The 56,148-nt window shown below is 35.7% G+C and carries 69 protein-coding genes and 1 riboswitch (2 of these 70 only partly in view); of the genes, 49 read left to right on the plus strand and 20 right to left on the minus strand.

What is annotated here, in order from left to right:
- From KO02_RS02080 to trmD, 9 genes are all read right to left on the minus strand, one after another.
- Positions 1-578, minus strand: the beginning of a protein-coding gene (locus tag KO02_RS02080; RefSeq protein ID WP_038695411.1) for a TonB-dependent receptor. The gene continues 1,813 nt to the left of window position 1, outside the view; 578 of the gene's 2,391 nt are visible here — the first part of the coding sequence; the start codon lies at positions 576-578; its stop codon lies off the left edge, out of view.
- A gap of 954 nt (positions 579-1,532) precedes the next feature.
- Positions 1,533-2,735, minus strand: coding sequence for a DUF4374 domain-containing protein (locus tag KO02_RS02085; RefSeq protein WP_038695413.1), 1,203 nt, complete (start codon positions 2,733-2,735; stop codon positions 1,533-1,535).
- 33 nt (positions 2,736-2,768) lie between these two features.
- Entirely contained in the window at positions 2,769-3,407 is a 639-nt protein-coding gene (locus KO02_RS02090) for a hypothetical protein (protein WP_038695416.1), read from the minus strand.
- 43 nt (positions 3,408-3,450) lie between these two features.
- Positions 3,451-3,966, minus strand: a complete 516-nt coding sequence (locus tag KO02_RS02095) for an RNA polymerase sigma-70 factor (RefSeq protein WP_235212329.1) — start codon at positions 3,964-3,966, stop codon at positions 3,451-3,453.
- 73 nt (positions 3,967-4,039) lie between these two features.
- Positions 4,040-4,822 (minus strand): indole-3-glycerol phosphate synthase TrpC, encoded by a 783-nt coding sequence (trpC, locus tag KO02_RS02100; protein ID WP_038695420.1) that lies wholly within the window; start codon positions 4,820-4,822, stop codon positions 4,040-4,042.
- A gap of 2 nt (positions 4,823-4,824) precedes the next feature.
- The gene (locus KO02_RS02105; protein WP_038695422.1) at positions 4,825-5,400 is read right to left on the minus strand and encodes an anthranilate synthase component II; all 576 of its coding nucleotides are present in this window, start codon (positions 5,398-5,400) and stop codon (positions 4,825-4,827) included.
- The gene (locus tag KO02_RS02110) at positions 5,387-5,686 is read right to left on the minus strand and encodes a chorismate mutase (protein ID WP_038695424.1); all 300 of its coding nucleotides are present in this window, start codon (positions 5,684-5,686) and stop codon (positions 5,387-5,389) included. The genes KO02_RS02105 and KO02_RS02110 overlap by 14 nt, the downstream gene beginning before the upstream one ends.
- On the minus strand, positions 5,683-7,086 hold the full coding sequence (locus tag KO02_RS02115; protein ID WP_038695426.1) for an anthranilate synthase component I family protein: 1,404 nt from the start codon (positions 7,084-7,086) through the stop codon (positions 5,683-5,685). The genes KO02_RS02110 and KO02_RS02115 overlap by 4 nt, the downstream gene beginning before the upstream one ends.
- 243 nt (positions 7,087-7,329) lie before the next feature.
- Positions 7,330-8,007, minus strand: a complete 678-nt coding sequence (gene trmD, locus KO02_RS02120; protein ID WP_038695428.1) for a tRNA (guanosine(37)-N1)-methyltransferase TrmD — start codon at positions 8,005-8,007, stop codon at positions 7,330-7,332.
- 182 nt (positions 8,008-8,189) lie between these two features.
- Between trmD and KO02_RS02125 the strand changes: the two genes are divergently transcribed.
- A complete protein-coding gene (locus KO02_RS02125) occupies positions 8,190-9,821 on the plus strand; it encodes an ABC-F family ATP-binding cassette domain-containing protein (protein WP_038695430.1) in 1,632 nt (543 codons plus the stop codon).
- 41 nt (positions 9,822-9,862) lie between these two features.
- On the opposite strand, the gene KO02_RS23155 is transcribed toward KO02_RS02125, so the two are convergent.
- A complete protein-coding gene (locus tag KO02_RS23155; RefSeq protein WP_081918288.1) occupies positions 9,863-10,051 on the minus strand; it encodes a hypothetical protein in 189 nt (62 codons plus the stop codon).
- Between the two features lie 66 nt (positions 10,052-10,117).
- Entirely contained in the window at positions 10,118-10,516 is a 399-nt protein-coding gene (locus tag KO02_RS02135) for a single-stranded DNA-binding protein (protein WP_038695434.1), read from the minus strand.
- Between the two features lie 173 nt (positions 10,517-10,689).
- On the opposite strand from KO02_RS02135, the gene KO02_RS02140 reads away from it, so the two are divergent.
- Positions 10,690-11,058 (plus strand): hypothetical protein, encoded by a 369-nt coding sequence (locus tag KO02_RS02140; RefSeq protein ID WP_038695436.1) that lies wholly within the window; start codon positions 10,690-10,692, stop codon positions 11,056-11,058.
- Between the two features lie 131 nt (positions 11,059-11,189).
- Here KO02_RS02140 and KO02_RS02145 read toward each other — a convergent pair whose 3' ends face one another.
- The 5 genes from KO02_RS02145 to KO02_RS02165 form a co-directional block, all read right to left on the minus strand.
- The gene (locus KO02_RS02145; RefSeq protein WP_038695438.1) at positions 11,190-11,717 is read right to left on the minus strand and encodes a DUF4833 domain-containing protein; all 528 of its coding nucleotides are present in this window, start codon (positions 11,715-11,717) and stop codon (positions 11,190-11,192) included.
- A 136-nt stretch (positions 11,718-11,853) separates the two neighbouring features.
- Positions 11,854-14,166 (minus strand): 5-methyltetrahydropteroyltriglutamate--homocysteine S-methyltransferase, encoded by a 2,313-nt coding sequence (gene metE, locus KO02_RS02150; protein WP_038695440.1) that lies wholly within the window; start codon positions 14,164-14,166, stop codon positions 11,854-11,856.
- A 153-nt stretch (positions 14,167-14,319) separates the two neighbouring features.
- Positions 14,320-14,422: riboswitch (SAM riboswitch) on the minus strand.
- A 75-nt stretch (positions 14,423-14,497) separates the two neighbouring features.
- On the minus strand, positions 14,498-15,259 hold the full coding sequence (locus tag KO02_RS02155) for a phosphatase PAP2 family protein (RefSeq protein ID WP_038695442.1): 762 nt from the start codon (positions 15,257-15,259) through the stop codon (positions 14,498-14,500).
- Positions 15,260-15,451: 192 nt separating this feature from the next.
- Positions 15,452-16,141, minus strand: a complete 690-nt coding sequence (locus KO02_RS02160; RefSeq protein ID WP_038695444.1) for a response regulator transcription factor — start codon at positions 16,139-16,141, stop codon at positions 15,452-15,454.
- Between the two features lie 53 nt (positions 16,142-16,194).
- A complete protein-coding gene (locus tag KO02_RS02165) occupies positions 16,195-18,027 on the minus strand; it encodes a sensor histidine kinase (protein ID WP_038695446.1) in 1,833 nt (610 codons plus the stop codon).
- Between the two features lie 125 nt (positions 18,028-18,152).
- Here KO02_RS02165 and KO02_RS02170 point away from each other — a divergent pair, with 125 nt between their 5' ends.
- A complete protein-coding gene (locus KO02_RS02170) occupies positions 18,153-18,530 on the plus strand; it encodes a hypothetical protein (RefSeq protein ID WP_144243247.1) in 378 nt (125 codons plus the stop codon).
- A gap of 232 nt (positions 18,531-18,762) precedes the next feature.
- Here the strand turns inward: KO02_RS02170 and pyk are convergent, their stop codons facing one another.
- Both pyk and KO02_RS02180 read right to left on the minus strand, forming a co-directional pair.
- Entirely contained in the window at positions 18,763-20,190 is a 1,428-nt protein-coding gene (gene pyk, locus KO02_RS02175) for a pyruvate kinase (protein ID WP_038695450.1), read from the minus strand.
- A 129-nt stretch (positions 20,191-20,319) separates the two neighbouring features.
- Positions 20,320-20,814, minus strand: a complete 495-nt coding sequence (locus KO02_RS02180; protein ID WP_038695452.1) for an IPExxxVDY family protein — start codon at positions 20,812-20,814, stop codon at positions 20,320-20,322.
- Between the two features lie 271 nt (positions 20,815-21,085).
- Here KO02_RS02180 and KO02_RS02185 point away from each other — a divergent pair, with 271 nt between their 5' ends.
- The 44 genes from KO02_RS02185 (at position 21,086) to KO02_RS02400 (ending at position 53,065) form a co-directional block, all read left to right on the plus strand.
- Positions 21,086-21,322, plus strand: coding sequence for an acyl carrier protein (locus tag KO02_RS02185; protein WP_021192392.1), 237 nt, complete (start codon positions 21,086-21,088; stop codon positions 21,320-21,322).
- Between the two features lie 26 nt (positions 21,323-21,348).
- Positions 21,349-22,602, plus strand: a complete 1,254-nt coding sequence (gene fabF / locus KO02_RS02190; protein ID WP_038695455.1) for a beta-ketoacyl-ACP synthase II — start codon at positions 21,349-21,351, stop codon at positions 22,600-22,602.
- A gap of 80 nt (positions 22,603-22,682) precedes the next feature.
- Positions 22,683-23,423, plus strand: coding sequence for a ribonuclease III (rnc, locus tag KO02_RS02195; RefSeq protein WP_051959735.1), 741 nt, complete (start codon positions 22,683-22,685; stop codon positions 23,421-23,423).
- A gap of 52 nt (positions 23,424-23,475) precedes the next feature.
- Positions 23,476-24,858, plus strand: coding sequence for a histidine--tRNA ligase (hisS, locus tag KO02_RS02200; RefSeq protein ID WP_038695457.1), 1,383 nt, complete (start codon positions 23,476-23,478; stop codon positions 24,856-24,858).
- Positions 24,859-25,099: 241 nt separating this feature from the next.
- Positions 25,100-26,095, plus strand: coding sequence for a pyruvate dehydrogenase (acetyl-transferring) E1 component subunit alpha (pdhA, locus tag KO02_RS02205; RefSeq protein ID WP_038695459.1), 996 nt, complete (start codon positions 25,100-25,102; stop codon positions 26,093-26,095).
- A gap of 33 nt (positions 26,096-26,128) precedes the next feature.
- Complete coding sequence (locus KO02_RS02210) at positions 26,129-27,757, plus strand: 2-oxo acid dehydrogenase subunit E2 (RefSeq protein ID WP_038695461.1); 1,629 nt, start codon at positions 26,129-26,131, stop codon at positions 27,755-27,757.
- Between the two features lie 133 nt (positions 27,758-27,890).
- Positions 27,891-29,081 (plus strand): serine hydrolase domain-containing protein, encoded by a 1,191-nt coding sequence (locus KO02_RS02215; RefSeq protein WP_038695463.1) that lies wholly within the window; start codon positions 27,891-27,893, stop codon positions 29,079-29,081.
- Between the two features lie 14 nt (positions 29,082-29,095).
- Positions 29,096-29,455 (plus strand): CoA-binding protein, encoded by a 360-nt coding sequence (locus tag KO02_RS02220; RefSeq protein WP_038695466.1) that lies wholly within the window; start codon positions 29,096-29,098, stop codon positions 29,453-29,455.
- 669 nt (positions 29,456-30,124) lie between these two features.
- The gene (locus tag KO02_RS02225; protein WP_038695468.1) at positions 30,125-31,372 is read left to right on the plus strand and encodes a glycoside hydrolase family 88 protein; all 1,248 of its coding nucleotides are present in this window, start codon (positions 30,125-30,127) and stop codon (positions 31,370-31,372) included.
- Positions 31,373-31,640: 268 nt separating this feature from the next.
- Positions 31,641-32,909, plus strand: a complete 1,269-nt coding sequence (locus tag KO02_RS02230; protein WP_038695470.1) for a DUF2264 domain-containing protein — start codon at positions 31,641-31,643, stop codon at positions 32,907-32,909.
- A gap of 231 nt (positions 32,910-33,140) precedes the next feature.
- Complete coding sequence (gene rplC, locus KO02_RS02235; protein WP_038695472.1) at positions 33,141-33,758, plus strand: 50S ribosomal protein L3; 618 nt, start codon at positions 33,141-33,143, stop codon at positions 33,756-33,758.
- Positions 33,759-33,761: 3 nt separating this feature from the next.
- Positions 33,762-34,391: a 50S ribosomal protein L4 gene (gene rplD, locus KO02_RS02240; protein WP_038695474.1), complete on the plus strand. Its 630-nt coding sequence runs from the start codon at positions 33,762-33,764 to the stop codon at positions 34,389-34,391.
- 1 nt (position 34,392) lies between these two features.
- A complete protein-coding gene (rplW, locus tag KO02_RS02245) occupies positions 34,393-34,683 on the plus strand; it encodes a 50S ribosomal protein L23 (protein ID WP_038695476.1) in 291 nt (96 codons plus the stop codon).
- Between the two features lie 6 nt (positions 34,684-34,689).
- On the plus strand, positions 34,690-35,517 hold the full coding sequence (rplB, locus tag KO02_RS02250) for a 50S ribosomal protein L2 (protein WP_038695478.1): 828 nt from the start codon (positions 34,690-34,692) through the stop codon (positions 35,515-35,517).
- Complete coding sequence (gene rpsS / locus KO02_RS02255; protein WP_021189653.1) at positions 35,517-35,783, plus strand: 30S ribosomal protein S19; 267 nt, start codon at positions 35,517-35,519, stop codon at positions 35,781-35,783. The genes rplB and rpsS overlap by 1 nt, the downstream gene beginning before the upstream one ends.
- Before the next feature lie 6 nt (positions 35,784-35,789).
- Entirely contained in the window at positions 35,790-36,224 is a 435-nt protein-coding gene (gene rplV / locus KO02_RS02260) for a 50S ribosomal protein L22 (protein WP_038695482.1), read from the plus strand.
- A gap of 11 nt (positions 36,225-36,235) precedes the next feature.
- Complete coding sequence (gene rpsC, locus KO02_RS02265; RefSeq protein WP_038695484.1) at positions 36,236-37,027, plus strand: 30S ribosomal protein S3; 792 nt, start codon at positions 36,236-36,238, stop codon at positions 37,025-37,027.
- 54 nt (positions 37,028-37,081) lie between these two features.
- A complete protein-coding gene (gene rplP / locus KO02_RS02270) occupies positions 37,082-37,504 on the plus strand; it encodes a 50S ribosomal protein L16 (RefSeq protein WP_038695486.1) in 423 nt (140 codons plus the stop codon).
- 92 nt (positions 37,505-37,596) lie between these two features.
- A complete protein-coding gene (rpmC, locus tag KO02_RS02275; RefSeq protein WP_038695488.1) occupies positions 37,597-37,815 on the plus strand; it encodes a 50S ribosomal protein L29 in 219 nt (72 codons plus the stop codon).
- Positions 37,816-37,827: 12 nt separating this feature from the next.
- Positions 37,828-38,082 carry a 30S ribosomal protein S17 gene (rpsQ, locus tag KO02_RS02280; protein ID WP_038695490.1) on the plus strand — a complete coding sequence of 85 codons (255 nt, stop codon included), beginning with the start codon at positions 37,828-37,830 and terminating at the stop codon, positions 38,080-38,082.
- Between the two features lies 1 nt (position 38,083).
- Positions 38,084-38,452 carry a 50S ribosomal protein L14 gene (gene rplN, locus KO02_RS02285; RefSeq protein WP_021189647.1) on the plus strand — a complete coding sequence of 123 codons (369 nt, stop codon included), beginning with the start codon at positions 38,084-38,086 and terminating at the stop codon, positions 38,450-38,452.
- A gap of 2 nt (positions 38,453-38,454) precedes the next feature.
- Positions 38,455-38,802: a 50S ribosomal protein L24 gene (gene rplX / locus KO02_RS02290; protein WP_038695492.1), complete on the plus strand. Its 348-nt coding sequence runs from the start codon at positions 38,455-38,457 to the stop codon at positions 38,800-38,802.
- A complete protein-coding gene (gene rplE, locus KO02_RS02295; protein ID WP_038695494.1) occupies positions 38,802-39,371 on the plus strand; it encodes a 50S ribosomal protein L5 in 570 nt (189 codons plus the stop codon). The genes rplX and rplE overlap by 1 nt, the downstream gene beginning before the upstream one ends.
- Positions 39,364-39,633, plus strand: coding sequence for a 30S ribosomal protein S14 (gene rpsN, locus KO02_RS02300; RefSeq protein WP_038695496.1), 270 nt, complete (start codon positions 39,364-39,366; stop codon positions 39,631-39,633). The genes rplE and rpsN overlap by 8 nt, the downstream gene beginning before the upstream one ends.
- Before the next feature lie 138 nt (positions 39,634-39,771).
- Positions 39,772-40,170, plus strand: a complete 399-nt coding sequence (gene rpsH, locus KO02_RS02305) for a 30S ribosomal protein S8 (protein ID WP_038695498.1) — start codon at positions 39,772-39,774, stop codon at positions 40,168-40,170.
- Between the two features lie 20 nt (positions 40,171-40,190).
- A complete protein-coding gene (gene rplF, locus KO02_RS02310) occupies positions 40,191-40,745 on the plus strand; it encodes a 50S ribosomal protein L6 (protein WP_038695500.1) in 555 nt (184 codons plus the stop codon).
- Positions 40,742-41,104, plus strand: a complete 363-nt coding sequence (rplR, locus tag KO02_RS02315; protein ID WP_400263560.1) for a 50S ribosomal protein L18 — start codon at positions 40,742-40,744, stop codon at positions 41,102-41,104. Before rplF ends, rplR begins: the two co-directional genes overlap by 4 nt.
- 11 nt (positions 41,105-41,115) lie before the next feature.
- Positions 41,116-41,634 (plus strand): 30S ribosomal protein S5, encoded by a 519-nt coding sequence (gene rpsE, locus KO02_RS02320; RefSeq protein ID WP_038695504.1) that lies wholly within the window; start codon positions 41,116-41,118, stop codon positions 41,632-41,634.
- Positions 41,635-41,639: 5 nt separating this feature from the next.
- Positions 41,640-41,819, plus strand: a complete 180-nt coding sequence (gene rpmD, locus KO02_RS02325; RefSeq protein WP_038695506.1) for a 50S ribosomal protein L30 — start codon at positions 41,640-41,642, stop codon at positions 41,817-41,819.
- 114 nt (positions 41,820-41,933) lie between these two features.
- Positions 41,934-42,380, plus strand: coding sequence for a 50S ribosomal protein L15 (gene rplO, locus KO02_RS02330; RefSeq protein ID WP_038695508.1), 447 nt, complete (start codon positions 41,934-41,936; stop codon positions 42,378-42,380).
- 3 nt (positions 42,381-42,383) lie between these two features.
- Positions 42,384-43,721, plus strand: a complete 1,338-nt coding sequence (secY, locus tag KO02_RS02335; RefSeq protein WP_038695510.1) for a preprotein translocase subunit SecY — start codon at positions 42,384-42,386, stop codon at positions 43,719-43,721.
- 9 nt (positions 43,722-43,730) lie between these two features.
- Positions 43,731-44,513, plus strand: coding sequence for a type I methionyl aminopeptidase (map, locus tag KO02_RS02340; protein ID WP_038695513.1), 783 nt, complete (start codon positions 43,731-43,733; stop codon positions 44,511-44,513).
- Between the two features lie 74 nt (positions 44,514-44,587).
- Complete coding sequence (infA, locus tag KO02_RS02345; protein ID WP_002997456.1) at positions 44,588-44,806, plus strand: translation initiation factor IF-1; 219 nt, start codon at positions 44,588-44,590, stop codon at positions 44,804-44,806.
- 45 nt (positions 44,807-44,851) lie between these two features.
- Complete coding sequence (gene rpmJ / locus KO02_RS02350; protein ID WP_038702005.1) at positions 44,852-44,968, plus strand: 50S ribosomal protein L36; 117 nt, start codon at positions 44,852-44,854, stop codon at positions 44,966-44,968.
- Positions 44,969-44,995: 27 nt separating this feature from the next.
- Complete coding sequence (gene rpsM, locus KO02_RS02355) at positions 44,996-45,373, plus strand: 30S ribosomal protein S13 (RefSeq protein ID WP_038695517.1); 378 nt, start codon at positions 44,996-44,998, stop codon at positions 45,371-45,373.
- Positions 45,374-45,383: 10 nt separating this feature from the next.
- A complete protein-coding gene (rpsK, locus tag KO02_RS02360) occupies positions 45,384-45,773 on the plus strand; it encodes a 30S ribosomal protein S11 (RefSeq protein WP_021190946.1) in 390 nt (129 codons plus the stop codon).
- 57 nt (positions 45,774-45,830) lie between these two features.
- Entirely contained in the window at positions 45,831-46,439 is a 609-nt protein-coding gene (gene rpsD, locus KO02_RS02365; RefSeq protein ID WP_038695520.1) for a 30S ribosomal protein S4, read from the plus strand.
- A 91-nt stretch (positions 46,440-46,530) separates the two neighbouring features.
- Complete coding sequence (locus KO02_RS02370; RefSeq protein ID WP_038695522.1) at positions 46,531-47,523, plus strand: DNA-directed RNA polymerase subunit alpha; 993 nt, start codon at positions 46,531-46,533, stop codon at positions 47,521-47,523.
- Positions 47,524-47,594: 71 nt separating this feature from the next.
- Entirely contained in the window at positions 47,595-48,092 is a 498-nt protein-coding gene (gene rplQ, locus KO02_RS02375) for a 50S ribosomal protein L17 (protein ID WP_038695524.1), read from the plus strand.
- A 139-nt stretch (positions 48,093-48,231) separates the two neighbouring features.
- The gene (locus KO02_RS02380) at positions 48,232-49,365 is read left to right on the plus strand and encodes an aspartate aminotransferase family protein (protein ID WP_038695526.1); all 1,134 of its coding nucleotides are present in this window, start codon (positions 48,232-48,234) and stop codon (positions 49,363-49,365) included.
- Between the two features lie 19 nt (positions 49,366-49,384).
- Positions 49,385-50,350 (plus strand): acetylornithine carbamoyltransferase, encoded by a 966-nt coding sequence (locus KO02_RS02385; protein WP_038695528.1) that lies wholly within the window; start codon positions 49,385-49,387, stop codon positions 50,348-50,350.
- A gap of 45 nt (positions 50,351-50,395) precedes the next feature.
- Entirely contained in the window at positions 50,396-51,193 is a 798-nt protein-coding gene (gene argB / locus KO02_RS02390) for an acetylglutamate kinase (RefSeq protein WP_038695529.1), read from the plus strand.
- 11 nt (positions 51,194-51,204) lie between these two features.
- Complete coding sequence (proC, locus tag KO02_RS02395; RefSeq protein WP_038695531.1) at positions 51,205-52,008, plus strand: pyrroline-5-carboxylate reductase; 804 nt, start codon at positions 51,205-51,207, stop codon at positions 52,006-52,008.
- Positions 52,001-53,065: a M20 family metallo-hydrolase gene (locus KO02_RS02400; RefSeq protein ID WP_038695533.1), complete on the plus strand. Its 1,065-nt coding sequence runs from the start codon at positions 52,001-52,003 to the stop codon at positions 53,063-53,065. The genes proC and KO02_RS02400 overlap by 8 nt, the downstream gene beginning before the upstream one ends.
- Positions 53,066-53,109: 44 nt before the next feature.
- Here the strand turns inward: KO02_RS02400 and KO02_RS02405 are convergent, their stop codons facing one another.
- Positions 53,110-53,583: an Lrp/AsnC ligand binding domain-containing protein gene (locus KO02_RS02405; RefSeq protein WP_038695534.1), complete on the minus strand. Its 474-nt coding sequence runs from the start codon at positions 53,581-53,583 to the stop codon at positions 53,110-53,112.
- Positions 53,584-53,808: 225 nt separating this feature from the next.
- On the opposite strand from KO02_RS02405, the gene KO02_RS02410 reads away from it, so the two are divergent.
- Positions 53,809-54,852: a hypothetical protein gene (locus KO02_RS02410; RefSeq protein WP_038695536.1), complete on the plus strand. Its 1,044-nt coding sequence runs from the start codon at positions 53,809-53,811 to the stop codon at positions 54,850-54,852.
- Between the two features lie 3 nt (positions 54,853-54,855).
- On the opposite strand, the gene ruvC is transcribed toward KO02_RS02410, so the two are convergent.
- The gene (gene ruvC, locus KO02_RS02415; RefSeq protein WP_038695538.1) at positions 54,856-55,422 is read right to left on the minus strand and encodes a crossover junction endodeoxyribonuclease RuvC; all 567 of its coding nucleotides are present in this window, start codon (positions 55,420-55,422) and stop codon (positions 54,856-54,858) included.
- Between the two features lie 122 nt (positions 55,423-55,544).
- Between ruvC and KO02_RS02420 the strand changes: the two genes are divergently transcribed.
- A protein-coding gene (locus KO02_RS02420) for a lysylphosphatidylglycerol synthase domain-containing protein (protein ID WP_235212330.1) crosses the window boundary here: on the plus strand, positions 55,545-56,148 show its 5' portion. 374 nt of this gene lie beyond the right edge of the window; 604 of the gene's 978 nt are visible here — the first part of the coding sequence; it begins with the start codon at positions 55,545-55,547; the stop codon falls past the right edge of the window.

The raw sequence follows: 56,148 nt of genomic DNA on the forward strand, positions 1-56,148 counted from the left end.
GATGATCCAAAATTATCCATTGGAATTCCATCAACAAATAATTTGACCTGGTTTCCTGAAAAGCCATTTAAGCTAAAATTCATATTTGATCCTACACCACCTGACTCTCGTAATCTGACGCCTGATACACGATTTAGCGCCTGACCAATATCCATTGTTGTATTGTACAATTTCTTCGCATCAATTGCTGTGACATTAAATGGTTGTTTTTGTATTTCTTTTGCTTCAGATCGCGCAACGATCTCTACTTCATCCATTGTTGTATGTTGTGACGCCAATTGTATAGGTAACAACTCGATTGTTTTTTGATTAATACGGAAGGTCTTGTCTTTAGCTTGGAATCCAACAGCTGATACACGTATAGTATAGTTGGAAAAAGCGATATTTTTTATTGAAAATAAACCATTCTTATCTGTCTGAGTTATTTGGCTTGTTCCGATAATTGTTATTGTTGCACCTTCAATGGGTATATTTGAAGTTGTACTTACTTTTCCATTTAATTCTCCTAACTGCTGCGCATTAGAAGTAAACGATATGATCAAGAATAGATTTAACCATATTATTTTTAATTTTAACATCCCTTATTTAGATTAATTATACATAGAGATGTTGCGTAACTCTAAATTTACCGAAGGTTAAATTTTAAAAAAGATTATGAGTTAGGCTATTTACTTATCTGATAGGTCATTAATCTGTTAATTTTTTGTTGGTATTTTTAATTCTCTTGGATTAAGCTAATCTGTAAAGTGTTTTTTTAATTAATGGAGAAGAATTAGGTGCTTGTAAAACCGAGAGGTTCATTCAAATTGTTATACTTGAATCTTGTAGGGTGTAGGTAAATTGTGCTATGAAGATAAAAATCAGTCTTATAGCTCTGAGGAAGTAATTGCACGACTGATTAAAGACATTTAGGGTTTTAATATATTGAATAGATTGTTATTTTATAATTTTACCATTTTGGTGACAATATTTATGCCTTCAATTTTTAAGCCTTTGGTAGTTGGTCCGGTAACTGTATTATAGTTATATATAATATCTTATTTTAAATTACCGGCTATTTATATGTAATATCCATATTACGGTTTGCAAACTGATTCTTTAATTTTCGTGTTTTCAGATCTACCGTTAATCTGGACAGTTTACAGCTTTTTCTCGATAGGACGAAGAAACAGTTTTAAAGTTTTATTTAGGTTTGAAATTACTTGAATTTCCTTTTCCAGATTGCTTTAACCCATTGCTGTGATTATAAGGTGATATCTGCCCGGAGGTATTTGATTTAGACGGGAAAAGCCATATTGATCTGTTATTTTTCCTGTTGTCGTATTTTTTAGACTGATACGTGCTTAAGGAATGGGACTGTAATCAAGGACATTGTATAGGCTACCGTGAATGATACTATATTGTTGAGTGTAAGTACCAAAAGAAGAAATAAGCAATATACATATTGATATCGCTTTTAGATTTGACATAAGATAATTAGATTAAATACGCATTAGCTATAACGTAACTCTAAATTTACCGACGAATAAAAATTAATTTAATTTGTCTATACGAACGATGAAATCTGTTTCTTTGTCTAGTTTTAGTCCCGTGCTGATTTCTTTAGTAAGGATATTGTATATCCATACTTGATGATTATCGTCTTTATCGTCGATGGTTATGTATGCTTTACCATTCTCAACAAGAACAGATTCTTTTCGTGTACCTTTGTCATAAGGTAGTTTCAGCTTTGTTGTGGTTTGTTTCAAAAGATCTACAACATAATATTCAAACTGATAGGTGGAATGATGATCACTGAAATCATTGTAAAGGTCTTTTCTCTCGCTACGGATAATAGCTTCATTGTTGCCTAAGTACCACATGCCATAGGCGTGATTTTGGGTAGCAGCAGTTAGATTGAAGAAATAGGTTGAATCTACTTTAGTTGTATCTTTTGGGATCCGAAAGATTGCAGTGGGTTTACTCAGGTTATTCCCTAAGGCAATTCCTGGACAACTCATAAAATAGAAATTCCCATTTTCATCGGCAAAACTATAGGATTGTACTGTATTAATACCTCCTGGATACGTTGATCTGTTATCTTTTTGTATAGCTCTTATTTGCAAATTCTCTGGATTTAGCGTTGCCATATACATGGTATCAATGGTCGTGAAATCGGTTTCATTGAATACTTTATTGTAGGTATACCCAATGATTAAGTTATTGTGATGTAATGTGCTGAAGCCTATGGATATTGTTGTAAAATTAGGTGGAGGTGATGGTAAAGGTATTTCTTCTTTTTGTAGGATTTCAAACCTTTTTACATCTATCTTATAATAGTGCAGTTTGCTATAGGTTTTATTATCAAGTGTAAAAATCAGTAAAGTATCTTTTCCTTGCCAATTTATATTTTCTATATGTTGGTCAGACATCGGGATTGCCGCGATTTCTGTCAATGCATTTTCTTTAATTTCAAATTTCCTGAATTTTTCACTTTTTATATGATAGAAAAAACCTTCATGTATGATTATGCTTCTATCAAAATACTGTGTTGGTACGTCGATACCATTTTTTAGGATATCCATCGTTCCCGAGTCAATGGAGTTAGTTGTTAAGATTGTATTACCTAAATCCTTATTCATGATATACAGACTGTATTTGTTGGTCGTGCTGTTGACTTGGTCTCGATTCGAACAACCAATAAAAAAAACTATTAATAAAAGAAGAGAAAATTTAGAAATAAGTTTTAATTGCATGAAAATTGGTGTTATTAAGGCTTATTATATTTTTTATATAATGTTAAACTGTAATTTAAGTTGATTCTGTATTGTTGGTGCTAAAAAAGTAAGCTCCGATTGAGAAAAAATAATTTGCTTTCCTGTATTTTTAGAGTTTAGAATGAAATAAGTTTCTCCATTTTTTAATTCTTTTTTCTGGCTAGTCCCGATAAGATTAAATTCAAAATCTTTCTTTGGAATGATGACCATTGTACCTATTGAAAAAAATTCCCCTGTTTCTAAATTAATCCTTGCTGTAGCATGCTTTGCTAAAATTAGTTCATAACTATTTTTTTTAAAATATTTTGAATTTGGACTTGTACTATTATCAAAGGTAGCATAACTAATTTCGTTGTCTATACTGCTTTTATATATAAAGAAGCCAAATATTATTAAGAGTGAAGCAGCTATAGAAATGTAACACAAGAGTTTTGTTCTCCTGGAATTTTTTATAATTGCTATAGGTTCATTTATATAAGGTACTATGTTTCCCCAGATTTGTGATTGTATGTGGGACTTGTCAATTTGGGAAATTGGCAGTGGCGTAAAGTCGAAAGTATCATCCATTAACCAATCTTCCACAAGATTTCTTTCTTCCGGAGTGCATTGGTTTAAATGATATTTTTCTATCAACTTATGATCAACTTGCATGGTAATGTATACTTCTTACAAAAATACAGGATTTCTTTTTTATTTAATTAATATAATCATTCAATTCGGTTTTTAACGTCTTTAAAGCTTTGGATATATGATATTCTACTGCTCTTTCTGAAATAAGAAGTTTATTGGCAATTTCTTTATTCGTTAAGCCTTGATCTCTACTCATTTGAAAAACATTCTTACATTGAGCAGGTAATTTGTTGACTAATGTCGAGATTTTTTGTGATAGCTCTTCGGCAATTAACGGATATTCCAAGTAGTAGTTCTGCGCATTATTGCTGAAATTTTCTAAATGCTGTTGACGAGTAACTTTGTTTCGAATATATTCAAATGTTTTTAGTTTAACAGCCCTTATCAAGTACCGCTCAACTTCTTTTAGACGAAGATCATCGCGACGTTCCCATAATGATTTAAAAACCTCTTGAACAATCTCTTTTGCTACTTCTTCATCTTGGATATTTTTTAGACAAAAAGCAAACATACCTTCCCAATACTGAAGGTATATTTGCTCAAAGTTTTCTTTATTAATGATAAAAATTTTTGTTTCCAAAATAAGAAGTGGCTACTTAATCTGTGCTTTAAGTAGCAAATATACTCTTATTTAGATTCGTTTTAAATAATTTTTAGATTTCTTTTATAAATTCAACCAGGGCTTTACCTGGATCAGTAGTCTTCATGAAGGTTTCTCCAATGAGAAAAGAGTGGTAGCCGGCTTTTTTTAAATCACGGATAGTAGCAGGGTCTGAAATTCCACTTTCGGATATTTTTATGTAAGAGTTTGGAATCTTATCGACTAAATCATAGGAATGACTTAGTGATACTGTGAAGTCTTTTAAATTCCGGTTATTAACACCGATGGCATCTATTGTTTCAAACAAATTACGATTTAACTCTTCTTCATTATGAACCTCCAGTAGCACATTTAAGCCAAGAGACTTTGCATAAAAGGAAAGCTCTTTAACTTTCTCAGTGGACAAACATGCTGCAATAAGTAGAATAATATCAGCACCATAGGCTTTTGCCTCTGCAATTTGATATTTATCTACAATAAATTCTTTACGAAGCAATGGTATGGTCAATACGGCACGAGCTGCTTTTAAATCGTCCAAACTACCTTGAAAAAAATCTGCATCTGTTAAGACAGATATTGCAGATGCTCCAGCGTCTTGATACCCTTTTACAACTTCGGAAACGCTATTTGTATCGTTGATAATACCCTTTGATGGTGAGGCTCTTTTGTATTCTGAAATAATTCCAGTTCTTCGCGAATCAAGTATTGATTCTTTTAAGGAGTAACACGTCCTGTTAAAAAGTGGATACTGGCTTAGTTCTTCAATTGAAATTTTTGCCTTAGCTTCTCTGACTTCGACGTGCTTCCTTTCAACTATTTTATCTAAAATTGTCATTTTTAATTTTTTAACCAATTTTCAATTATTTTTTTACCATTTTCAGTTAAGACTGATTCAGGATGAAATTGTAACCCTTTAACATCGAGTTTTTTATGAGATAGGGCCATAATGACACCATCTTCATCTGTAGCTGTTACCTTAAGTGTATCGGGAAGTGATGAAGGTTCTACTGCCCAAGAATGGTAGCGTGCAATTTTACTATGGTTGGTATAACCTTCGAACAATTTTTCAGATGGGTCTGTAATGATTAAATCTGTTGCAACACCGTGTAAAGGTCTAGGCATATTATAGAGTTTCCCGCCAAAAACTTCTGCGATGGCCTGTTGACCAAGACAGATTCCCAATATGCTTTTAGTTTCTGCGTACTTACGGATAACCTCTAATAATAAGCCAGCTTCTTCGGGAATGCCAGGACCTGGTGATAGTAAAATCTTGTTGAATTCCGCTACATCTTCTAAATTGAATTTATCATTTCTCCAAACCGTATACTCTTGATCACACTCTTGTAACAAATGAACTAAATTGTACGTAAATGAATCGTAGTTATCGATTACTAATATTTTATGATTGCTCATGGAAAATTTCTGTTTCTAAATTAAAGAAATGTTTGATAATAGTCTGGAATATATTTTCTACCAGTGTTGCTTCAATATGTAAGGAATTGGCCCACTCACTTCTCTGTTCGAACATATTGATTACTCTTTGATCCGCTTTAACTTCTTCTAATGAAGATTTATATTGAGCGGCTTGTTGCACATATTTTGCACGTTGTGCAATAAGTTCAATGATCCTATAATCGATACAATCTATTGAACTACGAACGTGTGATAGGTTATCACAATACTCTAAAGGTCTAATCATAACGTTTCTGCTAACTCTAAAGCTTTTCTCAAAGCGGCTATTTTATTATTTACTTCCTGCAATTCCATTTCAGGGTCTGAATCTAGCACGATTCCGCCACCAGCTTGATAATTTAGTAAGTTTTGCTTACTTAAAAAGGAACGAATCATAATGGCATGATTAAAGTCACCGTTGAAGCCCATATATCCGATTGCTCCACTGTAAAATGAACGTTGCTGACCTTCATATCTATCAATTAATGTTAGTGCCATATGTTTAGGTGCACCACTCAATGTTCCGGCTGGATAGGTGTCTCCAACAACATCAAATGGATTAACATCAGATTTTAATTTACCTGATACCTTCGATACCAAATGAATGACATGCGAGTAGTATTGAGCCTCTTTATAGGATTTTACTTCTACCTGATTACAATGTCTACTTAAATCGTTTCGTGCTAGATCTACTAACATAACATGCTCAGCAGATTCTTTAGGGTCGTTTTTAAGTTTTTCTGCTAGCTTAATATCTTCCTCCATATTGCCTGTACGTTTAAATGTCCCAGCGATAGGGTATATTGTTGCTTCTCCATTTTTAATGGTTAACTGTGCCTCAGGAGATGAACCAAATAGCTTGAAATTACCGTAATCAAAGTAGAACAAGTAGGGAGAAGGGTTGATCGATCGTAGTGCACGGTATACATTAAACTCATCACCTAGAAATGGCGTAGAAAAGGCACGTGAAGGCACAATTTGAAAGACATCGCCTCGCTGAATATGTTCTTTTACTTTTTTTACGAGTTCCCGATGTTCTTCATCCGTTCGATTGGAAGATTCCTCACCGGTTATGCGAAATGTATATTCTGGAAAGTTTTTATTTTGGATTAAATATTGAAGTTTTTCTAATTCTGATTCTTCGTCATTTAATAAGTGTTCAAATACATAGAGTTCGTTGCGGAAATGGTCAATCGCTATCACATATTTATACACATGATATTGCATATGCGGAATATCCAATTTTGGACTTGGGGCTGTGGTTAATTTGATGTCTTCGAAATGTTCGATTGCATCAAATGTGAAATAACCGAACAGACCATTAGAAATGATATTTCGTTCTGTAGTGTTGGTTACAGCAAATGCTTTTCTGAAGCTAGCAACCTCTTCCTTTAGATTGATCTCTTTCTTGCTCTTGATGGTGATTTTTTCGTTTGGATAGGCAATTTCTAATTGCGTTTTATCTAATTTTATATGTGCAATAGACTGACAACAGATGTAACTGATGTTATTATCCCTGCTATGATAGTCAGAGCTTTCTAGTAATATGCTATTTGGAAAGACATCACGTAATCTAAGATAGATGCTAACCGGAGTCGTCGTATCAGCAAGCAATTTTTTGAGATTTGTTTTAAACGTGTATTTCATTTTATTCTTTATTTTTAAACATAAAAAAACCCGACACTGAGTAGCATCGGGTTTGAACTTCCATAAATGGTTTTGGTTGATTATGAAATATTTTTGACAATACCAATTAGTCCCCGATGCTTATTGCTTCAGGCCACCACCAATTTGTATATGTTCTAATTGTCGTCATTGTATCACAAATTTATAAAAAAAAATGATTAAGCAAACTTTTTATGATAAAAAATCAATAAAATCTAAAATTTATTAGTCATTTAATAAATCGGGTCTTCTTTCAAGGGTGCGTTTTAGTTGTTGTTCATCTCTCCATTCCGCTATTTTAGCTTCGTGTCCACTGAGTAAGACGTCGGGTACTTTATGGCCTTTCCAATCCGCTGGGCGTGTATATATCGGTGCATCAAGTAGACCATCTTGAAAAGAATCTGATAATGCGGAGGTTTCGTCAGACAGAACTCCAGGGATTAACCGTATGATAGCATCTGTTAAAATTGCTGCAGGTAATTCTCCTCCTGACAGTACATAATCACCAACAGAAATTTCTTTTGTAACATAAATATCTCTTATGCGTTGGTCAATACCTTTGTAATGACCACAAAGAATCATCATATTCCCTTTTGTGGAAAGATTATTAGCAATCTCTTGATTGAGCGTCTCACCATCAGGGGACATAAAAATGACCTCATCATAAGTCCGCTCGGCTAGTAGTTTTTCTATGCAAGAAGCGAAGGGTTCGATTTGCATGACCATCCCTGAGCCTCCGCCATATGGATAGTCATCAACACTTTTCTGCTTATTTGTTGCATAATCACGTAAATTATGGACAACAATTTCTGCTAATCCTTTTTTTTGTGCCCGCTGTAAAATAGAATGAGCAAATGGGCTATCTAATAAGCTTGGAAGTACGGTAATAATATCAAATCGCATTCTGCAAAGATACATAAAATTGAAAATTCCCAATATTAATTTCTTTTCTATAAAACAGTTAGGTTTTTGATCAATTCATTAGCCTTTGATAAATGATTTGGGCATCATGTTTATGATAATCATCAACGCCTATGTATTTATAAGATTGATTCGCTTATCTTTGCGAAAAAAAGCGAATAAAAGTGATTAACGTAAATAATATTTCAGTTTCCTTTGGAGGAACAACTCTTTTTAGTGATGTTTCATTTTCAATTAATGAAAATGATAAAATCGCTCTAATGGGAAAGAACGGGGCAGGTAAATCAACATTGTTGAAAATTATTGCTGGTGCAGGAAAAGCCACTACAGGTCATGTCTCTGGACCAAAAGATGCTGTTATAGCCTACCTTCCGCAACATCTATTGACGCAAGATAATGTTACTGTTTTTGAAGAAACTTTAAAGGCATTTGAGGAGGTTTATCATATGCGTGATGAACTAGAACAGTTAAATGAACAGTTGAATGTCAGGACAGACTATGAAACGGATGATTACATGAAACTCATCGAACGGGTATCGGAATTAAGTGAAAAATTCTATTCTATAGAGGAAGTTAACTATGAAGCTGAGGTTGAAAAAGTATTAAAGGGTCTAGGTTTTGAGCGTAATGATTTTACACGTCAGACTTCCGAATTCTCTGGAGGATGGCGCATGCGTATTGAATTGGCAAAAATATTATTAAAAAAGCCTGATTTAATTTTATTGGATGAGCCAACTAACCACATGGATATTGAAAGTATTCAATGGTTAGAGGATTTTTTAATGAACTCAGCTAAAGCAGTGATTGTTATTTCACACGATAGAGCCTTTGTTGATAATATTACCAATCGGACGATAGAAGTAACGATGGGTCGTATTTACGACTATAAAGCTAAATACAGTCATTACCTAGAGCTTCGTAGAGATCGTCGCTTGCACCAGCTAAAAGCTTATGAAGAGCAGCAGCGATTTATTGCGGACAATCAAGAATTTATAGACCGTTTTAGGGGAACATATTCAAAAACACTACAGGTACAATCGCGTGTTAAGATGTTGGAAAAATTAGAAGTTATCGAAATTGATGAGGTTGATACATCAGCGTTGCGATTAAAATTTCCACCTTCTCCTCGCTCGGGTCAATATCCTGTGATGGTTGAGGAACTAACCAAGAAATATGGCGACCATGTTGTTTTTCAGAAAGCAGATATGGTCATTGAACGTGGTGAAAAGGTTGCTTTTGTTGGTAAAAATGGTGAAGGGAAGTCAACTATGATTAAAGCAATCATGGGAGAAATCGAGTATGAAGGGAGTTTGAAAATCGGTCATAATGCTAAGATTGGTTATTTCGCACAGAATCAGGCTGCGTTATTAGACGGTGAATTAACTGTTTTTGACACCATAGATCAAATTGCAGTTGGGGATGTCCGTGTGAAAATTAAGGACTTACTAGGTGCTTTTATGTTTAGTGGTGACGATACAACTAAAAAAGTGAAGGTCTTGTCAGGGGGAGAAAAAACACGTTTAGCCATGATAAAATTATTGTTGGAGCCTGTCAATGTTCTGATTCTCGATGAACCTACCAATCACTTGGACATGAAAACGAAGGACATTATAAAAGATGCTCTTCAAGATTTTGATGGGACATTGATTTTAGTATCCCATGATCGTGACTTCTTGGATGGTCTAGCGCACAAAGTATTTGAATTTGGAAATAAACGTGTTCGTGAGCATTTTACAGATATTAAAGGATTTCTTGAATATAAGAAAATGAATAGTTTGAAAGATATAGAAAAGTAACAATCAAAAAAAGCTCCTAAAATTGTTTAGGAGCTTTTTTTTTAATCGATGTCTGACTTTTTTCCTCCTCCAAAGAGTTTGGATACAATCCAAAGGATTAGACCCACTACAATGACGACTACGATAATGCCTGACCATACACCTGCTTTGAAAATGCCCTCAATTACCGAGCAGCTCGTTAAAGAAAGGCAAGTTAACAGGATAAATACTATTGGAAATATTCTCTTCATGATATATTGTGTTTTAATAAAGAACAAGCATTAGGTTCTAATGTTTGTTCTTTACATTCATTTTTTCTAGAAAGGTAAATCTTCTTCTATCGTATCTTCAGAATTAACAGTAGTGTTTCCTTTACTTGATTTAGACTTGCTCATCACAATAATGTTTTCAACTTTAATCTCAGTTAGTGTTCTCTTGCCGTTAATACTATCCTCAAATTCGCGGTAAGTTAGTTTTCCTTCTACTAATATCTGTGATCCCTTTTGGCAATGTTTCTCAATGATATTATTGAGGTTGCCCCATACAACTAGGGTGTGCCATTGGGTTTCGTCCACCCACTCTCCGGCTTTGTTCTTAAATAAATCTTTGGTTGCTAGTCTCAGCGTAGATACCTTGGTTCCGCTATTACTTGTTTTGATAATGGGATCCCCACCTAAATGACCAATTAACTGAACTTTGTTTCTTAATGTACTCATAACTTTAGCTTTAAATGATATAAAATTGTTTAACTTCAATAATTATGTTCTTCAACAACGTCGAATAACTGCTGTAAAAGTCAGAATTAGAATAAAATTTAGTCGGTTATTAAACGTTTATATTCGACTGTAAGCGTTTGTAAACGTTTGTTGTCGTTTATTTTTTTAAGCTTATGTTAGAAAATGTTTTAAAAATTTGTTTGGAATGCAATCAACCTATACGTGGAAGAGCTGATAAGCGGTTTTGCGATGATAATTGTCGGAATAGCTATAATAATCGACAGAACAGTGACCATACGAACCTAGTACGAAAAATCAACTACACACTACGTAAAAATAGACGTATCCTGCTAGAGCTTTTGGGGGAAGAGGGGATGTTAAAGGTTAATAGAGAAAAATTGCTACAACAGGGATTTGATATGAAGTATTATACAAATACTTTTATAAATGTAAAAGGGCAAACCTACTTTTTTGTTTATGAATATGGTTATTTGGTCATAGAAGGTAGTATGATTTTAATTGTTAAAAGAGAGCCAAAATAGAGAATAAAATTATGGGTTATCGCTATTTATGTTTCCATTAAGATTAATTCATGAGGTGAATTTTATCACATATCCACAATTTCTGAAACTATATGAGATGCTATGAGAACAGGATAATTATATATGATTGACTATGGGATTAATTTTTCATGAACTTTTTTGCCATAGTGGTCAGTGCCATAGAATAGGAGATATTCTACTTGAGTTCCTAATCCGGAAGTTCCCTCTTTCTGTTTGATGAATATCCTTTGAAGATTAAGCTTGTGCCCATTGACTACAGTTTCTACATAGGGCTTACCTGTTTTGTCAATTTTGAGGTATAGTGGTTGATTGGCATAAGACACAATTTTGATTTCAAAGGTATTGTTTTCCAATTCTTTTGATTTAATACCATATGCAAATTTTTGTTGGATACCTGTCAGGGGTCTAATTTCTCCATTTTTATCATATAAAATACGGTAGTTTTTAATCGGATTTTTATTGTCAAAATTTAATTTATCAATCATGTTAGCTTCATAAACATAAGTGTTATGACCTTCACTATGCTGAATATAGAAAAGAAATTTTGGATTGATTGCTGGTGTTGGATAACCTTCTTGTGCAAAGCTGCTTATTGCTGTGCAAAATAGCAAGTATATAGAGTTGATCAGATTCTTCATCTTATGGTTATTTTACTTCCGTAAAAATAACTATTCTTGACTTAGAATTAAGCGGTCACGTTCAATATATTAAAAAAGCAAGCCCGAAATAAAATACATCGGGCTTGCTATAATTTATAATACTAAATTTCTGAACTTATTCAGCTCTTAAGATTTTAGCAGCTTCAACCATTGCTTCTAAAGCAGCTTTAGTTTCAGGCCAAGCACGAGTTTTCAAACCACAGTCAGGGTTTACCCAAAGTTGTGCTGCAGGAACTACAGCTTTTGCTTTGCGTAATAATTCAACCATTTCTTCTGTACTAGGTACGCGAGGAGAGTGGATGTCATATACACCTGGACCTATATCGTTCGGATATTTAAAATCAGCAGCAAAAGCGTCTAATAACTCCATTTGAGAACGAGATGTTTCAATCGTGATTACGTCAGCATCCATTGCAGCGATATCTTCGATGATATCATTGAATTCAGAGTAACACATGTGTGTATGAATTTGTGTATCATCGTCTACATTTGAAGAAGATACACGGAATGAGCGGACTGCCCAATCCAAATATTGTTGTTGATCAGCTTTGCGTAATGGAAGGCCTTCGCGTATTGCTGGCTCATCAATCTGGATAATTTTGATACCTGCTTTTTCTAGAGCTTGTACTTCATCTAAGATCGCTAATGCAATTTGGTATGTTGTGGTAGAACGGGGTTGATCGTTACGTACGAATGACCATTGTAAGATTGTTACTGGACCAGTTAACATTCCTTTTACAGGACGGTTAGTTAAAGTCTGTGCATAGGCTGACCAACGAACAGTCATGTCTGCAGGACGGTATACATCGCCATAAATAACTGGAGGTTTAACACAACGTGAACCATATGATTGTACCCAACCATTTTTAGTGAATGCGTAACCAGCTAATTGCTCACCGAAATACTCAACCATATCATTACGCTCGAACTCACCGTGAACTAGAACGTCGATATCCAATTGCTCTTGAAGGCGGATTGTTCTTTCTGTTTCTTCGGCGATTTCTTTATCATACTGCTCTTGAGAAATTACACCTTTTTTCAAGTCTGCTCTCCATTTACGAACATCTTTCGTTTGTGGGAATGAACCGATAGTTGTTGTTGGGAATGCAGGAAGGTTAAATTTTTCTTGTTGTGCTTCTTTACGTGAAGTAAATGTAGAAGTACGTTTAGCATCATCATCAGTGATATTTGCAGTACGCTCTTTAACTTCTGGTTTATGAATCAAGGTAGAAGTACGACGATCTTCAGCAGCAGCTTTATTTGCTTCGAAACGCTCAGCAGTTTTTGAATCTACTTCGCCATCAGCTAAAATCGCTAAATCTTTTACCTCAGCTAATTTTTGTTTAGCAAATGCTAACCAATTTTTCACTTCTTTTGGTAGTGATTCTTCATTGTCTTCGTTATCCAAATCGAAAGGAACGTGTAGTAAAGAACTCGAAGGTCCAACTAATACACGGTCTTTACCTAAAGCATCAACAGCTTTTTTGATTTGTGCTAAAGATTTTTCATAATCATTTTTCCAAATGTTACGACCTTCAACAACACCTAATGAAAGTGTTAATGAGGCTGGAACTTTTGCTAATATGGTGTCGAGTTGGTTTTCACCTCTTACTAAGTCAACGTGAACAGCGTAAACAGGTAAGTTTAATGCAGTTTCTTCATTGTCACGTAAAGCCTCGAAATATGTTGTTACAATAATTTTGATGTCTTTAGCTGCAGCAGCTAATTTCGTGAATACACTTGTGTATAATGCACGTGTTGCATCATCAATATCTAATGCTAAAAATGGCTCGTCAATTTGTACATATTTTGCACCAGCGGCAGCCAATTTGCCTAGGATTTCTTCATAAACAGGAACTAACTTGTCGATTAAATCGATACGGTTGAAACCAGTTTCTTTTTCTTTACCTAATAATAAGTATGAGATTGGGCCGATTAAAACTGGTTTAGTTTCGATACCCAAAGATTTTGCTTCGTTATATTCGTTTAGGAACTTTTCTGAAGTTAATTTGAATTCTTGATTTTTCACGAATTCTGGAACGATGTAATGGTAGTTTGTATCAAACCATTTTGTCATTTCCATTGCCGTAACATCAACACCATCTTGTTGGAAGCCACGTGCCATTGCAAAGTAAAGATCTAAGTTGTAGCCATTATCTTTTGTATGTAAAAGAGATTGGTATTGTGCAGGAATTGCGCCTACCGTTAAAGTCAAATCTAAAACTTGGTCATAAAATGAAAAATCATTTGAAGGAATCAAATCGATGCCAGCATCTTTTTGAGTTTTCCAGTTGCCTTCACGGATTTTCAGTCCAGCCTGCAATAATTCTTGCGCGCTGATTTTTTTAGCCCAATATGCTTCATTGGCCTTTTTCAACTCGCGAAAGGCACCTACACGTGGGTAACCTAAGTTGTTCGTTAGTAACATAAATATGAGATTATTTTATTTGTTCAACCTTAACGAAGCAAGAAATTAGAAGAGTTTTGTATTTGAAATAAAAAACGATCAAAAATTCTTGAATCTATTTTACTAAATTTTTTGATTGCTTTTAGAGAGGAGGGCACAGGATATTTTGTGTCTAGCTTATCATTCCCAATTTGATTGGGTAGAATGTAGCACCTTGTCAAATGACAGGTTGCTAAGGCTTCATTGGGTCTATTCCCTCTGCCTTTCTCTATAAGTGCTGTAAATATCGGAATTTCTTTTAGAAAAACAAAGTTTTTATAACTTTTGTGAAAAAATGACAAAGAATCGTGTATTATAATTGAAATGTAGCAACCATTCCGAGTTGTTTGCCATTGTAAAATGGAGAGGCCATCGTGAATGGAGTTGTTTTTTTTGATTGTAAATGTTTATCGAAGAGGGGTAGCAGCCAATATGCAATTTTGGTTCCCATGATTCCGATACCTGCGCCCATTGCTACATCAGAAAACCAATGTTTATGGTTATACATTCTGAGGTATCCTGTTCCTGCAGCAATTGTGTAACCTGCAATTCCATACCAAACAGATTGATCTTTATATTCTTGCCACAACATCTCTGCTCCTGTAAAGGCGATTGCAGTGTGTCCTGATGGGAATGACTCTTGGTCTGCTTGGTCTGGCCTCCAAGTAGGGGTGGTATGCTTAATTGTATATACAGTTGAGAGGGTGATAGCGTGAGAGATTGTGCTAATTGCCAAACGTTCTTTGAGACTGTGTTTACTGGGTATCCCGAGTATATCAAGACCATATACAGCTGCCGAAGGAATAAAAAGTGTGAGATTATCGAGCTTGAATGTTTTCGACGGATTGTTATTTATTGCATTGTTTATTTGTTCATTTTTATGTTTTAGGTAAGGGCTTTTTAAGGATACTATTCCATACGTTATTAATGTGGCTGGGACAAGTAATTGCTTGTATGATATCTGTTTGACTTCGGCTTTAGAATTAATAAGTGATAACGAGTCACTTTGGGCATGGAGAGATGTTGAATAGAAGGATAGTAAGAGGCTTAAAAATAATAGGGATGAAATTTTCATTGTTGTACTTAAATAATAATTTTACTTGGCATAAAGTGAGCGCGTATTTATAGCGGTTTTCTAACTTAGATAGCTCATCGATATGAATGCAAGAAGTTCTCTGTATCCCATCAACGATTATGACGCCTTTTTATTGAGGAAAGCTTCAATTTAAAGAGACGCTATATACCTCTCTTTAAATTGAAGCTTTTTTTAGCTTACTAATAATTTATAACCTTTTCCATGCACATTGACAATTTCTACTTTAGGGTCATCTCTTAAATATTTTCTTAGTTTACTTAAGAAAACATCCATACTTCTGCCCGTGAAGTAATTATCATCGTGCCAAATTTTTAATAGGGCTTCTTCTCGTGTTAGTACATCATTTTTCTTTAGACATAGCAGTCGAAGTAGCTCTGCTTCTTTTGTAGATAGTTTTTGCTGTAGTCCCTTGTGTGCAATTTGTTGACTTGTATAATCGAAGAAATACTCTCCGATTTCAAACTTATCACTAATAACTTGTTCATCTTTTTCCCTTACTACTCGTTTAAGTAATGCATGGATGCGAAGAAGCAATTCTTCTACACGGAATGGTTTCGTGATATAATCATCTCCACCGAGCTCAAATGCTTCCGTTTTATCTTCCATCATACCTTTTGCTGTCGCAAATATGATAGGGGTCGTGTTGTTTATTTTTCTTATTTCTCTACCAACTGTGAAGCCATCTTTTTTTGGCATCATGACATCTAGAATGCAAAGATCAAAAGTGTTTTTACGAAATTGATTAACTGCATCTTCTCCGTCCGTGCAAAGTGTGACGTCAAATTTACCTTTCAGTTCTAGGTAATCTTTTAACAAATCCCCTAAGTTTGGGTCGTCTTCTGCTAATAATATCTTCTGCATATTCTTATAGTTTTGTTCGAATATTGATGATAATATACGAAATTAATATCGGTTTAATTTTTTATGGGTAATGTTATTTCAAACTGAGTCCATTTGTCTTTCTCGCTTTTAACTTGAATTTTACCGTTCATTCTTTTGATTATATCATAAACGTAGGAAAGCCCTAAGCCAAATCCTTTTACATTATGTATATTTCCTGTTGGGATTCGATAGAATTGATCAAATATTTTTATTAAATGGTCTTTTGCCATTCCTATTCCATTATCAATAATAGTAATTTGGATACTGTCCTTTGTGTTTTTTGTTTTTACTGTGATTTGAGGATTATCTTTGCTGTATTTTATGGCATTATCAATCAAATTGAAAAAGACATTAGAAAGATGTAGCTCATCGCCAATAATTGTATCATGCTTTGCTTCTAAGTGATGCTCAAAATGGCCTCCTACTTTTTGTAATTGTAATTGCATGCTGTCAAGTACTGCGAACAAAAGATCATTGATGCGAATAGTTGTTTTTTCTAGTTTTAATGTTTCCTTTTCAAGACGGGCTATGTCAAGAACGCGTTCAATATGATTACCTAAGCGCACATTTTCATCATAGATGATATTCGCAAGTCGTTTCACACGACGTTCATCCGAAATAATTTCTGGGTCACGTAGTGATTCACTTGCAATCATTATGGTTGCAACAGGGGTTTTAAATTCATGAGTCATATTGTTGATGAAATCTGTTTTCATCTCTGACACTTTTTTTTGCTTAAAAATAATTAATAGCGTATAGGCAAAACATCCGATGAGCAGAAATAGCAAGGCTAATGTTGGTAAAAGGAGATAACTCATGTTGTCAACTATAATTGTGCTTTTTCGAGGGAAATAGACGCTCAATCTTCCTGGGGGGGAGCCAATATCACCTTTAAATAGTGCCGTTGAATAACGTGTGATTTTGTTTGGCTTGATGATATTGTCTATTGTCTGTACACTGAATACGATGTTGCTACTGTCTCTAACCTCAATATTAAAAGGATATTTAATATCGCGTTCAGCCAACTCTTCTTTTAATAAATTCTGGATAAGACTAATGTTGAGTCGATCTCTAAAAGGGCGTTTTGACAATTCCATTCCAATCGCTACATCTTCGATTAACCCGGATCTTTTACCACCTATGGCAGCAATCGTATCAAATACATTTTTCCCAGGGCCAATCAAATTTTGACCGCTCATACTTTCCAGTTTATTTTCGAGCTCGATTATTTTATAGCCAATTTTTTTATTGATCTTAGGGGGTAAAGTTGCTATTTTATATTCTACTGCTTGTTTTAAAACGGGGTCGATTGTGGGTATGACAAATCGAGAACTGTCATCCTTTGCATTTACCTTTGGTAGAAATTTTGTAGCACCAATCTCAACATATTCATTAACGACATGGTCTGGGCTATTGTATTTAATAACATCAATGCTTAGTAAATTTTCTTTGTTCTTTTTATTAATATAAGTTTCGAAAAACCAGTTCTCAATCGATATTACACTTGGGAAAGTTTCTTTTAATTGGTCTTCTGCTTCCTTAAATTTTTCTTTTATTGCGTATTGTTCCGCTCTTAGGGCCTCTAAATCTCTTTGCAATTTAAGCTGTTCTGCAAGATGTCTTTGTTTTTCTTGCTCGAATTGATATTTTTTTATATTGTTCTGCTGTTGAACTTTAGCAAAGTCAATCACTTCGCGTCTTTCTATTTTGCCAGCGACGGCTGTGAGTGATGCATTTACCGATTCATCGAAAAGTTGGGATTTTTGACGATATGATTCTCTGATAAAATAGAATTGCATAGCTGCCACTCCCAATAAGGCGAGGGTCATTAGACTAATAATCAAAACTATGCTTCTTTTTCTCATTTGTTACAAATATATGAATGCTTTACTTGATTTAATTGCTTTTAACAATGTTTAACAAGCTGATTGTTTTTCTTTAAGGCTATTAATAGGTATATTAGATTATGTGTTTTTTAAATAGTGAAGATATGAAAAAGTTATTGACCTGTATGTGTTTTTGTACTTCGTTTTTTTTGCTGCATGCACAACAAAAAAGTATAGCTAAAGATACGTTGAAAATTAAATCGAAAGTCGAAACTCATTCTTATCTTTCGAGAACACCTGTGTTAAAAATTCCGGCCGACTCCAACATTCACTATCATATATTACATAAGAAAACAAAACAACTTCGTACCATTGAAATCCCTAATAGTCATGAAGATTTTATTATGCCAGAAGGGGGATACATGCGTAAATTGAATCAAGATTCAACAAGCAATCGTGTTATAAATAAGGCTTTGCGAGATAGTGCATTTCATCGTATTGACAGCCCCTTGAGGCGAGGTGCTGATCGACAGTTGAAATAGTTTCTTATGTTTTTGAATACAATTTTCGTGCTTTAATGAAGATGGATTTTACTTTTCAATGGGGCGGTGAAAATGTTTACCCAAATGGTTGTAGCGTTTTGTGTGATGGTAAGTTTTAAAATAGGAGATGTATTTAGAAGTAGGATGTGACCCCCAAGATAAAGAGTTGCTATAAAGAAAAAGCGCTCACTAATTATTTTAGTAAGCGCTTTTGATATTTATTGATTGATGTCTACAATTGAGACACGCGAATGGTATTTGTTTTTCCTTTTTCGATCAATGGAGTCGATGCGGTGTTAATAATAATAGAACCTGGCGCGATGTAGTTGTTCTTAACGATAAATTTGTTCACATCATGAATCGAACCATCAGTGCTATCAAATTTGTCGTAGATAAAGGTTTTAACACCCCACAGTAAGCTCAATTGACGTAGCAATGTCTTTGTACCCGTAAAGACCATGATGTCTGCATTCGGTCTGTAACTAGCGATCTCGAATGCGGTAGCACCCGAAGATGTTAATACGGCAATAGCTGCAGCATCTGTTTTCTTAGCTAAATATACTGATGAGGCACAGATTGCATCAGGAATTTTGGTTCCATCGCTAATTTCACTAACTTTCTCATTATAATATGGGTAAGACGTTTGTTCCACGTGGATAATGATTTTGCTCATCGTTTCGATAACAATCTCAGGGAATTCACCTACAGAAGTTTCGCCACTTAACATTACAGCATCAGCTCCATCAATAACAGAGTTTGCAACATCGTTTACCTCTGCACGTGTAGCGCGAGGAGTTGTAATCATGCTTTCCAACATTTGGGTTGCGATGATAACAGGTTTTGATAAATCACGACATTTCTGAACGATTATCTTTTGTAATCCCGGTACTTCTTCCATTGGCATTTCAACACCAAGGTCACCACGTGCGACCATGATTGCATCCGTTGCTTCGATAATGGCATCAATATTTTCTATAGCCTCAGGTTTTTCGATTTTCGCGATTACCTGTGCATGACTTCCTTTTTCAGCAATGATTTTTTTACATTGATAGATGTCTTCGGCTGAGCGGACAAATGACATAGCAATCCAATCTGCCCCATGGTCAAGGGCAAAATTTAAGTTATCTAAATCTTCTTCTGTTAAGGAAGGAATCGAAACTTTAGTGTTGGGTAAGTTGACACCCTTGCGAGAAGTTAATACACCACCGTGTACAACTTCACATTTTACCGTATCTTTATGGTTCGTGCTTAAAACACGCAATTGCAATTTACCGTCATCTAATAAGATGATTTCATTTTCTGAAACATCGTTAGGGAAGTTTTCGTAAGTAATGTAGATTTTTTCTTCATCACCTATTAACTCGTGAGTGGTGATCTCAACTTTGGAACCATTTACTAAAATAGCACCACCTTCTTTCATTTTTCCAATGCGAATTTTAGGACCTTGAAGATCGGCTAAGATAGCAACATTGTAATTAGTTTCTTCATTGATCGCATTGATGGTTTGGATAACTTTCAAGTGATCTTCTTGACTACCGTGAGAAAAGTTTAAACGACAAACGTCTACACCTTTGGCAATCATATTTGTTAACACTTGTTTATCTGCAGATGCTGGACCTAACGTTGCAACAATTTTAGTCCTTTTTTGAACTTTTTCCATTCTAATTTTTTTATACTATGTACTTTATATTGTATAACTCAATAATATATGGAGTTATATAACTCGTTTTCATTGACGAGGAAAAATTTAGATTTAAAGCGTGTATCTTGTACACTATTAAATAGTTTGCTAAAATATCAGATTTTCTTTAGATTTCAATATTTTTGGCGATATTTCTTTTACAAACACCACTTCAGGTATTTTGTTTATATTTTTTATAATTCGATCTAGGTCATCTTCATCGATATAATTTTTTATGATTATAAAATAATCAAAATTGGGATGTTCAGGTATTAGAAGACTTCCCTCAATACTTTTGTTGTTGATTAAATAGAATTCCGTTTGAAATTTGGTGTTGATATACCAAAAGGTCGTGAAGTGCTGCGTTGTCTTCTTGCTGGAGTCAAAAATAGTATGATATTCTAATTCTTCCTCCGGTTTTTGCTTTATTTTTTGATTATGATCATATTTATCCTCCTTCCCCCTGACGAAATTCAGTAGGGTCATTTTATTAATAAAGTGACAGAGGCGATAATCTTTCAAAGGACATGAAATAGCAATGAGCACGAAGTCTAATTCTGCATCAAATTCTAGGTCCCATTTTAGTATCGTTTTGTTATTCAAAGTGAAAATCTATGCTTGAGTTCTTGACGAAAATACGAAAAATTGATGCAATTGCTGTGAATTTAATGTAAAATTTGAATTAATTGCCTTCATGTTTGTACATATTAGGAATTATTGTTATACTTGAAGAAGGTTAGTTTATAGCGAGTTAAGGGTGTGGCTATACCGAGATGGAAAATAATTTGACAATCTAAAAATCAAATGGATTTTTATATTTGATGAAAATTAATTTTCTTTGCACAGATTTATTAAACAATTAAACTATAAAATCATGTCAGATATCGCTTCAAGAGTAAAGGCAATTATCGTTGAAAAATTAGGTGTAGACGAAAACGAGGTAACACCAGAAGCTTCTTTCACTAATGATTTAGGTGCAGATTCACTTGATACTGTAGAGTTAATCATGGAATTTGAGAAAGAATTCAACGTTGCTATACCTGATGACCAAGCTGAGACTATTGGTACAGTGGGACAAGCAATCACTTATTTGGAAAAAAACGTTAACTAACTAATTAATTGGGCCAAATCGTATAAATGGAGCTTAAAAGAGTAGTAGTAACAGGATTAGGCGCACTTACACCAATTGGTAATACTGTTTCAGAATATTGGAATAGTTTACTAAATGGTGTAAGCGGTGCTGCTCCCATTACGCATTTTGATGCGTCAAAATTTAAAACCCAATTCGCTTGTGAAGTGAAGGGGTTTGATCCGCATGAATTTATGGATCGCAAGGAAGCTCGCAAAGTAGATCCTTTTGTACAGTATGCTATTGCATCATCTGATGAAGCAATTAAGGATGCTGGTTTAATTTTTGAAAATTTAGATACAAATCGTATCGGGGTAATTTGGGGATCAGGAATTGGGGGATTAACTACTTTTACAGATGAAGTAGTGAATTTCGCAAAAGGAGATGGAACACCACGTTTCAATCCTTTCTTCATTCCTAAAATGCTTGTCGATATTGCGCCGGGACATATTTCAATGCGTCACGGTCTTCGTGGACCTAACTTTTCTGCTGTTTCAGCATGTGCTTCTGCAACTAATGCAATGATTGATGCTTTCAACTATATCCGTATGGGAAAAGCTGATATAATCGTTACAGGTGGCTCAGAGGCGACAATTAATGAAGCCGGAATTGGTGGATTTAATGCCATGCATGCGCTGTCAACAAGAAATGATGATCCTAAAACAGCTTCACGACCTTTTGATAAAGATCGTGATGGTTTTGTTTCTGGAGAGGGTTCTGGAGCTATAATATTAGAAAGTTTAGAACATGCCTTAGCGCGTGGTGCTAAAATTTATGCTGAAATCGGTGGGGGTGGTATGAGCGCAGATGCTCATCATATCACAGCTTCACATCCTGAAGGATTGGGAGCGAAACTTGCTATGACAATGGCAGTCAATGATGCTGAATTAAATTTCACAGATATTGACTACATCAATGTTCATGGAACCTCGACACCGGTAGGTGATATTAGCGAAACGAAAGCAATCGTGGATTTGTTTGGTGAACATGCTTATAAATTGAACATTAGTTCGACGAAATCGATGACTGGACACCTTTTAGGTGCTGCCGGTGCTATTGAGACTATTGCTTCTATTTTAGCTGTTCAAAATGATATAGTACCGCCTACTATTAATCATTTTACAGATGATCCACAATTGGACAATAAGTTGAATTTCACATTTAATAAAGCTGAAAAGCGTATTGTAAATGCTGCGATGAGTAATACTTTTGGCTTTGGTGGACATAACGCTACGATTGTGGTGAAAAAGTACAAAGCGTAAGAGTTACTTATTAAAAGTTATTAAAAATAATTGGGATACAACAGGTTGATTTTGACCTGTTGTCCCTTTTTAAGATAAAGATGCCTTTCTCAAGGATTTATAAATTATATTTTTCTTCTGACAAAGTTTATGTCAGAAAGTTGAAGAACCTACTCGGTTTTGTCCCTGGAAACGTACGTCTTTATCAAATGGCCTTTAGGCATAAGTCTGTGGCTGTCTTGATTAAAGAGGGAGCGAAAAATAGTAACGAGCGACTGGAGTTTCTCGGCGATGCTATTTTGGGGTCTGTGGTAGCAGAATTACTATTTAAAAAATATCCTTATAAAGACGAAGGTTTCTTAACTGAAATGAGATCTAAAATTGTGAGTCGAGCACACCTCAATCAGCTTTCTCGAAAATTGGGTTTGAATGAACTGATACAATTTGATGCCAGAATGATTAGTTTCCCTAACAAACAAGGGTCTCTGCTAGGAGATGCATTTGAGGCACTGATAGGTGCTGTTTATTTGGATAAAGGTTATGTTTTCACTAAAAATTTCTTGTTAAATCGCATCATAAAACCACATGTTGATATTCTGCTATTAGAACAAACGGAAACTAATTTCAAAAGTCGCTTAATTGAGTGGTGCCAACATAATGGTAAAGAGGTTGTTTTTAATCAAGTCGAAAACCCGCCAGGAGAATCGAGTAAGATGTTTTCTGTGGAAGCCGTTGTTCAAGGTGAAGTATGTGGATTAGGGCAAGACTTTAATAAAAAGAGTGCCGAAAAAACTGCTGCAGAAAAGGCATGTGAATATTTAAAAATTTTAGAGCTTGTTTAAGCTTTTTTTGTCGAAGTTCCAATAAATCCTTCTTAAATCTTAACTTTGCCGAATGGCAATAGTAAAACCTTCTTTAGCTAAAGGCACCCGTGATTTTTCACCTGCTGAAATGCTTAAACGTAATTATATTTTTAATACTTTAAAATGCGTTTTTAAAAAATATGGTTATAGTGAAATTCAAACTCCTTCTTTTGAAAATTTACAGACACTTACTGGGAAGTATGGTGACGAAGGGGATAAGCTGATTTTTAAAATATTGAATTCGGGGGATTATTTGAGTAAAGCTCCAGAAAATCTCCTGGAAGCGAAATCTTCGACTAAGTTAATAACCCATATTTCTGAAAAGGCTCTTCGATATGATCTGACTGTACCCTTTGCAAGGTATGTAGTCATGCATCAGAATGATATTTCCTTGCCTTTTAAACGCTTTCAAATTCAACCTGTTTGGCGTGCAGATAGACCACAGCGAGGACGTTACCGTGAATTCTATCAATGTGATGTGGACGTGGTTGGCTCTGATAGCTTATTGAATGAGGCGGAATTTATCCTGATTTATCATGAAGCATTGATTAATCTGGGATTAAAGGACTTTACAATTAAAATCAACAACCGTAAAATCCTGTCTGGAATAGCTGAGATTATTGGTAAACCAGAACTAATTGTTGATATGACCGTTGCTATCGATAAATTGGATAAAATAGGTCTAGAAGGTGTGAATAAAGAGTTGTTGGAAAGAGGTTTTACAACAACTGATTTAGATATTTTACGCCCTATAATATTGTTAGAGGGTTCGAATGAGGAGAAGTTGTCTGCTTTGAAGGACGTGCTTTTAAATTCCGAAGTTGGTCAGGAGGGAATTGCTGAAATTGAAGAGACTTTTGACTATATCAAAAAGTTGGATACTTCTGAAGCAGTTTTAACTGGTTTTGTTGAGGTTGATATTACGCTAGCTCGTGGATTAAACTACTATACTGGTTGTATTTTTGAGGTGAAAACTAATGAAGTAGCCATGGGCAGTATTGGCGGCGGGGGACGATATGATGACTTGACAGGTATGTTTGGCTTAAAGGGCTTAACAGGAGCTGGTGTTTCATTTGGTGCCGATAGAATATATGACGTTTTGGAAGAGTTGAATTTGTTCCCTGAAGATAAGGGGGATTTTAGTAAGCTACTTATTGTGAATTTCGATAAAGAAATTGAATCTTATACTTTGCCACTATTGAATCGTTTACGTCAAGCAAATATTGCCGTCGAACTTTACCCAACTGCTGCGAAATTAAAAAAACAGATGAGCTATGCCGATAGTAAAGGCATTCCTTTTGTTTTATTGGTCGGGGAAGAAGAAGTGTCTACAGGGAAACTTTCATTGAAAGATATGTTTTCAGGAGATCAAATAAAAATGGATGAAGAGACTTTGGTCAATCACTTGAAATAAAATCATCTTTGTTACAATATATCAAAAGCCAAAAGAATATCATGTCTTTTGGCTTTTTAGTTTGTTCTTAATTTAATTTACTAAAATAAGCCAGTCATTTATTTGCCATTGTTCTTATGTCGTTTAATTCAAATGTCTTAGAACTGTCTAAAACTAGAATAAAATTTGTTTTTCTGACCAAAATATCACCCAAATTGATTAGATTTGTAGTCAAGATTAGTAAGAAATTCAAAACTTTGAAATGAGTTCAACACCTATAACAAAAGAGACATATTTAGAGTGGTATAGATCTATGCTACTTATGCGTAAGTTTGAAGAAAAAACAGGTCAACTTTATGGACAACAAAAAATCCGTGGTTTCTGTCACTTGTACATTGGACAAGAGGCAGTGGTAGCGGGAACGATGTCTGTTATCAAACCTGAAGATTCTTTAATTACTGCCTATCGTGATCACGCACATGCTTTAGCAAAAGGTGTGTCTGCAAATGCATGTATGGCTGAGATGTTTGGAAAAGCAACTGGTTGTTCAAAAGGTAAAGGTGGATCTATGCACTTTTTCTCTAAAGAACATAAGATGATGGGTGGCCACGGAATAGTTGGTGGTCAAATTCCATTAGGTGCTGGTATCGCTTTTGCTGAAAAATATTTGGGTACTAATAATGTTAACGTATGTTACATGGGTGATGGTGCTGTTCGTCAGGGTGCTTTTAATGAATCTTTGAATATGGCGATGCTGTGGAAATTACCTGTAATTTTTGTTTGTGAAAACAATGGTTACGCAATGGGTACTTCTGTACAACGTACAACCAATATGCAAGATATTTATAAAATGGGTTTAGGCTTTGATATGCCTTGTGCTCCTGTAGATGGTATGGACGTAGTTGCTGTTCATAATGCAATGGATGAAGCTGTTCAACGCGCACGTGCTGGAGAAGGTCCTACTTTCTTAGAAATTCGTACTTACCGTTATAAAGGTCACTCGATGTCCGATCCTGCTAAATACCGTACGAAAGAAGAATTAGAAGAATATAAAGGTCGTGACCCATTATTAGCGACTAAGCATGCAATTGTTGAAAACAATTATGCTGATGAAGCATGGTTTGCTGAGGTGGACGCAGAAGTGAAAAGCATCGTAGATGAGTCTGTTAAATTTGCTGAGGAGTCTCCTTTTCCAACAGTAGATGAATTGTACAAAGATGTGTACGTTCAAGAAGATTATCCATTTATATTAGATTAATATAAGTTACTTTAACTAGATAAATAAAATACAATGGCTGAAGTAGTTAGAATGCCGAAAATGAGCGATACCATGACTGAAGGGGTCATCGCTAAATGGCACAAACAAGTTGGTGATAAAGTTAATTCTGGTGATTTAGTTGCAGAAATCGAAACGGATAAAGCAACAATGGATTTTGAATCATACCAAGAAGGTACTCTTTTATATATTGGTCCAAAAGAAGGTGAAGCAGTGGCAATTGATGCTATTATAGCTATTCTTGGTGAACCGGGTGAAGATTTTCAATCATTATTAAGTGATGCGCCTCAAGTGGTTGCTGAAGTAGAGAAAAAAGAAGAGGTTTCGACTTCTTCTGATACTGCAATAGCTCCACAATCAGATGTTACTCCTGAATCATTGGGTGTAACAGTGATTACGATGCCTTTGCTAAGCGACACGATGACTGAAGGTGTTATAGCACAATGGAATTTTAAAGTTGGTGATACCATAAAGTCTGATGATTCAATCGCTGATGTAGAGACAGACAAAGCAACAATGGAGGTGACGGCTTATGCTGATGGCACATTGTTATATGTTGGTCTTGAAGCGGGGGAAGCTGCAAAAGTAAATGATATCATTGCGATTGTAGGTCCGGCAGGTACTGATGTAACACCATTGTTAAATCAAAAAACGGCAGTTACGCAACCAGCAGCTACAGAGGTAAAAGAGGAAGCTAAAGTTGAGTCAGGTGGTTCAGTGGAAAATAAAGCCTCTGATGTAATTGACGATTCAAGAGTAAAAGCTTCTCCTTTAGCGCGTAAAATAGCTAAAGATAAAGGGATTAATTTGAACGATGTTAAAGGTTCTGCTGATGGCGGACGTATCGTGAAAAAAGATGTTGAATCTTACGCGCCTGCGGCCAAATCAGCTCCAGTTAGTGCAGCATCTACTGCAGTTGCTACTGAAACAAAAGCGATTTCTTTGCCTTCTTACGTAGGAGAAGAAAGATATACTGAAGTTGCTGTCTCTCAAATGCGTAAAACGATTGCTCGTCGTTTAGGTGAAAGCTTATTCACAGCTCCACATTTCTACTTAACTGTAAGTATTGATATGGAAAATGCGATGCTTGCGCGTACGCAAATCAATGAAGTAGCGCCAGTTAAAGTTTCATTCAATGATATTGTAGTTAAGGCGGTAGCGGTTGCTTTGAAAAAACACCCTGCAGTAAACTCTTCTTGGAAAGGGGATAAGATTCGTTTTAATGAGCATACGAATATAGGTGTCGCGATGGCTGTTGAAGATGGTTTATTAGTTCCTGTTGTTCGTTTTGCTGATGGTAAATCTTTATCTCATATTTCAGCAGAAGTTAAAGATTTTGCACAAAAAGCTAAAACAAAGAAATTGACTCCAGCTGACTGGGAAGGATCTACTTTTACGGTTTCAAATTTAGGTATGTTTGGTATTGATGAGTTTACATCAATCATTAACTCTCCTGATGGTGCAATTTTATCTGTAGGCGCAATCCAACAGGTGCCTGTTGTTAAGAATGGTGCAGTTGTTCCAGGAAATGTTATGAAATTGACTTTAGGTTGCGATCACCGTGTAGTTGATGGTGCTAACGGAGCTCAGTTTTTACAAACACTTAAAGCTTTATTGGAAAATCCAGTAAGATTACTGGCATAATCTCATTCATATAAGTATTAAAAGGGTCACTTTAAATAAAGTGGCCCTTTTTTTTTGTTTTTTTCTTTTTTTAATACTAAAATGTTCATTTTAGCATTAAGACATAAGAATAGAAATAGAATCCAAGAAAATAGTGAAATTATATATAATACAAGGTCTTGTTGCAACTCTTATAGCAACAACTATATCGTGCAGCTCCAAAGAAGAAAAAAAGCAACAAGCATTTGTTGAACAGGCTAAAACAGATAGTCTAAAGCTTATTTATAACCCTGCTGATGCGGATCCAAAAATAGACGCATTTATGCAAAATTTGCATAAGAAATCTGGTTTTAACGGTAATGTTTTAATAGCTAAAAATGGAAAAATTTTATATCAAAATTCATTTGGTTGGGCTAATTACCTTTTAAAAGATAGCTTGAAGATTGATTCAAAATTTGAGCTCGCTTCTGTTTCGAAACCGATGACTGGTATAGGTATATTAAAATTGGTTGAGGAAGGTAAATTAAGCTTAGATCAAACAATTAATGATTTTTATCCAGATTTTCCATATACCGATATTACGATAAAACAATTGTTATCACATCGTTCTGGATTACCCAATTATGTTTACTTTTCTGATGAGCATTGGAAAGAAAAAAAGAAAGGGATGAGCAATCAAGATGTTATGCGAATGCTGACAGAGTTCAAACCGAATCGCTATGGTAAACCTGATGGTAAATTTTTTTATAATAACTCAAACTTTATGGTTTTGGCGGCTATTATTGAAAAGGTAACAAAGCAGAGCTATGCAGAATGGATGAAAGAAAATGTCTTTATGCCAGCTGGTATGACTAATACGGTAGCGCTATCAAAAGCAATATATGAAAAAATTCCTACGGATGTTGTTGGTCATGATAAAGTGTGGAGACGATCTGTTGTGCAGAATTTCCAAGATGGTCCCATGGGGGATAAAGGTATTTATAGTACGGTAAGGGATCTTTACAAACTTGATTTGGCTTTAAGCGAGGGACGATTACTGAAGAAGGAGACTTTAGACTCTGCTTATGTGGATCGTGCTAAGTCTAAGAATGGAATCTTTGGATATGGATTAGGTTGGCGTACTTTTCATCATCGTGACGATGTTATGATATATCATACTGGATGGTGGCATGGATTTCGTAATCTTTATGTTAGGGATATAAAAAATAATATTACGATTGTCTTGCTTTCTAATATGGCCAATGGTAGCTTGGTGAAATTGGATGAACTTTACAAAATATTAGGTATGCCAATATTGAGAAAGGGCGCATACAATGATGCCGGTAATGCAGCTGATGATGTTTAATAGGAGATGTAAATATGAAAAAGACACTAATTATAGGTGCTAGTACTAACCCAGACCGATATTCGTATAAAGCTGCTCTTAAATTGAGGAAGTATGGACATGATATTGTCAATATAGGTTTAAAAAAGGGAGAGGTTGCTGGAGTGGAAATCGAAAAAATAGGTGATATACACCAAGATATAGATACGATTACGTTATATGTTAGCGCGAACAATCAGAAGAGTTTTTATGATTATATATTGGCAACCAATCCTAAACGGATTATTTTTAATCCTGGAACTGAAAATCCCGAATTAGTTGGGCTTGCTGAAAAATTGGGGATTCTGACCGACAATTCTTGTACTTTAGTGCTTTTAAGTACAGGTCAATACTAGTCTAAGTCTGATGCTATATAAAGGTGTTAATATAGCAAAATACAAATTTAATTTATAAATGAAAGGTTGGCTTATTAAGAGTCAACCTTTTTCATTTGTCTAATTTCTTCTCAAACGATTTCGTAAGTTTCCCTTGTGTCTCTAGTAAAAAAACTACATTTTTAGAGACCAATAGAATCTATCATGAAAATTATATTCATTTATTTTTACCTACTGTTCTTTTATGGTCAATATGCAAATGGTTGGGATAAAACTGTATTTCATATTTATGATATTGCGGATTCGATTTATGACGGTATTTTTTACGTGTAATGATTTATTTGGAACAATGACGTATTTGGAATCATAATTAAGGATAGTTGTGCTGAATTACGATTTTATAATTAGCAATTGTTAACCGCGGTGATTATGTAACAGTTTTTAAAAAGATTGAATCTAACAGTAGTGATGTTTCTGTTTTTTTTGGACGGATATAATCAAATTGATCCTTTGGAAGGACGTGTTTTCCCTTTATCTGGAAATACAAAGAGCCTGTTTGTAAATTTTAAGAAAATTAAGGATTCTCGATTGATTAAAGTATGGGATAAGCTTTATTGTACAAATGCTAGTGAAAAGTGAAAAATTAAATAATGTATAAAATAAGAGCGAATTAAGATTAGTATATTTATTATGAAAATGAAAAACCAAATCCTTTTTGTGTTATGTTCAATATTGGGAATAGCAACAGTGAATGGGCAAGTTAAGAATCTGAAATTAACGAAGGACTTTATCCAAAAAAATTTGGATGATGCAGCGCAACAAATTAAAGTGCTCGCAGCAGAGACACCAAATGAAAAATTTCCTAAAACTTTTGAAAATAATAAGCAGGTTTTTTCTTCATCTAGCTGGTGGTGTTCTGGTTTTTATCCCGGTACTTTGTGGTATTTATATGAGGGAACTCATGATCGTGAATTACTTCAAAAAGTGGAAGATAAGTTACCTTTTTTGGAGAAAGAGAAAAATAATAAAGGTACGCATGATTTGGGGTTTATGTTATTTTGTAGTTTCGGTAATGGATTACGGTTAACGGGAGATACGGTAAAATATAAGCACGTCCTAGTAACAGGGGCGGAATCATTAGCTTCACGATTTAATGAGACGACAAAAACAATTCGATCATGGGATCATAAGCCTTGGAATTATCCTGTTATTATTGATAATATGATGAATTTGGAATTTTTGACACAGGTATCGAAGATGACTGGGAATCAGAAATATTATGATTTAGCTGTAACACATGCACAAACAACATTGAAGAATCATTTTAGAAAGGATTATAGTTCTTATCATGTTATTGATTACAATGAAGCTACAGGTGGAGTTATTGGTAAAAAGACTCATCAAGGTGCATTTGATGAATCGGCATGGTCTAGAGGACAAGGTTGGGCCCTGTACGGTTATACAATGATGTATCGTGAAACTAAGAAGAAGGAATTTTTAAATCAAGCAAGACACATAGCCAAATATATTTTAAATCACCCAGCATTACCAGAGGACCTTATACCATATTGGGATTTTGATAAGGATAAAATTGACCCTTCAAATAAGATGTATTCGAAAAAAGATTTGCGTGATGTCTCTGCGGCGACTTTATATGCTTCGGCATTGCTAGAGCTTTCCCAATATACGAAGGGGCAAGAGTCGATACTCTATCTGACTAAAGCAGAGACTATGCTTACCAATTTATCAAAAACACCCTATAAATCTGTAGCTGGTGAAAATGGAGGCTATTTGTTAAATCATAGTGTTGGGGCTTTGCCATTGAATTCGGAAGTTGATGTGCCTTTGACATATGCTGATTATTATTATGTTGAGGCATTAATTAGATATAAAAGGCTATTAGAGGGACAATCTGTTATTTTTGAGATTACCATGTAATTTATGTGCTTGATTAGTTTCTCAATTGGGAAGAGGACGGATATCAGTCTGATTCGGTATAAGAGATAATCAAGTTGTGCTAAGAAATTATACAGCTTTTATAAAAGTATGAAGGAATATATCCGTTTGTTTGTAATAATTATCAACTACCAGTATAATCTATTGACACGGCATTTTAATTTTTTAGACTTGTTTTTTTTTAAGCAATGTTGTTTTTTAAATGTGAATTAGAGATAATACTAAATTGACAAGTTGTAATATCAAATTTATGAAAAGAAGATTATTATTGAAGTTATTGGGCGGGGCAGGTATGGGTACTTTGGCTACATCGTTGCCAATAGATGCGAAGGCTGAATCTCAACATGAGATGAAGGAATCGGTTACCGAGAATGATCGTTCCTATTGGGTTGCAATATTAACGAAGATAGCCTCGCCAATCTTGAGTAATATCAGTATACAACAGTGGAGAAAGAACATGCCAATGGAAGTTAGTCCAACATTTGATAATAGAGATTCGGGTGTGGGATATCTGGAAGCTTTTGGGAGGCTGTTGGCAGGAATGGCACCTTGGCTTGCCCTTTCTGATGATGACTCTGATGAGGGGAAGCTTCGTGAGCGATTACGAAAGCAGGCTTTATTAGGAATTAAATATGGAGTCGATCCGATATCACCAGATTATTTCACTTGGAGAGGGGCTTCGTCTCAAACCTTGGTAGATGCGGCACATCTTGCTTTGGCTTTTCTACGTGCGCCAAAAGCACTATGGGAACCGTTGGATGAATTGACTAAGAAAAGAGTTGTAGAAGAATTTAAGTTATTGCGCAAAATTAAACCCAACGAAAGTAATTGGCTTCTATTTGCGGCAATGACAGAGACATTCTTGTATAGTATAAACGAAGATTGCGTGCGAGAGAAGATCGATTACGCTGTCAATAAGTTTGATCAAGAATGGTATGTTGGAGATGGATGGTATAGTGATGGAGCTCGTTTTAGCTTTGATCATTATAATGGTTACGTTATACACAATATGCAGGTTGAAGCACTTCGGCATAATAGATGTGCAGGTGAGAAATATAAAGAGATGTTTGATAGGGCTTATAAACGTATGCAACGTTATGCTCATCATTTGGAACGAATGATTTCTCCGGAGGGACATTACTTGGTCGTGGGCAGATCGTCAACTTATAAAAATGCAGCTTTTCAACCTTTGGCCGCTGTTGCATTGGAAAACAGATTGCCAGAGGATATTTCTAAAGGTCAAGTAAGAGCAGCTCTTACCGCTGTGCTTAAGCATATTTTTATTGATAAAACATTTTCACCATCAGGATGGCTTCGAATGGGGGTCGTGGGGGATCGTCAAGAAAATTTAGCAGATTATTATACTAATGCTGGCTCTATGTATGTGGTTTCGTTATCTTTTTTGCCTTTAGGCCTACCTGATGATGATGAATTTTGGACATGCGCTGCTGAGAAATGGACATCGCAGAAAGCATGGGGAGCAGAACAATTTCCGAAAGATTATTATGTCGCATATTAATTCTTGTGTATATTCTTTGAAGTTCATTGGTGTTTTTTTTTATCGGCTTTCGTTTTTTTGGCGTTTAAAGTTCTTTTTTGTTTTAGAAAAGGCTTAAAAAAATAAAAAATAATGTGCTAATAATTTGGTAGTTAGAAAATTATTTGTACTTTTGCAATCCCTTATTGGGAGAAATACGTCTTGAGCGAAGCCCTACTGCTTCGATGGACTTTTAATTAATTAATTTACAACATGTCAGGTATTATTGGAAAAAAAGTAGGAATGACAAGCCTGTTTGATGCAGAGGGAAAAAACATTCCGTGTACTGTTATTCAAGCTGGTCCGTGCGTGGTTACGCAGATACGTACGGAAGAGAAAGATGGCTACGCTGCTGTTCAACTTGGCTTCGGTGAAGCTAAGGAAAAGAACACAACGAATTCTTTAAAGGGGCACTTTGCAAAAGCAAACACAACGCCTAAGCGTAAGCTGGTAGAGTTTAAAACTTTCCCAGATGCTAAACAACTTGGTGACGTAGTTGACGTTACACTTTTTGAGGAGGGCGAGTACGTTGACGTAGTCGGTACTTCAAAAGGTAAGGGTTTCCAAGGTGTAATGAAACGTCATGGATTTGGTGGTGTAGGTGGTGCGACTCACGGTCAGCACAACAGATTACGTGCGCCAGGTTCAATTGGTGCGGCTTCTTGGCCTTCGCGTGTATTTAAAGGTATGCGTATGGCGGGCCGTATGGGTGGTGATAAAGTTAAAGTTCAAAACTTACAAGTTTTGAAAGTTTACGCTGATCAAAACCTAATCGTTGTTAGTGGTTCCATCCCAGGAGCTAAAGGTTCTTATGTAGTTGTAGACAAATAGGAAATGGAAGTTAAAGTTTTAAATTTATCAGGTAAAGAAACAGGTGCCAAGGTGCAACTTCCTGAGTCGGTATTTGGGTTAGAGCCTAACGATCATGCGATCTATTTGGACGTGAAGCAGTACTTAGCGAATCAACGCCAAGGAACTCACAAATCTAAACAACGAAATGAAATTGCGGGTTCGACTCGTAAATTACACAAACAAAAAGGTACTGGTGGTGCTCGTGCGGGTTCTATCAAATCTCCATTGTTTAATGGTGGTGGCCGTGTATTCGGTCCTCAACCTCGTGATTACAGTTTCAAATTGAATAAAAAATTGAAACAAGTAGCACGTAAATCAGCGTTAAGCTACAAAGCAATTGATAACAACGTGGTAGTATTGGATGAAGTTAAATTTGACTCAATCCAAACTAAAAACTATGTTGCTTTCGTAAATGCTTTAAATGTAGCAGATGAGAAAACTTTATTGGTTTTATCAGCGCAAGATAATATCGTTTATTTATCAAGCAGAAACTTGAAAAAAGCAAAAGTAACAACTGTAGATCAATTGAATACATATGATGTATTAAATGCAGGTAAGTTATTATTTACTACAGGTTCGCTTAAAACTTTGGAGGAGGCATTAGCTAAGTAATATGGACATTATTAAAAAACCTATCTTAACTGAGAAAGCTTCATTTTTAACGGAAAAATTAAACCGTTATGCTTTCAAAGTAGATCACAGAGCTAACAAAATTCAGATCAAAACAGCAATTGAGGCTATGTTTGGCGTTACTGTTGTTGCAGTTAACACTGCAGTAGTAGCAGGTAAAGCTAAAAGCCGTTACACAAAAGCGGGTTTCGTATCTGGTAGAGCTCCTAAGTATAAAAAAGCTGTCATTACTATTAAGGACGGCGAAACTATTGACTTTTACAGTACTATATAATTAGAGATGGCAGTTAAAAGATTCAAACCGGTAACCCCTGGTACTCGTTTCAGAGTAGGCGCTGACTATTCTGACGTAACAACTAATGTTCCTGAAAAAACGTTAGTAGTTGGAAGCAACAAAAGATCGGGCGGTCGTAATAAATCCGGTAAAATGACTATGCGTTACATCGGTGGGGGACACAAGAAAGTTTACCGATTAATAGATTTCAAACGCGATAAAAAAGATATCCCTGCAACAGTAGCTACAATTGAGTACGATCCAAACCGTACAGCACGTATTGCATTATTGCATTATGTTGATGGTGAGAAACGTTACATCATTGCTCCAGCTGGTTTAAAAGTTGGAATGACAGTAGTTGCAGGAGAAAAAGTTGCCCCTGAAGTAGGTAATACAATACCATTAGCAAACATTCCATTGGGATCTATCATCCACAACATCGAATTGAACCCTGGTCAAGGTGGTTCAATCGCTCGTTCGGCTGGTACTTATGCCCAATTGTCTGCTCGTGACGGTAAATATGCTATTATCAAATTACCTTCAAGTGAGACACGTATGATCTTATTGACTTGCGTTGCTACAATCGGTTCAGTATCTAACCACGATAGAAAAATCGAAGTGTTAGGTAAGGCTGGTCGTAACCGTTGGTTAGGACGTCGTCCAAGAGTTCGTGGTGTAGCTATGAACCCAGTCGATCACCCTATGGGTGGTGGTGAGGGTCGTACCTCAGGAGGACAACCTCGTTCACGCACAGGTGTTTTAGCTAAAGGCTTCAAAACACGCGACAAGAAGAAAACATCGAATCGTTACATCATTGAGAGAAGGAAAAAATAATGGCTCGTTCAATTAAAAAAGGTCCTTATATCGATCACAACTTAGAAGGAAAAGTTCTTTCTATGAATGAAACTAACAAAAAGTCAGTTATCAAAACTTGGTCTCGTAGATCAATGATTTCTCCTGATTTTGTTGGTCATACCTTTGCAGTGCACAATGGGAATAAATTTATTCCTGTTTATGTAACGGAAAATATGGTAGGTCACAAATTAGGCGAATTCGCTCCTACACGTACATTCAGAGGCCACGCAGAAAAGAAAAAATAATAGGTAATGGAAGCAACAAAAAAACTTAAAAAGTCTGTTTTAATAAGACAGCGCAAAGAGCAAGAGAAAGCTCAAATAGGAGGAGCTTCTACTGCCAAATTATTAAATTGCCCTACTTCACCTCGTAAGATGCGTTTAGTAGTGGACTTAATTCGTGGCGAGAAAGTAGAAAATGCTTTATATATTTTAAAGCATACAAGCAAAGAAGTAGCAATCCGTGTAGAGAAATTATTATTATCTGCAATTAAAAACTGGGAGGCTAGAAACGAAGGTAAATCTGTTGAAGATAGTCAATTATACGTTAAAGAAGTATCAGTAGCAGGTGGTCGTCAATTGAAAAGATTACGTCCAGCTCCTCAAGGTCGCGGTTACAGAATTCGTAAGCGTTCAAACCATGTTACTTTGATCGTTGACAGTAAATCTAACGTTGAACAAAACTAATTTATTGAGAAATGGGACAAAAAGCAAATCCAATAGGTAGCAGATTAGGAATCATCAAAGGTTGGGATTCTAATTGGTTCGGAGGAAAAAACTATGCCGATAAATTAGTAGAAGACGAAAAGATTAGAAAATATCTTTCTGTTCGTATAGCAAAAGGTGGTGTAGCAAAAGTTGTTATTGAAAGAACTTTAAAACGTATCACAGTAACTATCCATACAGCCAGACCTGGTATCGTTATCGGTAAAGGTGGTCAAGAAGTTGATAAAATCAAGGAAGAGTTAAAGAAAATCACTAAAAAAGATGTTCAAATTAACATTTTCGAGATTAAACGCCCTGAGTTAGACGCTAAATTAGTGGCTGAAGGTATCGCTAAGCAATTAGAAGCTCGTATTTCATTCCGTCGTGCAATGAAAACTACGATTGCATCTACGATGCGTATGGGTGCTGAAGGTATTAAAGTAATGTGTTCTGGTCGTTTAGGTGGTGCTGAAATGGCACGCTCTGAGCAATACAAAGAAGGAAGAACTCCTTTACACACATTGCGTGCTGATATCGATTATGCATTAGCTGAAGCATTAACTACTTACGGTAAAATCGGTATCAAAGTTTGGATCTGTAAAGGTGAGGTTTACGGTAAACGTGACTTATCTCCAAACCTTGGTCAAGCTTCTGGTGTGAAAACACGTGGTGGAAACGAAGGTGGTGCTGATCGTCGTGACAACCGTAAAGGTGGTCGTGGTGGTGATCGTCGCGGTGGAAACAACAATCGTGGTGGAAACAACCGTGGTGCAAAAAGAGATTAAAAGTTTAATAGATAACAACATATCTGCTTAAGCAGATTAAAATAGATAACGAACATGTTACAGCCAAAAAGAACAAAGTTCAGAAAGATGCAGAAAGGACGTATGAAAGGTAACGCTTCTCGTGGAGCAGAGTTAGCTTTCGGTTCATTCGGTATCAAATCATTGGAGGAAGCATGGATCACAAGCCGTCAAATCGAGGCAGCTCGTATTGCAGTGACACGTTACATGAAACGTGAAGGTCAAGTTTGGATCCGTATCTTCCCTGATAAACCCGTAACTAAGAAACCTGCAGAGGTTCGTATGGGTAAAGGTAAGGGAGCTCCAGAATACTGGGTTGCCGTAGTACGCCCAGGCCGTATGTTATTTGAAGCAGAAGGAGTGCCTTTAGAAATTGCTAAAGAAGCTTTACGTCTTGCAGCTCAAAAACTTCCGGTTCAAACTAAGTTTGTTATACGTAGAGATTACGTAGAAGCATAAATCGTTGGTAATATCATTATTTAAGCCTTAGGACCGTTACTCCTAAGGCTATATATAAACTAATGATAACCCAATATAACAACTGAAATAAAATGAAAAATTCAGAAATTTTAGAATTATCAACAGAGGATTTAGCTGCTCGTTTAGTAGAAGAGAAAGCTGCCCTTAGCAAATTGAAATTTGCACATGCTGTTTCTGCAATTGAGAACCCTAATGTAATCAAAACGGCTCGTAGACAAATCGCTCGTCTTAGTACGGCGTTGACTACTCGTAAAGCTGCAGCTAAAAAAGAAACAGCCTCTGAGGCATAAATTAAAGTCGAAATGGAAAGACAATTAAGAAAAACAAGAATCGGCTTAGTAGTTAGCAATAAAATGGACAAATCTATCGTAGTAACGGTTGAACGTAAAGTTAAACACCCAATCTATGGTAAGTTCGTGAAAAAAACTACTAAATTTAAAGCTCATGACGAAACTAATACCTGTGGTATCGGCGATACGGTATTAATTATGGAAACTCGTCCGCTGAGTAAGACTAAGAATTGGAGATTAGTAGAAATATTAGAAAGAGCTAAATAACATGGTACAACAGGAATCAAGACTAAATGTTGCTGATAATAGCGGAGCTAAAGAAGTTTTAGTAATCCGTGTGTTAGGTGGCACAGGTAAGCGTTATGCTTCGATAGGTGATAAAATTGTTGTTACCATCAAAAGCGCTTTACCTTCAGGAAACGTAAAAAAAGGTACTGTTTCTAAAGCTGTAGTTGTTAGAACTAAAAAAGAAATCCGTCGTAAAGATGGTTCTTATATTCGTTTTGATGACAATGCTGCAGTATTATTAAATAATAATGATGAACCACGTGGTACACGTATCTTTGGCCCAGTTGCTAGAGAGTTACGTGAAAAACAGTTCATGAAAATTGTATCACTAGCACCGGAGGTTTTATAATTATGGCATACAAGAAAATAACAAAAACTACACACAAAATCAAGATTAAAAAAGGTGATTTAGTGAAAGTTATCGCTGGTAACTCTAAAGGTGTTCAAGGAAAAGTATTGCAAGTTTTAGTGGATGCAGATAGAGCCATTGTAGAAGGCGCTAACTTCATTAAGAAACACACTAAACCAAGTGCGGCTACTCCTAATGGTGGTATTATTGAAAAAGAAGCAGCTATTCATATCTCAAACTTAGCTTTAATCGATCCTAAAACAGGAGCTCCTACTCGCGTAGGTCGTAAAGTTAATGAAGATGGTAAACTTGTTCGTGTAGCAAAAAAATCAGGGGAGGAAATTAAATAATGACTTACATACCAAGATTAAAAGTGAAATATGCGGAGGAAATCCGTACAGCACTTAAAGATAAATTCCAGTATAAAAGTGTTATGCAGGTTCCTAAACTTGAGAAAATCGTTGTTTCACAAGGTGTAGGTGCTGCCACTTCAGATAAGAAATTAATTGATAACGCTCTTTCAGAGATGACATTAATTACTGGACAACAAGCTGTTTCAACTAAATCGAAAAAAGATATCTCAAACTTTAAATTGCGTAAAGGTATGCCTGTTGGTGTACGTGTTACTTTACGTGATAATAACATGTATGAGTTCTTAGATCGTTTAATCGCTGTATCACTTCCACGTATTCGTGACTTCCGTGGTATCAACGATAAAGGATTCGATGGAAGAGGTAACTACAACTTAGGTATTACTGAGCAAATCATTTTCCCTGAGATAAACATTGATAAAATCAACAAAATTCAAGGTATGGACATCACTTTCGTGACTAGCGCAGGAAACGATGTTGAGGCTTTAGAATTGTTGAAACAATTCGGTTTACCATTTAAAAATCAAAATACTAATAACAATGGCTAAGGAAGGATTAAAAGCTCGCGAAGTAAAACGCGCTAAATTAGTAGCTAAATTTGCTGACAAACGTGCTGCGTTAAAAGCTGCTGGTGATTATGCTGCATTAGATAAATTACCTAAGAATGCTTCTCCAGTTCGTTTACACAACCGTTGTAGACTAACAGGACGTCCTAAAGGATATATGCGTCAATTCGGTATCTCTCGTGTTACATTCCGTGAGATGGCATTAGATGGTAAAATCCCGGGGGTTAAAAAAGCTTCTTGGTAATATCGAAAAAAAAAGTAATTTTGCCCCAGCAAATCTTTTATAAGATTTGCTTGGGTTTTTTACGTTAAAATTTATTAATCGGCAAAAGGTCTGTTCCAAAGGTTGGAAAAGAAACCGTTGTCACAATTTTTATATACAATGAATACAGATCCAATAGCGGATTACCTTACACGAGTAAGGAATGCCATTAAGGCCAACCACAGGGTTGTTGAAATTCCTGCATCGAACCTTAAGAAAGAAATTACTAAAGTTCTTTTTGATAAAGGTTATATTGCTAATTACAAATTTGAGGATGATGGAATTCAAGGCACAATCAAAATTGCTTTGAAATATAATCCAATTAGCAAAATCTCGGCTATTCGTACGTTGACACGTGTGAGTAAACCTGGTTTAAGAAAGTATGCAAGTGTTGAGACTATGCCTCGTGTTTTGAATGGTTTGGGTATTGCTGTCTTGTCAACTTCTAAAGGAGTTATGACAGACAAAGAGGCTCGCTTACAAAATGTTGGCGGTGAAGTTTTATGTTACGTTTATTAATCTAGGAAAATCACAAAGAAATGTCAAGAATTGGAAAAGCGCCTATCGCTATGCCTGCAGGTGTAACGATGACTGTATCTGACAAGAATTTAGTTACAGTAAAGGGCCCTAAAGGTGAATTAACACAACAAGTTGATCGTGACATTACAGTTGCTCAAGAAGATGGTAACATCGTAGTAACTCGTGCCACAGATCAAAAAAGACACAAAGCACTACACGGATTATACCGCTCTTTATTGAGCAATATGGTTGTCGGTGTAACTGAAGGTTACAAAACTACTCAAGAATTAGTAGGTGTAGGTTACCGTGCAACTTGCACTGGTAATGTATTAGAGTTAACTTTAGGTTTCTCTCACCAGATTGTGTTTATGTTGCCAAAGGAAATTACAGCAACAACAACTGCTGATAAAGGTAAAAACCCTACTATCACTTTGGAATCTATCGACAAACAATTAATCGGTCAAATCGCAGCGAAAATCCGTGGTTTCCGTAAACCAGAGCCATACAAAGGTAAAGGTATCAAGTTTGTAGGTGAAGTATTAAGAAGAAAAGCAGGTAAATCAGCTAAAAAATAATAACCATGGCAGGACATAAAGCATCTCGTAGAGAGAGAATCAAAAAAGGAATCAGAAAACACCTGGCTGGATCAACAGAGCGTCCACGCTTGTCAGTTTTTAGAAGTAATAAAGGTATCTACGCTCAGATAATTGATGATGTTGCAGGAAAGACATTAGTGTCAGCTTCTAGTTCTTCAAAAGAATTTGCTGCTACAGGCAACAAAGTTGAGCAATCAAAAGCAGTAGGTAAATTAGTTGCAGAAAAAGCAGTTGCAGCTGGAATTAGTAAAGTAGTTTTTGACCGTAATGGGTACTTATACCATGGCCGTATCAAATCTTTGGCTGAAGGTGCTCGCGAAGGCGGTTTAGACTTTTAATCATAGAAGAAATGGCATTAAGCAATATAAAAAGAGTAAAATCAAGCGAGATTGAGTTAAAAGATCGCTTAGTAAGTATCCAACGTGTAGCTAAAGTTACTAAAGGTGGTCGTACTTTCAGTTTCTCTGCAATCGTTGTTGTAGGGGATGAAAACGGTATCGTTGGTTTCGGTTTAGGTAAAGCGAAAGAGGTTACTGAAGCTATTACAAAAGGAATTGACGACGCTAAGAAAAACTTAGTTAAAGTTCCAATTATCAAAGGTACTGTTCCTCACTCTCAATATGGTAAATATTCAGGAGGTTCAGTTTTGATAAAACCAGCTATCGCAGGTACAGGAGTATTAGCAGGTGGTGCGATGCGTGCAGTATTAGAGTCTGCTGGTATCAAAGACGTATTAGCGAAGTCATTAGGTTCATCTAACCCACACAACGTGGTGAAGGCAACTATTGACGCTTTGGCTAATATGCGTGATGCATACACAGTAGCACAACACCGCGGTGTCGATTTAAACAAAGTATTTAACGGTTAATTATCATGGCAAAAATAAAAATCACCCAGATAAAGAGCGTTATCGACAGAAGCGAGCGCCAAAAGAAAACTATTGAGGCATTAGGTTTGAAAAAAATCAATCAATCAGTAGAAGTTGAAGCTACACCAGCTATTATTGGCATGGTAAGAAAAGTGAATCACTTAGTAGCTATCGAGACTATTTAATAGTAGCATATGGAAAAGACTCTAGAGTCTTTTCCATTACTTGTTATTAATCAATTTTTTAATCGTTAGGACCTGTTTAGTGAAAGCGAAGGCCTAACACAATTTAGTTTTAAAATGAACTTAAGTAATTTAAGACCTGCAAAAGGTTCGGTAAAAAATCGTAAACGTATTGGTCGTGGTACAGGTTCTGGTCGCGGTGGTACATCTACGCGTGGTCACAAAGGAGCTGGCTCTCGTTCTGGTAACAGTACGAAAATCGGTTTTGAAGGTGGTCAAATGCCTTTGCAACGTCGTGTTCCTAAATTTGGTTTCAAAAACTTAAATCGCGTTGAGTATAATGGTGTAAACTTAGATGCTCTACAAGAATTGGTTGAGAAACATAATTTAACTGTTGTAAACTTAGAAGAATTAGTTGCTCATGGTTTAGTAGCTAAAAAAGACAAAGTAAAAATCTTAGGTCGTGGAGAGTTGAAAGCTAAAGTTGAAGTAACAGCGCATGCGTTCTCGGCTTCTGCTCAACAAGCTATTGAAGCAGCAGGCGGTTCTATTGTTAAACTTTAATAAATGAAGAAACTAATCACAACCTTAACCAATATTTGGAAAATTGACGATTTACGTACACGTATCTTGAATACGCTACTATTTCTTCTAATTTACCGTATTGGGTGTCATATCGTATTGCCAGGAGTTAATCCTCAAGCTTTGGCCTCTGGTCAAAAAGAAGGATTACTTGGTTTGCTAGATATGTTTGCCGGGGGCTCGTTCTCTCGTTCAGCTATCTTTGCATTAGGGGTAATGCCTTATATTTCGGCATCCATTGTTGTTCAGTTATTGGGCATCGCGGTTCCTTATTTCCAAAAAATGCAGAAAGAGGGTGAAAGTGGTCGTACTAAAATGAATCAAATTACTCGCTATCTTACGTTAGCGATCACTTTGCTTCAAGCTTTTGCATATGTTAGGACTCAGATTGAGCCTGCTGCAAAAACTTTAGCGGACCCTATGTTCACAATTCTTACTGCAATAGTTTTGACAGCGGGTACTTTGTTTGTAATGTGGCTAGGTGAAAAAATTACTGATAAAGGTATTGGTAATGGTATTTCCTTAATCATTATGACTGGTATTATCGCACAATTGCCAAGTGGTATTACCGCGGAGTGGGTGTCACGTATGAGTAAAGGTGGTGGTGGACCAATTCCATTGTTACTGGAATTTTTAGCTTTATTCTTTGTTGTTGTATTTACGATTTTAATCGTACAAGGTGTACGTAAAATCCCTGTTCAATATGCGAAGAAAATAGTTGGAAATAAACAAGTTGGTGGTGTTAGACAGTATATTCCATTAAAGGTAAATGCTGCGGGTGTAATGCCGATCATTTTTGCACAGGCCATTATGTTTGTGCCAATGAGTTTAGGACAATTTTTTCCTAATCTTCAGTCAGATTTCTTGACGTCTTTGAGTAACTATACTTCTGTTGCGTATAATGTAACTTTTGCAGTATTAATTATTGCATTTACATTCTTTTATACAGCTATTATGGTGAATCCTCAGCAGATGTCTGATGATATGAAGAAGAATGGTGGATTTGTTCCAGGTATTAAACCAGGTCTAGAAACAAGTAACTTTATTGATCGTGTGATTTCAAACATCACATTCCCTGGTGCAATTTTCCTAGCGATTATTGCTATATTACCTGCTATTGCAAGTTTATTCGGTATTAATAATCAATTTGCGCACTTCTATGGAGGTACGTCTTTATTGATTTTGGTAGGTGTTGTGTTGGATACTTTGCAACAAATTGAAAGCCACTTATTGATGCGTCATTATGATGGATTAATGAAAACTGGACGTATTAAGGGTAGAACCCCTGCGTCGGTTGAGGGTGTAGATCAGTCGGCAATTTAAATTCTTTAGATGTCTAAAGTATATTATAAATCAGAGGAAGATATAGAGCAAGTGCGTTTGTCAGCAAATGTACTTTCCCACTTGCTTGGTGAAGTTGCTAAGGTTATTAAACCTGGCATTACCACTTTATCTCTTGATAAGTTAGCTTACGAGTTTATCCATGATAATGGTGGAACGCCAGCGTTTCTTAATTATCATGGATTTCCATACTCACTTTGTATTTCTGTCAATGACCAGATTGTTCACGGATTTCCTAGTGACTATATAATCAAAGATGGAGACTTAGTTTCTGTAGATGGTGGGGTTAACCTGAACGGTTTTATTAGTGATTCTGCATATACCTTTGGTGTAGGTAATGTCACTGAAGAAGCACAGTTGTTACTTGATGTAACAAAAGAATCTATGTATAAAGGCATAGAACAAGCTGTTGCTGGAAAGCGCGTAGGTGATATTGGTTCTGCCATTCAAGAACATGTTTCTAAATATGGTTTTGGTATTGTACGAGAATTGGTCGGACATGGTGTGGGTTATCATTTACATGAAAAACCTGAAGTTCCTAATTACGGTAAACGTGGCTCAGGAGCTAAACTAGAGTCTGGATTAGTTATTTGTATAGAACCGATGATTAACGCAGGAAAAGCAGGCGTGAAGTTTTGGGATGATGGATGGACAGTAAGTACTGTTGATGGTAAACTGTCGGCGCACTTCGAACAGATGGTCGCAATTCGTAAAGGCGAGCCCGATGTGCTGTTGACATTTGAACACGTGGAGAAAGTTTTAGGTGAAAAATAATTGATTTTCAATTATTTTATATATCTTTGCACTCCTGTTTGCAGGCTATTTAACAAAATAATAATCAAGAATATATGGCTAAACAAGCCTCAATTGAACAAGATGGAATAATTAGAGAGGCACTTTCTAATGCTATGTTTAGGGTAGAATTGGAAAATGGGCATGAAATTATTGCTCATATTTCTGGTAAAATGCGCATGCACTATATCAAAATTTTGCCTGGGGATAAAGTTAAATTAGAAATGTCTCCTTATGATTTGACTAAAGGACGTATTACATACCGTTATAAGTAACGGTCTGATAGTCTGATAGTGCAAGCTTTTGAAAATAATAAAATCATGAAAGTAAGAGCATCAATAAAAAAACGTAGCGCTGATTGTAAGATCATTCGTCGCAAAGGAAAAGTTTTTGTAATCAACAAAAAGAACCCTAAGTACAAACAACGTCAGGGTTAATTAATTAAAAATAATCGCTAAACATATATGGCAAGGATAGCAGGTATTGACTTACCTAAAAACAAAAGGGGTGTTATCGGCCTTACCTACATTTTTGGTATCGGTCGAACAACAGCGGAGCTTATCTTAGATAAGGCGGGAATCAGTCAGGACGTTAAAGTTCAAGATTGGAATGATGAACAATTAGCGGCAATCCGTACATTAATTTCTGAGGAGATTAAAGTAGAGGGTGCTTTACGTTCAGAGATTCAGCTGAATATTAAACGATTAATGGATATCGGTTGTTACCGTGGATTACGTCATCGTAAGCATTTACCAGTTCGTGGTCAACGCACTAAAAACAACTCTCGTACTCGTAAGGGTAAACGTAAGACAGTTGCAAACAAGAAAAAGGCTACTAAATAAAAATTAAGAAATGGCTAAAACTAAAAAAGCTGCAAAAAAACGTATTGTTGTAATTGAGCCTGTTGGTCAGGCGCACATCAATGCTACGTTTAATAATATCATTGTAACTTTGACTAATAATCAAGGTCAAACTATTTCTTGGTCAAGTGCTGGGAAAATGGGTTTTAGAGGGTCTAAAAAGAATACACCGTACGCAGCAGGACAGGCAGCTAATGACTGTGGTAAAGTTGCATACGATTTAGGACTACGTAAAGTAGAAGTATTCGTAAAAGGACCTGGTGCTGGACGTGAGTCGGCTATCAGAACATTACAAACTGTTGGAATTGATGTGACTACTATTAAAGATATCACTCCACTTCCTCACAACGGTTGTCGTCCTCCAAAACGTAGAAGAGTTTAATTAGGTTAAAGATAAGATTCATTAGCTATAGGCTAATAGATACTTTAAGAAAAAAAAATGGCTAGATATACAGGACCTAAGTCCAAAATTGCCCGTAAATTTAGGGAGCCGATTTTCGGCCCAGATAAAGCGTTAGAGAAAAAGAATTATCCTCCTGGACAACATGGAGCATCTAAACGCAGAGGTAAACAATCTGAATACGCTATTCAGTTGTTAGAAAAGCAAAAAGCAAAATACACTTACGGGGTGTTAGAGCGTCAATTCGCTAATTTGTTTGTTAAAGCTGCCTCAAAACAAGGTATTACAGGGGAGATTTTCTTGAAATTACTAGAAGCTCGTTTAGATAACACGGTTTACCGTTTAGGTATTGCCCCTACTCGTTCTGCTGCTCGTCAGTTAGTATCGCACAAACACATTACTGTTAACGGAGATTTAGTTAACATTCCATCATATAGCTTACGTCCAGGTGATGTAATCGCTGTTCGTGAGCGTTCTCAATCACTTGAAACAATCACTGATTCAGTTTCTGGTAGAATTATCAACAAACACTCGTGGTTGGAGTGGGATGCAAAAGAACTTAAAGGTACTTTCTTAAGTTACCCAGAAAGATCTGACATTCCTGAGAACATTAAAGAGAACTTAATCGTAGAGTTATACTCTAAATAATAAATAAAGTAGATATATGCATAGTCCAAACTGGATTATGCATATTCTATTGTATTGCAAGTATTATTACAAAAACTTTAAAAAGAAATAAATGGCAATTTTAGCATTTCAAAGACCGGATAAAGTTATCATGCAAAAATCTACAGATTTTGATGGTACGTTCGAATTTCGTCCATTGGAGCCTGGTTTTGGTGTAACCATTGGTAATGCTTTGCGCCGTATTTTATTGTCCTCATTAGAAGGATATGCAATTACGTCGATAAGGTTTTCAGGCGTTTCGCACGAATTTTCAACTATCAAAGGTGTAGTTGAAGACGTTACGGAGATCATTTTGAATTTGAAACAAGTTCGTTTTCAAAAGACTGGTGATCAAGGTGATAGCGAAAAGATATTTGTAGTAATCAATGGTCAAGAGCACTTCTCAGCTGGTGATATCACAAAATTCTCAAACAACTTTACAGTATTAAATCCTGATTTAGTTATCTGTAATATGGATAGCTCGGTTACAATTGAAGTAGAATTGAGCGTAGCTAAAGGTCGTGGTTATGTAAATGCTGATGAGAATAAAGTCGTTGATGGTCCTGTAGGATTAATCGCGATTGATTCGATCTTTACTCCGATTAAGAATGTTAAATTTACCATTGAGAACTACCGTGTAGAACAAAAAACTGACTACGAGAAATTGTTGTTAGATATCTCTACTGATGGTTCTATTCATCCAGAAGAAGCTTTAAAAGAAGCTGCTAAGATCCTTATTCAACACTTTATCTTATTCTCTGATGAGAATATGCTTCTAGAGTCTCAGACTAAAGAGGAAACAAAGGTAGTTGATGAAGAAATTTTACATATGCGTAAGATTTTGAAAATGGAATTAGTAGATCTAGATCTTTCAGTTCGTGCATTGAACTGTCTGAAAGCTGCTGATATTCGTTCATTATCTGAACTAGTTACTTATGACGTAGCAGATATGTTGAAATTCAGAAACTTCGGTAAAAAATCATTAAGCGAAATTCAAGAATTGGTTAAATCGAAAGGTTTATCATTCGGAATGAACTTGTCTAAATATAAATTAGACGAAGAATAATATATTAAGTAAGCTACTTGTATGTAATTCCCTCTGTGAAGAGACGGTACATACATTAAATTTAAATCAAAATGAGACACGGAAAAAAAGTAAATCACTTAGGCCGTACTGACAGCCATAGAAAGGCAATGTTAGCTAACATGGCAACGTCATTAGTAAAACATAAACGTATTATAACTACTTTAGCGAAAGCTAAAGCTTTACGTAAATATGTTGAGCCATTGATTACTAAATCTAAAACTGATACGACTCACTCTCGTCGTACTGTTTTCTCTTACTTAAAAGACAAAGAGGCTATTACAATCTTATTCCGTGAAATTTCGGAAAAAGTAGCTAATCGTCCAGGTGGGTATACTCGTATTATCAAAATGGAAAATCGTTTAGGTGATAATGCTGAAATGGCATTCATTGAATTGGTTGACTATAATGAAATTTACGGTGGAAAAGCTGCTACAGAGAAAAAAGTAACGCGTCGTCGTGGTACTTCTAAAAAGAAAGCTGAAGAAACTGAAGATGCTAAGGCGGAAACAGAAACCACTGCTACTACTGAAGAAGAAAACAAAGACTAGTATCTTTAACTTTATTAGATATAAAGCCTATCATGAAAATGATAGGCTTTTTTATTTTTGACTGATTTTTAGGAAGACTTAGCTATATTTGCAAAGCATATCGGACTTATATTTCTCATTTAATTATTTATCATTGTCAATGGACTTATTTAACGTTTATCCCATTAATCCAATTAATATAGTAAGAGCTAAAGGCTCGACGGTTTGGGATGCCGAAGGAAATGCCTACTTGGATTTATATGGTGGTCATGCCGTGATTTCAATCGGTCATACACATCCACATTATGTTCAAAGGCTGAAAGATCAATTGGACCGTATTGGTTTTTATTCTAATTCAGTCGAGATTCCTATCCAGCGTGAATTAGCTCGATTGTTAGGTGAGATTTCTGGAAAAGAGAATTTTCATTTGTTTTTATGTAATTCCGGTGCCGAAGCAAACGAAAATGCTTTAAAATTAGCGTCGTTTCATAATAAAAGGAAAAAAATCATTTCTTTTTCAAAAGCCTTTCACGGGCGTACTTCTTTAGCAGTTGCTTGTACTGACAATCCTGCCATTATTGCTCCTGTGAACGAGAATAGTGATGTTGTATTTTTGCCTTTCAATGATGAAGAGGCTCTTCTTAAAGCTTTTAAATCTTATGGAGATGATATTTCATCGGTAATTATCGAGGGAATACAAGGTGTTGGTGGTATTCGTGAGGCGTCTGTCGCGTTTCTTAAATTAATTCGTTCTCTTTGTAATCAGTATGATGCAGTCTTTATTGCTGATTCTGTTCAATGTGGGTATGGACGTTCGGGTCTATTTTATTCCCATGACTATGCTGGAATCTCAGCAGATATTTATACTATGGCCAAAGGTATGGGTAACGGTTTCCCTATAGGTGCAATTAGTATAGCTCCAAAGTTTGTTGCCACTTTTGGAATGTTGGGTACTACTTTTGGGGGTAATCACTTGGCTTGTGCTGCCGCGGTCTCAGTTTTAGAAGTTATAAAACAAGAAAATTTAATTCAAAATGCCGCAGTAATGGGCTCATATTTAATTGAAGAATTGAAGAAATTTGATGAAGTCATCGATGTGCGAGGTAGAGGATTAATGATTGGCATTGATTTGCCAGCTGAATTAGCGCATGTAAAGAAAGATTTGCTTAATAAGAGTAAGATATTTACTGGAGAGGCTAAGCCTTCTGTAATCCGATTATTACCTGCTTTAAATATAACTAAGGAAGTTGCGGATCAGTTTTTAACCGCTTTTGCCGAAAGATTAAAAGATTAGCTTTGAATAATATATAGATATGAAAAAGTTTTTTTCAGTTAAGGATGTCGCCTCTGTTAGCGAGGTGGTAAATGAAGCTTTGGAACAGAAAGCTAATCCATATGCTCTGGAAAGTTTAGGAAAACATAAAACTTTGGGTTTAGTTTTCTTAAATCCAAGTTTGAGAACTCGTTTAAGTACTCAAAAAGCAGCTATGAATTTAGGCATGAATGTTATGGTCATGAATATGGATAAAGATGGCTGGGCTTTAGAAACTCAAGATGGTGTTGTGATGAATGGAACTACTGTAGAACACATTCGTGAAGCTGCTGCCGTTATGGGTGAATATTGTGACATTTTAGGCCTACGTTCTTTTCCAAAACTAAAAGATAGAGAGGAAGATTATTCAGAAGATTTATTTAATAAATTTATTGAATATTGCGGAGTTCCAGTAGTATCCTTAGAAAGTGCTACTCGCCACCCTTTACAAAGTTTGACAGATTTAATCACAATAACCGAATACAAAAATAGTAAAAAACCCAAGGTTGTACTAGTATGGGCTCCTCATGTGAAAGCATTGCCACAAGCAGTTCCTAATTCATTTTCGGAATGGATGTGTCAGGCTCAAGTGGAGGGTCTAGTTGAATTTACAATTGCTCATCCGAAGGGATATCAGTTGTCTGAAGAATTTACGAATGGTGCAAATATTTCCAATAATTTGGAAGAAAGTATTAAAGACGCAGATTTCTTATATGTGAAAAATTGGTCTTCTTATGAGCAATATGGTCAAGTTTTTCCTGTTACTGAAAATTGGATGATGGATAATCAAAAATTGGCACTTACTAACAATGCAAAGGTTATGCACTGTCTGCCTGTTAGAAGAGATTTGGAGTTGTCTGCAGAAATATTGGATGGTCCTAATTCATTAGTAATTAAAGAAGCAGGTAATCGTGTTTGGGCAGCTCAAGTAGTATTAAAACGTATGCTGGAAAGTTTAGCTAAATAAGGATAAGCTTTAAAATATATTATTTTGGAAGATTTAGAGAGAAAGATGTCAAATAGTGGCCTGAATATTATAAAAATTGGTGGAAATATTATTGACGATGAACAATTATTAAATTCATTTTTGGAGAAATTTGCAGCTTTGCCAGGTAAGAAAATTTTGGTTCATGGTGGGGGTAAGATAGCTACTCGTTTGGCATCAGATTTGGGTGTCGAAGCAAAGATGATTGAGGGTAGACGAATTACAGATGAAGCGATGTTGCGTATTGTTACAATGGTTTATGCTGGTTTAACAAATAAGACTATTGTAGCTAAACTTCAGGTGTTACAATGTGATGCGATTGGTTTAAGTGGTGCTGATGGTGGAACCATTAAGGCCATAAAGCGACCTGTTAGAGATATCGATTATGGTTTTGTTGGAGATATATTACATGACTCCGTTAATACTGCCTCTATAAAGAAATTCCTGGAAGCGGGTTTTGTGCCTGTGTTTTCAGCGATTACACATAATGGGTTAGGTCAATTATTGAACACTAATGCGGATACAATTGCTTCGGCACTAGCAGTTGGATTGTCTTCATTGTACGATACTTCTTTAGTTTACTGTTTTGAAAAAAATGGGGTATTGAAAGATGTTAATGATGAACAATCTGTCATTAATTCTATTCATGCCGATGAATTTTCCAAATTGAAAGAAGATGGTATAATCCACGACGGAATGGTGCCAAAATTGCAAAATGCTTTTGATGCTATTCAAAAAGGTGTTCGGAATGTGTATATTGGTCATGCCAATAATTTGCATTTGTTCCAACAAGGGCAATTTGGCACTTGTTTAACCTTAAAATAGAACTTATAATCATGAAAAGAATCACCATTATCGGGACAGGTAATATTGGTTTATCGCTTGCGAAAGGGTTAGTTAAGAAACAATTTTGTCCTGCAGACCAAATTACTTTGACAAGAAGGAATGTCAAGGCCTTATACGCTGAAAGTCAGGAAGGGTTTATTGTTACAGACAATAACTTACTGGCGGTAAAAGAAGCTGATATTATTGTTTTTGCAATTTTGCCTCAACAGTTACGTAAGGTTTTAGAAGAAATTGCTCCGATAGTTAGAAATTCTAATCAGGTTTTTGTTTCGGTTGTGTCTGGAGTAAGTTGTGCAGATATAAAAGCAGTATTAGGAACGGATACAGCAGTTGTGAGAGCAATGCCAAATACCGCAATTGCGATCGGACAGTCGATGACATGTGTAGCAAGTGACGATGCATCTAGTGATGTTGTTAGGGCTGTTGAGGCTATGTTTGAAACTGTTGGTGCCGTTGTGGTTATTAATGAGGATTTAATGACTTCTGCCACAGCGTTGTGTGCTTGTGGAATCGCTTTTTTTTTAAGAGCAATTCGTGCAGCTTCGCAAGGCGGTGTAGAAATTGGTTTTCATGCCCATGACGCGTTAAAAATGGCAATTCAAACTGCTAAAGGTGCGGCAGATTTATTGTTACAGACTCAAAGCCATCCAGAAAGTGAAATTGATAAAGTTACTTCTCCAAAGGGCTGTACAATTGCTGGTTTGAATGAAATGGAGCACAATGGGTTTAGTTCTGCTTTTATAAAAGGGATTAAGCTATCTGCTTGTAAAGCTGGAGGTTTATATAATGAATAAACGAATTCAATTATTTGAAGAGAGTTTAACATTGCTAAAATCAATGGTTAGTATTCCCTCATTTAGTCGAGAGGAGAGTGGGACAGCAGCCCTTATTGTTCAATTTTTTGATAATAAGGGTATTAAATCCTATCGTAAAGGAAATAATGTTTGGGCGTACAATAAATATTATGATGCTCAAAAACCTACTATTTTATTGAATTCTCATCATGATACTGTAAAACCGAATACGGGATATTTAAAGGATCCATATTCAGCAGACATTGTAGAGGGTAAGCTTTTTGGTTTAGGGAGTAATGACGCAGGTGGGTGTTTGGTTTCGTTAATTGCTGTATTTCTCCATTTTTATGATAATAAAAATTTAAAATATAATTTTTGTTTAGCCGCTAGTGCTGAAGAAGAAGTTTCTGGAAGTAATGGTATTGAATCAATTATATCAGAATTAGGTTCTTTAGATTTTGCTATTGTTGGAGAACCTACATTAATGGATCTTGCTATTTCCGAGAAGGGCTTAATGGTACTAGATTGTACTGCACATGGACAGGCAGGGCACGCAGCTCGGGAAGAAGGAGAAAATGCATTATATAAAGCAATCGAAGATATCAACTGGTTTAAATCATATCAGTTTGATCGGGTATCTAAAAAGCTAGGGCCTATAAAAATGTCAGTTACAATGATACAATGTGGTGCGCAACATAATGTCGTACCTGCAACCTGTGATTTTGTGGTAGACGTTAGGACAACAGATGCTTATTCTAATGAAGAAACGTTGAATATTATTAAGAATAGTGTTCAATCAGAAATCAAGGCCCGTTCAACGCGGTTAAGCTCTTCCTCTATACCTGAAAATCACCCTTTAGTTCTTTCGGGTTTGAGTCTTGGCAAAAAGACTTATGGGTCGCCCACTATGAGCGATCAAGCTTTGCTAAGAATCCCCTCTGTGAAAATGGGTCCCGGATTTTCGGGACGAAGTCATATGGCGGATGAATTTATATATGTTGATGAAATTAAAAATGGAATAGATGAATATATCGCTATTTTGGAAAAAATATTATAATGAATAAAAAAGGCACAAATTAATTTGTGCCTTTTTTATTCATTTTATATTAGACTAATTTGTCGTTTTATGCTTTCTTCCAATGATATAATTGTCTCGGTACGTTGAATTCCTTGAACTGACTGAATATCCTCATTCAGAACTTTACGTAGATGTACAGTGTCTCGGCAGATTATTTTCGCAAAAATACTGTATTGCCCTGTGCAATAATGCAACTCAACGACTTCTTTGATTTCTTTTAATTGTGCTACAGCATCTGAATATTGAGAACCTTTTTCTAAATATATACCTAAGAATGCAGTAATGTCAAAGCCTACTTTTTGAGGATTTATAATTAAATTGGATCCTTTAATTATACCTAATTCTTCCATTTTCTTCATTCGAACATGGATAGTTCCACCAGATACAATTAATTTTTTTGCTATTTCTGTGTAAGGAATAGACGCATCATTCATCAAAATTGATAATATCTGAATATCAAGATTGTCTAAATCGTAATTAGAATAGTTGTTTTCCATTAAAAGTGCTGTTTTTAATTAAATTAATCTGTTTGTATGTTGTATTTATAAATACAACATACAAACAGATTAAAATTTTAAATTTTTCAAAAATACTAAGTTTTGTTGGTTTATGTCTGTAAATTTAGTAAAAATTTAATAGACATATTGTTAATGTGATATTTAAATAACAATTTTAGTATTAATTTAAACTTTGACTTACTTTGTCCCAATAAAACGAAATTTATGGAAATAGAAGATGTGAGAATTTCGAGAAAGAAACCAATATTTGCTGTTGGAGATGGTTTACATAAATATTTGCGCATGTATCAGCGAGATGCAAAATTTCCTATTACATATAAAGATCTTCTCACTTTTACAGAGACTATACCTGTACTAGATAAGTATGGCAATGATACTTATTGGGAAACACCATTATACCCACCCTATCTAATCGATAATCTTTATGAAGGTTTAAAGATTATTTATGCAAAATTGAAAGCATCTGGCAATACCCGTATCGTACAGCATAAATATATTGACCGTGTTGAGTATTGTGCCTTTGGTAATACGCGGCCGTTTCGAATTCGTATTGTAAATCGCCTTAATGATGTATACGATTATTTCTATATCAAGCAGGCGGATGCTTCAAGAATTTATGGCTTGGAGTTAGAGGAAATTTTATCGCCAAATCAGGTAAACTATATGGTCGACAATGAAACACTCGTTGAAGAACATATTGTCGGGATTCCTGGTGATACTTTTGCTAAACAGCGTATGTATACGCCGGATTATAACCTTACTAGGATTTCGAAGGAATTTGTCAAATTTAATGAACGTTGCATTATCACTCTTTTGGGAGACATGCGCGCATATAATTTTGTGGTTCAAATAACCCCTGACTTTGATGATTTTCAGTTTCGAATTCGTGCGATTGATTTTGATCAGCAGTTTTATGAGGGTAACCCTAAAGTTTATATGCCACAATTTTTCAAAGAGAATTTTCCCTATGTTAAGCTTTCTATGGAACATTTGACAGAAAAAACGGTGTTACAGTATCAACAAGAAGAACGATCATCGATAGTACACCGTGTTAGAAGTGAAAGACATCGTATTGCAGATTTGCGCGATGCCTCAAAAACTCAGCAATTATCGACGGAGGCTAACATTAAGCAATTGCGTGAAGCCTACGCTATTTCGACGGCAAATCTGCAATATTTAAAGTGTAAAACAATGACAGATATTGTTGAATTGAACGTGAAGAATGTAATCAGGCAAGTACAGCTTTAGCACTTATTTGACCCTTTTTTCGTTGTCTTTAACAAATGCGCTCCAACCGCTGTAGCTTTTACTAGATCCTGAGGTAGCATTTTTTTGGAAGGAATGGCATACAGCGACAGCTAATCCATCTGTTGCATCAAGGAATTCAGGACTTTCATTAAACTTTAATAAAGATTTTAGCATACCGGCAACTTGCTCTTTCGTAGCATTTCCATTTCCGGTAACAGATTGCTTTATTTTTCTTGGAGCGTATTCATATATTGGAATATCAAAATTTAATGCGGCAGCCATTGCAACCCCCTGTGCTCTTCCTAATTTGAGCATAACTTGGATGTTTTTTCCATAGAAAGGTGCTTCTAGGGCAACACTGTCGGGCTTGTACTCTTCTATTAGTGCAGTGGTTTTCTTAAATATGCGTTGAAGTTTTAGTGCGTGATCGTCAAGATGTCCCATTTTTATAACACCCATTGTAATTAGGCTGATATTGTTACCTTGTTCACGAATAAGCCCATAACCTAATACTACTGTACCAGGGTCGATACCTAAAATAATTCTTTCTTTCGCTTTCTCCTTCTGCATGTGCAATATTACATTTTTTATTCGATATGGATATGTAGTCAGGTATTAAAGGATGCTATTATTGCCATAAAATAGCTTTAGCTTTGATTAAAATTTAGTAACATTGTGTCCAAAATTGAGGAATGTTGACAAAAGCTCAAAAGAAGTATGTAGGTGTATTGATTAAGATAGCTGTTTTGGCTTTTGCTGGCTGGTATATTTACCAACAGCTGTCTGATCCCAAGAATCTACTTAAATTTAAAACATTAATTTCAGGAATTGATCCCCATTTTTTTTGGCTAACATTTGCTTTGATAGTTTTATTAATGTTTGCCAATTGGATGCTAGAAGTGATAAAATGGCAGTATCTAGTTGTAAGGATTGAAAAAATATCTTTTGGCAAAGCTTTTCAATCTGTGTTTAGTGGATTGACTTGGGCAATCTTCACTCCAAATAGAATTGGTGAATATGGTGGTCGTGTTTTGTTTCTAAAACCTGAAAACCGAGCTAGTGGAGCCGTAGCTATGGGTGTTGGATTATTTGCTCAGTTGGTATTAACGAGTATTGCAGGTGCATTGAGCATAGCTTGGTTTGCTTGCACATATTTAGATACACCAGTTTCCATTGAATTTGGTATATGGCTATTAGCTATTATTTATGCTACGGGCTTTTTAGTACTCTATTTTAATGTAAATTGGATCGATACCTTGGTCGGAAGAATTAAACTTTTGAATCGTATCAAACCTT

This window comes from Sphingobacterium sp. ML3W (assembly GCF_000747525.1).
Taxonomy (GTDB): Bacteria; Bacteroidota; Bacteroidia; order Sphingobacteriales; family Sphingobacteriaceae; genus Sphingobacterium.

Bases quoted from the DNA above. Each gene is read 5' to 3' on its own strand.
- KO02_RS02085 (WP_038695413.1), bottom strand. From the start codon at position 2,735: ATGCAATTAAAACTTATTTCTAAATTTTCTCTTCTTTTATTAATAGTT.
- KO02_RS02090 (WP_038695416.1), bottom strand. From the start codon at position 3,407: ATGCAAGTTGATCATAAGTTGATAGAAAAATATCATTTAAACCAATGC.
- trpC (WP_038695420.1), bottom strand. From the start codon at position 4,822: ATGACAATTTTAGATAAAATAGTTGAAAGGAAGCACGTCGAAGTCAGA.
- KO02_RS02105 (WP_038695422.1), bottom strand. From the start codon at position 5,400: ATGAGCAATCATAAAATATTAGTAATCGATAACTACGATTCATTTACG.
- KO02_RS02110 (WP_038695424.1), bottom strand. From the start codon at position 5,686: ATGATTAGACCTTTAGAGTATTGTGATAACCTATCACACGTTCGTAGT.
- KO02_RS02115 (WP_038695426.1), bottom strand. From the start codon at position 7,086: ATGAAATACACGTTTAAAACAAATCTCAAAAAATTGCTTGCTGATACG.
- trmD (WP_038695428.1), bottom strand. From the start codon at position 8,007: ATGCGATTTGATATTATTACCGTACTTCCAAGCTTATTAGATAGCCCA.
- KO02_RS23155 (WP_081918288.1), bottom strand. From the start codon at position 10,051: ATGAAGAGAATATTTCCAATAGTATTTATCCTGTTAACTTGCCTTTCT.
- KO02_RS02135 (WP_038695434.1), bottom strand. From the start codon at position 10,516: ATGAGTACATTAAGAAACAAAGTTCAGTTAATTGGTCATTTAGGTGGG.
- KO02_RS02140 (WP_038695436.1), top strand. From the start codon at position 10,690: ATGTTAGAAAATGTTTTAAAAATTTGTTTGGAATGCAATCAACCTATA.
- KO02_RS02145 (WP_038695438.1), bottom strand. From the start codon at position 11,717: ATGAAGAATCTGATCAACTCTATATACTTGCTATTTTGCACAGCAATA.
- metE (WP_038695440.1), bottom strand. From the start codon at position 14,166: ATGTTACTAACGAACAACTTAGGTTACCCACGTGTAGGTGCCTTTCGC.
- KO02_RS02155 (WP_038695442.1), bottom strand. From the start codon at position 15,259: ATGAAAATTTCATCCCTATTATTTTTAAGCCTCTTACTATCCTTCTAT.
- KO02_RS02160 (WP_038695444.1), bottom strand. From the start codon at position 16,141: ATGCAGAAGATATTATTAGCAGAAGACGACCCAAACTTAGGGGATTTG.
- KO02_RS02165 (WP_038695446.1), bottom strand. From the start codon at position 18,027: ATGAGAAAAAGAAGCATAGTTTTGATTATTAGTCTAATGACCCTCGCC.
- KO02_RS02170 (WP_144243247.1), top strand. From the start codon at position 18,153: ATGAAAAAGTTATTGACCTGTATGTGTTTTTGTACTTCGTTTTTTTTG.
- pyk (WP_038695450.1), bottom strand. From the start codon at position 20,190: ATGGAAAAAGTTCAAAAAAGGACTAAAATTGTTGCAACGTTAGGTCCA.
- KO02_RS02185 (WP_021192392.1), top strand. From the start codon at position 21,086: ATGTCAGATATCGCTTCAAGAGTAAAGGCAATTATCGTTGAAAAATTA.
- fabF (WP_038695455.1), top strand. From the start codon at position 21,349: ATGGAGCTTAAAAGAGTAGTAGTAACAGGATTAGGCGCACTTACACCA.
- rnc (WP_051959735.1), top strand. From the start codon at position 22,683: ATGCCTTTCTCAAGGATTTATAAATTATATTTTTCTTCTGACAAAGTT.
- hisS (WP_038695457.1), top strand. From the start codon at position 23,476: ATGGCAATAGTAAAACCTTCTTTAGCTAAAGGCACCCGTGATTTTTCA.
- pdhA (WP_038695459.1), top strand. From the start codon at position 25,100: ATGAGTTCAACACCTATAACAAAAGAGACATATTTAGAGTGGTATAGA.
- KO02_RS02210 (WP_038695461.1), top strand. From the start codon at position 26,129: ATGGCTGAAGTAGTTAGAATGCCGAAAATGAGCGATACCATGACTGAA.
- KO02_RS02220 (WP_038695466.1), top strand. From the start codon at position 29,096: ATGAAAAAGACACTAATTATAGGTGCTAGTACTAACCCAGACCGATAT.
- KO02_RS02225 (WP_038695468.1), top strand. From the start codon at position 30,125: ATGAAAATGAAAAACCAAATCCTTTTTGTGTTATGTTCAATATTGGGA.
- KO02_RS02230 (WP_038695470.1), top strand. From the start codon at position 31,641: ATGAAAAGAAGATTATTATTGAAGTTATTGGGCGGGGCAGGTATGGGT.
- rplC (WP_038695472.1), top strand. From the start codon at position 33,141: ATGTCAGGTATTATTGGAAAAAAAGTAGGAATGACAAGCCTGTTTGAT.
- rplD (WP_038695474.1), top strand. From the start codon at position 33,762: ATGGAAGTTAAAGTTTTAAATTTATCAGGTAAAGAAACAGGTGCCAAG.
- rplW (WP_038695476.1), top strand. From the start codon at position 34,393: ATGGACATTATTAAAAAACCTATCTTAACTGAGAAAGCTTCATTTTTA.
- rplB (WP_038695478.1), top strand. From the start codon at position 34,690: ATGGCAGTTAAAAGATTCAAACCGGTAACCCCTGGTACTCGTTTCAGA.
- rpsS (WP_021189653.1), top strand. From the start codon at position 35,517: ATGGCTCGTTCAATTAAAAAAGGTCCTTATATCGATCACAACTTAGAA.
- rplV (WP_038695482.1), top strand. From the start codon at position 35,790: ATGGAAGCAACAAAAAAACTTAAAAAGTCTGTTTTAATAAGACAGCGC.
- rpsC (WP_038695484.1), top strand. From the start codon at position 36,236: ATGGGACAAAAAGCAAATCCAATAGGTAGCAGATTAGGAATCATCAAA.
- rplP (WP_038695486.1), top strand. From the start codon at position 37,082: ATGTTACAGCCAAAAAGAACAAAGTTCAGAAAGATGCAGAAAGGACGT.
- rpmC (WP_038695488.1), top strand. From the start codon at position 37,597: ATGAAAAATTCAGAAATTTTAGAATTATCAACAGAGGATTTAGCTGCT.
- rpsQ (WP_038695490.1), top strand. From the start codon at position 37,828: ATGGAAAGACAATTAAGAAAAACAAGAATCGGCTTAGTAGTTAGCAAT.
- rplN (WP_021189647.1), top strand. From the start codon at position 38,084: ATGGTACAACAGGAATCAAGACTAAATGTTGCTGATAATAGCGGAGCT.
- rplX (WP_038695492.1), top strand. From the start codon at position 38,455: ATGGCATACAAGAAAATAACAAAAACTACACACAAAATCAAGATTAAA.
- rplE (WP_038695494.1), top strand. From the start codon at position 38,802: ATGACTTACATACCAAGATTAAAAGTGAAATATGCGGAGGAAATCCGT.
- rpsN (WP_038695496.1), top strand. From the start codon at position 39,364: ATGGCTAAGGAAGGATTAAAAGCTCGCGAAGTAAAACGCGCTAAATTA.
- rpsH (WP_038695498.1), top strand. From the start codon at position 39,772: ATGAATACAGATCCAATAGCGGATTACCTTACACGAGTAAGGAATGCC.
- rplF (WP_038695500.1), top strand. From the start codon at position 40,191: ATGTCAAGAATTGGAAAAGCGCCTATCGCTATGCCTGCAGGTGTAACG.
- rpsE (WP_038695504.1), top strand. From the start codon at position 41,116: ATGGCATTAAGCAATATAAAAAGAGTAAAATCAAGCGAGATTGAGTTA.
- rpmD (WP_038695506.1), top strand. From the start codon at position 41,640: ATGGCAAAAATAAAAATCACCCAGATAAAGAGCGTTATCGACAGAAGC.
- rplO (WP_038695508.1), top strand. From the start codon at position 41,934: ATGAACTTAAGTAATTTAAGACCTGCAAAAGGTTCGGTAAAAAATCGT.
- secY (WP_038695510.1), top strand. From the start codon at position 42,384: ATGAAGAAACTAATCACAACCTTAACCAATATTTGGAAAATTGACGAT.
- map (WP_038695513.1), top strand. From the start codon at position 43,731: ATGTCTAAAGTATATTATAAATCAGAGGAAGATATAGAGCAAGTGCGT.
- infA (WP_002997456.1), top strand. From the start codon at position 44,588: ATGGCTAAACAAGCCTCAATTGAACAAGATGGAATAATTAGAGAGGCA.
- rpmJ (WP_038702005.1), top strand. From the start codon at position 44,852: ATGAAAGTAAGAGCATCAATAAAAAAACGTAGCGCTGATTGTAAGATC.
- rpsM (WP_038695517.1), top strand. From the start codon at position 44,996: ATGGCAAGGATAGCAGGTATTGACTTACCTAAAAACAAAAGGGGTGTT.
- rpsK (WP_021190946.1), top strand. From the start codon at position 45,384: ATGGCTAAAACTAAAAAAGCTGCAAAAAAACGTATTGTTGTAATTGAG.
- rpsD (WP_038695520.1), top strand. From the start codon at position 45,831: ATGGCTAGATATACAGGACCTAAGTCCAAAATTGCCCGTAAATTTAGG.
- KO02_RS02370 (WP_038695522.1), top strand. From the start codon at position 46,531: ATGGCAATTTTAGCATTTCAAAGACCGGATAAAGTTATCATGCAAAAA.
- rplQ (WP_038695524.1), top strand. From the start codon at position 47,595: ATGAGACACGGAAAAAAAGTAAATCACTTAGGCCGTACTGACAGCCAT.
- KO02_RS02380 (WP_038695526.1), top strand. From the start codon at position 48,232: ATGGACTTATTTAACGTTTATCCCATTAATCCAATTAATATAGTAAGA.
- KO02_RS02385 (WP_038695528.1), top strand. From the start codon at position 49,385: ATGAAAAAGTTTTTTTCAGTTAAGGATGTCGCCTCTGTTAGCGAGGTG.
- argB (WP_038695529.1), top strand. From the start codon at position 50,396: ATGTCAAATAGTGGCCTGAATATTATAAAAATTGGTGGAAATATTATT.
- proC (WP_038695531.1), top strand. From the start codon at position 51,205: ATGAAAAGAATCACCATTATCGGGACAGGTAATATTGGTTTATCGCTT.
- KO02_RS02400 (WP_038695533.1), top strand. From the start codon at position 52,001: ATGAATAAACGAATTCAATTATTTGAAGAGAGTTTAACATTGCTAAAA.
- KO02_RS02405 (WP_038695534.1), bottom strand. From the start codon at position 53,583: ATGGAAAACAACTATTCTAATTACGATTTAGACAATCTTGATATTCAG.
- KO02_RS02410 (WP_038695536.1), top strand. From the start codon at position 53,809: ATGGAAATAGAAGATGTGAGAATTTCGAGAAAGAAACCAATATTTGCT.
- ruvC (WP_038695538.1), bottom strand. From the start codon at position 55,422: ATGCAGAAGGAGAAAGCGAAAGAAAGAATTATTTTAGGTATCGACCCT.